The sequence below is a fragment of the Acinetobacter sp. YH12128 genome, from assembly GCF_013418655.1.
Taxonomy (GTDB): Bacteria; Pseudomonadota; Gammaproteobacteria; order Pseudomonadales; family Moraxellaceae; genus Acinetobacter; species Acinetobacter amyesii.
Genome location: NZ_VPBO01000014.1, coordinates 1 through 57,671 on the forward strand (window position 1 = coordinate 1; position 57,671 = coordinate 57,671).

Consider the following 57,671-nt stretch of genomic DNA (forward strand, 5'->3'; position numbering starts at 1 on the left):
TCAATTACGCAGAATAATTCGGTACTATTGAACATTAGGACTAGAGTTGTGAGTTTTGTGTGGTAACTCAACTGATGGCTCTAGTCTTCTTATTTTCAAGTTTATTTCTTATCCGCGATTCGGGTTATTTAATAACAAATCGATTTTATGTTGATCATAAAAAAAGCCCTATCGGGCTGAACGAAGGGCTATAAAAGGAAAACATGAAATTAGAATGAGAGATTAAATGATTTTTTCCAGTACTGATTGTTCTTCTAGACTTAAATCATAAGCTTGCTGATACATTTGTTCCATGTGTTCACCAGCCGTACAGGGTGCATAACGGTAAATTTCACCATCTTTCACCGTTCCTGGTAAGGCATTGATTGGCGTCATGTAATTCGGTCCATAAAAAAATGGAATCGAATAGCGAGACTGACCTTTTGAAAATAAATTTCTAACACGATGTGGATTTGATTTATACAGGTCATTACTCCAACGTGGGATCAGATCGCCTAAATTGACAATAAATGTATCTTTGATCGGTGGCGCTGCAACCCATGTCCCATCTGGTAAACAAACCTCCAGTCCGCCACATTCATCTTGTGCTAAAATCGTGATGGAGCCCCAATCAGTATGTGCTCCAACGCCAAAGCTATATTCATCTGCACCGACAGGATGCGGTGGATAACAGAGCATTTTTAGGGTAATCATGGGGTCGATACAACAGTCATCAAAATAGCCTTCATCTAAAGATAAAGACAGTGCTAAGAGTTGCATAATGCGCTGTGCTAGGCCATTTAGCTGAGCTATATACTCCTGACAAAACTGTTCCATTTCAGGTACTTCAGCACTCGGCCATTGATTAATGCCATAACCCTGATATTTGGCTAAAACATAGGGATGATCTGTCGGATAATTTTTTGCACAATAGAAACCTTCCTTAATATCTGGCTTTGCGCTGTAGTCTGACTTTTGCGCTGCAAGCTGTTCGAAGCCCAGATGGCTATCATTCAAACTTTGATCGTATTTAAGTTTTGTTGCCAATGGCAATGCAAAAATTTTAGCTGCCAACTCAAACTGACGTTGAATCAGCGTTGATGATATTCCATGATTTTTTACATAGAAAAAACCTGAACTGGTTGCTGCCGCTCTTAACTTTTCTACCACATCCGAGATATTGGCTGAGGAAGGCGTCAATGCCTGCGCTAAATCAATTACGGGAATACTCATAATCACTCGACCTATGTAGAGCAAGTTGCCTCTCTTGCAACTTGCAATATTTTAAAATGTATTGTTTATCAAATTCTTATTTAGGTAGTGACCCATCTACACCTTTGACATAGTAGTTCATTTTAGACAAATCGATATCCGTCAATGTTTTGCCTTTTGCGACCAGTAGACTGCCATCTTGTTTATAAATCGGTCCTGTAAATGGATGTAATGCCCCAGTACGTAATGAATCACGTACTGCAATGGCTTTGGTTTTCATCGCAGCCGTCGTTTCTGGACCAAAGTTTTCAATATTTACAGCACTTTGTTTTACGCCATACTTGATCGCCGAAGGCTTCCATGTATTTGCCGCGACTTGTTTCATCACAGGTTCATAGATTTTTTCCCAATGTAACACTGCTGCTGCAAGGTGTGCTTTCGATCCAAATTTACTCATATCTGAGTTCCAGCCAAATGCATACACCCCTTTTTGTTGTGCGGCTTGTACTACAGCAGGCGAATCGGTATTTTGCATCAACACATCCGCTTTTTGAGCGATTAATGCCAATGCTGCTTCACGCTCTTTACCGGGGTTGAACCATGTATTGGCCCAAATTACTTTGGTTTTGACCTTCGGGTTTACACTCTGCGCGCCCAAGGTATAGGCATTGATGTTTCGAACGACTTCGGGAATTGGAAATGACGCGACTACACCAATGGTATTGGTTTTGGTTTTTTGCCCCGCAACCACACCAAGCATATACGCACCTTCATAAGTTCGAAGTTCGTACACACCTAAATTTTTTCCTTGTTTATAACCAGTTGCGTGCATAAAGACTGTTTTAGGAAATTGTTTCGCAACTTTTTCCATCGAGTTCATATAACCAAAGGATGTACCGAAAATGACTTTGTTGCCTTGTTGTGCCAAGTTACGGATAACACGCTCTGCATCGGCAGTTTCAGGTACATTTTCGATATACGTGGTTTTATATTTTCCAGCTAAAGCTTTGTCTGCCTTGATGCGCCCTTGTTCATGTGAATATGACCATCCGTGGTCACTGGTTGGACCCAAATATACAAAAGCGGCCTTTTCCGCTGCATAAGATTGACTCAAACCCAGCATACCAACTGTCGAGAAGACTAAAATCGTTTTGACCAATGCTTTTATTTTAAAACTCATTCTATTTCCCCACAGTGTTTAAAATATATTTGATGCGATACTATTTAAAATGAAGAATATATTTTAAAAATGTTATTTTGGATAAAATTAAACCCAACCACATTTAAAAAAAATATTTTTGATTATAAGTAGCATTATTTTTTTAAATAAATAATTACTTATTTATAATGCAAAGATCCTCATCACTTATCGATGTTCGCCATGCAATAAATAAGTTGCTTTAACTGTTTGGTCTATTGCTAAGTTTTTAAAGATTCTTTCTAAAAATTAGAACAGGAAAAACCATTCTTAAATAAATACATGTTTTTTATGATGAATTTATAGGTATGCAGCCTAAATATTGCTGGAAATCAGCTTTAAGTTCCTATTTTTAAAATTTCAGTGGTATGGAAATTGCTCAAAACCAGTTGCTTCCTTTGACCAAGATCTTGTTATGACTATAGTTTGGATAAAAAATCCGCTTGCGGTATTTACTGCCAATAATCAGGACGCTCGTGGTGGTGTACTGATTTCTCAAGGAAAAATTATTGAGCTAGTTGGGCTAAATGGGCTGCCCAGTCAGGCTTATGACGAAATATTTAATGCAAAAGATTTGGTTATGCTCCCAGGTCTGATCAATAGCCATCATCATTTTTACCAAACCCTGACACGTGCGTGGGCACCCGTGGTCAATGCACCATTATTTCCATGGCTAAAAACTTTGTACCCAATTTGGGCAAAATTAAACCCAGAACAATTACACTTAGCAACTCAAGTGGCTTTAGCTGAATTATTACTGTCGGGATGTACCTTCGCTGCGGATCATCATTATTTATTTCCAAATCAACTGAACCGTGCCATCGATGTACAAGTTAATGCAGCACAAGACTTAGGTATACGAGTGATGCTTACTCGTGGTTCGATGAGTTTAGGTGAAGATGCCGGTGGTCTCCCGCCACAGCATACCGTTCAGGACATGGATATCATTTTAAAAGACTCTGAACGTTTAGTATCGAAATATCATCAACGGCAGGAAGACGCCATGGTGAATATTGCCCTTGCACCTTGCTCGCCTTTTTCAGTGATGCAAGACATTATGCGTGAAAGTGCCAAACTTGCAGCAGCACTCGATGTGCGTCTACACACGCATTTGGCAGAAACCATAGATGAAGAAAATTTCTGTCTACAGATGTTTGGCATGCGCACCGTTGATTATTTGGAAAGTGTAGGATGGCTGAATGAGCGTACTTGGTTAGCGCATGGCATTCATTTTAATGCAGATGAAATTCGACGTTTAGGACAAGCCAAAGTAGGAATTTGCCATTGCCCACATTCCAATATGCGCCTTGCCTCTGACATTTGTCCAACACTCGATTTAACCCAAGCAGGAAGCAAAATTGGTTTAGGCGTAGATGGCTCAGCGTCGGGTGATGCATCAAACTTACTACTTGAAGCGCGTCAAGCCATGTACTTACAGCGCTTAAAATATGGTGCAGAAAAGATCACACCTGAGCTTGCATTGAGCTGGGCAACACATGGCTCAGCACAGCTGTTGGGGCGTGAGCAACACTTGGGGCATATCGCTGAAGGCTTCCAAGCTGATTTTGCATTTTACCGTTTAGATGACATTCGTTTTTCAGGCTCACATGATCCGATCGCTGCTTTGCTACTCTGTGGTGCAGACCGTGCTGAACATGTCATGGTCAAAGGTGATTGGGTCGTCAAAAATCAAAGCTTGGTCAATGTTGATGTCGATGAACTTCAGGCCAAACACCGTGTAGCAGCAAAAGCCTTACTTGCGGCATGATCAAAAAGACCGAAGTATTGGAGTCCTTCGGTCTAAACTTTTAATTTTGACGATACTTTTAATGCCCAAATATTAGTACTTTTTCAAAAAGCAAAAAATAATCATTAATCGGTACTTAAATTGTCAATAAAAGCCCCATCTCCGTTTGGGATGAGGAGCATGCTCTGTAAGATTGAGCATAAAACAACCTCTCCCTAACCCTCTCCTGAAAGGAGAGGGAATTTAAAACATGAATTTTAAAAGTTCAAAAAATGATTTATGCACGAGGTCTATTCCAAAATTTAATTAGGAAATTTTAAGCTGCAGGATGACTGAGTTGATCAATAATACCTTGTGCAGCCAATTCATTTAATTCAGCTTCAGTTCTATATTGGGACAAAATTTCTGTCGTGTGCTGTCCTAACTGTGGTGGTGCATGACGGTATTCCACAGGTGTATCAGATAATTTCATCGGTGATCCAATCACTTTAAAATCATGATTTAAAGCATGTGGAATATTCACCACCATTTGACGGTGTTGAATTTGTGGTTCATTTAATGCGTCTTCTACAGAGTTGATTACACCGACTGGCACTTTTACCGCATGAATCGCATCGACCCAAACTTGAGCATCTTGAGTGAGAAAATAGGCACTCAATAATGGAATTAATTCTTCACGGTGCTTTACCCGATCTTGATTACGTAAATAGTTTGGTTGATCTAGCAGTTCTTTATAGCCAATCGCAATACACAAGTCTTTAAATTGCTTGTCATTACCACAGGCAATAATAAATTCCTTATCTTTGGCTTTAAAAGTTTGATACGGCACAATATTCGGGTGATTATTTCCCATACGCTTGGGTGCTTTACCCGAGGTCAAATAGTTCATGCCTTGATTGGCCAGAGCCGCCACCTGTACGTCTAGTAAGGACATATCAATATATTGACCACGGCCTGTATGCTGCCGCGCCAACAATGCCGCCTGAATGGCAATCGTTGAGTACAGTCCGGTCTGAATATCGACCACAGCGACCCCCACCTTTTGTGCGCCTCCACCGATTACATCATCAGATTCACCAGTAATACTCATCAAACCTGACATACCTTGAATAATAAAGTCATAGCCCGGTTCTTCCGCGCGTGGCCCATCCTGACCAAAACCTGTAATTGAGCAATATACGATATTTGGATTAAGCGCACTGAGCGATGCATAGTCCAAACCATATTTGGCCAGTGAACCTGCTTTGTAGTTTTCAATCACGACATCTGCCGTTTGGGCAATTTCACGGACTAGCACTTGTCCTTCTTCACTAGCAATATCAATGGCTACAGAATATTTATTACGGTTCGCACATTGGTAATAGCCTGATTCTTTCGTCGCGTGACCTTGCTGATTAGGCATCCAAGGTGGTCCCCACATGCGGGTATCATCACCCACTTTAGGACGCTCAATTTTGATTACCTCTGCACCTAAATCAGCCAATATTTGACCGCACCAAGGACCGGCCAAAACACGGCTTAAGTCCAATACACGAATTCCTTTTAATGCACCCATAGTTCACTCCAGATGTGCCATAGGATTGAGCTATGGCACAGATCTTTTTAATTATTTTACTGTTGCAGTTTTTGCAGACGCTTTTTGCTCTGCATCATCAACATATGTATCTACACTTGCCAGTTTTTCTTTTTCCGCATCTGAAGAAAGTGATGCTTGCTGCGGGTCATATTGACGTTCACGAATGAACAAGCCTGGAATAATACCTGCAATAAAGTACGCAGCACCCATCACAATAAAGGCCATAGTGAATGATCCGCCTGCGGCAATCATACCAATGGTTGCAGGTGCAATGGCTGCGCCTAAGCGCCCCATATTGTAAGCACCGCCAATGGCTGTACCGCGTACATCCGTCGAGAAACTTTCTGCCATATAAGTTGCATTTACACCGTATGGAATACCGTATAAGAAACCGAAAGTTACGAGTAAATAGGCAATGTTGGTTGGTGTGTTATAGAAAATGATGATCGGTAAAAATGCTGCCGTGGCTACCGTACCAAACACAAAGGTTATACGACGTCCGAACTTGTCAGCGGCATAGCCGGCTAAAATTTTGCCCAGAATCATGGCGGTATATGCACCTACCATATAGCCTGTCATGGCTTTAAAGTTCATGCTGAGTTCGGTTTCTAGATACGTTGGCATCCAGTTGTTAACACCGTAATAACCGAATTGTAGAAATGCAGCGGTCGACATCCAAAAGAAGAACATTTTGCGATGATTAGTGTGTCCAAAAATACGTTTATAAATACTTTCAGAAGGCGCGTTTTGAGTGACTGCAGCATGTTGTTGTACAGGCTCAAGTTTTAATTCACGGCGTTTTAGCTGCTCAATTTTTGCTTCCTGCCAAGATTTTGGTTCAGGAACAAAACGCATAAAGATCAGGGCAAAAGCAGCAGGAATAATGGTGACATAAAATAGCATGCGCCAGCCATGATCTGGAATAATGGCACCCGCCATCAGCGTTGCAACGATATAACCCACGGTTTGACCGGTTTGCAAAGTCCCAAGTACCGTTGTTCGATATTTGGTTGGCACATATTCTGCCATCAGCGTATTACACGCCATGTAAAGAGAACCCAGTCCAAAAGCGCCAATAAAACGTAAAATTAAAAATTGTTCATAGCTTTGTGTAAAGCCTAAAATACAGGTCATGATTGAGAAAAATACGACCGACCAAGCAATAGTTTTCACACGGCCAAATTTATCGCACGCCCATCCACCCGAAATACCACCGAGCGCCATCCCTGCTAAAGAAGAACTACCGAGCATTCCGGCTTGAAATGTACTTAAACCAAATTCAGCCTTTAAACTGGTCAGGCTGAATGACAGCAACATGATGTCTACACCATCAATCACCAAAGAAATAAAGGCAAAAATAAAAGCCATTTTCCAAGTGTTGCTGGTAATCCGATGCATCGTGCCCACGTTAGAAGGCAATTTGAGCGTTCCTGCTCCGTTTTGCATTTCGTTATTCATTTCCTTGTTCCTCATTTTCCCAAATGAGTCATCGGCATTCCTATGTCTGCACATTTGCCTTTTTTATTCTTTTTATTTCATCACTGCTCAGGCTATTGCACAGAGTTACAAGAGTGTTTCACGATGAATCCTTTATTGATTAAGTTTATTTTTGCATAAAAAGTCTCTAAGGCACTCTATGCAGAGCACCTTATCGATATGGAATTCAATTAGTTACCAAAAGCCGCGATGCCTGTTTGCGCACGACCTAAGATCAGTGCATGTACATCATGCGTTCCTTCATACGTGTTGACGACTTCGAGATTGACCAGATGGCGGGCAACACCAAACTCATCAGAAATGCCGTTACCACCCATCATGTCACGCGCAACACGGGCAATATCTAAAGCCTTGCCACAGTTGTTACGTTTAATGAGTGATGTGCCTTCTACAGCAGCAATGCCTTCATCTTTCATACGTCCAAATCGAAGCGCAGCTTGTAGACCCAAGGCAATCTCAGTTTGCATATCTGCAAGTTTCTTTTGAATCAGCTGATTCGCTGCCAATGGTCGGCCAAACTGTTTACGGTCCATAGTATATTGGTGTGCTGTATGCCAACAGAACTCAGCTGCGCCCATTGCGCCCCAAGCGATACCATAACGAGCACTATTTAGACAGGTAAATGGACCTTTTAAACCACGCACTTCTGGAAAAGCATTCTCTTCAGGGACAAAGACATTGTCCATCACAATTTCACCGGTAATCGATGCACGTAAGCCAACTTTACCGTGAATTGCAGGAGCAGATAGACCTTCCCAGCCTTTTTCTAAAATAAAACCACGAATGTCACCAACATTACCTTCAGGCGATACTTCTTTCGCCCAAACAACAAACACGTCGGCAATTGGGCTGTTGGTAATCCACATTTTTGCACCCGTGAGACGATAGCCACCTTCGACCTTTTTTGCACGAGTAATCATGCTACCTGGGTCAGAGCCATGATCTGGTTCAGTTAAACCAAAACAGCCAATGTATTCGCCTGTTGCCAGTTTTGGTAGGTATTTCTGTTTTTGCTCTTCAGAGCCAAATTCATTAATTGGCACCATCACCAAAGAACTTTGAACGCTGGCCATTGAGCGGTAGCCAGAATCCACATATTCAATTTCACGCGCAACTAGACCGTAGCTAACATAGTTTAGACCTGCGCCGCCGTATTGCTCTGGAATCGTTGGGCCAAGTAAGCCAAGCTCACCCATTTCTCGGAAAATTGATGCATCAGTTTTTTCATGGCGGAATTGTTCGAGTACACGTGGCTGTAAACGCTCTTGACAGTATGCATGCGCAGTATCGCGAATCATGCGTTCTTCTTCAGTTAATTGCTGTTCCAAAAGAAACGGATCTTGCCAGTTAAATTGTACTTTTGGTTTTTTTACATTGACCATTTGATTCATCGCATCCTCTGCTTTTTCGGGCTTTCTTTGTTTTATTTGATGCTATGTGTGAAAAGTGATTCATTCAAACGATTAATTTGCATGTAGATATGCGCCTTTCGCATACCTGAGCTTTGTCCACGGCGTGTTAAGCACTTTAGCCACTGATTTGAACTGCGGATTGCTTTATTTATAGACTATAGTGGTATATGAAAATCATTCTTATATGCCATTTTGTGATACCTATCGATAAAAAGGACTTTATCTATGCGGCGCAATATTCCGTCTTTGCAAAGCTTAATTTGCTTTGAATCTGCTGCAAAACACGCAAGCTATACGCATGCTTCTCAAGAGTTATTTATTACGCAAAGTGCCGTGTCACGCCAAATTCAGCAGCTTGAAGAGTACTTAGGTGTCATGCTATTTAGCCGAACACGTCACGGTGTCGATCTCACAGAAGCAGGCAAGCAATATGCAAAAAGTATTAAACCCTTTTTGCAAGGCATCGAAAAAAGCACCTCAGATATTATGATGCACAAAGGCTTGGGCGGTACTTTAAAGCTGGGGGTTGTGCCAACGTTTGCAACACGTTGGCTGTTGCCAAAATTACATAAATTAAATGCACAGCATCCTGAAATTACCGTGCATTTGGAAACCAGTACCAAACCTTTTTTGTTTAATGAAAATGTCTTTGACGCGGCTATTTTTGCAGGAACGCAACAACAAATTGAGCATTGGCCGGGTATTCAAGCGCATTATTTAATGGATGAAGAAGTGGTTCCCGTTTGTTCCCCCAAATTGATTGAAAACAACTTTCCACTTGCGGAAATGACAGATGATCACAGTTTTAATTTAAGCGATGATGAATTGCTTCAATTGCCCTTATTACAGCAAACCACCCGTCCAAGTATTTGGCAAGAATGGTTTCAAGCCCATCAGCTTCAGCATCCCAAACCATTTGATGGTCAGCGACATGAATTATTTTCTATGCTTTCTGTTGCAGCCAGTCATGGCATGGGAATGGCACTGATTCCACAAATGCTGATTGAAGCTGAACTGAGAAAAAAAGAATTGGTGATTGCATCAAATAAAAAACTGCACGGTAGCAGAAAGTATTATTTGGTCCACTCGAGTCACGACAGTTCACCGCAAATACAAAAATTTGTCGATTGGGTGCTACAAGAATTGCACCTGATCAGTTGAAGTAATCGCTATATTTTGAGTACAGTAAATTCGCTGAATCATCCATTCAATACATGTAACCGTGCCTAATGGACGCATCAATTAAAATATAAGGCTAAATATCTATGCAAAAAATTGTGGTGTTTTCAGGTGCCGGCATGAGCGCAGAAAGCGGCATCAATACCTTCCGTGACAGTGATGGTCTTTGGGAGCAGCATCGTATTGAAGATGTGGCTACACCTGAAGCTTGGGCACGTGACCCTGCTTTAGTACAGCGTTTTTATAATGAACGCCGTAAACATATTTTAGCCGCAGAGCCAAATACAGCGCATAAATTGATTGCTGAACTCAATGATTTTTTTGATGTTCAAGTTATTACTCAAAATATTGATGATCTACATGAACGTGCAGGCAGTCACAATGTACTACATCTGCATGGCAATATTCGTTACGCAAAAAGCTCTGGCCCTCAGGCGCAATATACGCAAGAATTTTTCCCCATTGAAGGTGCAGATTTAAACTTAGAGACCGATCAATGCCCTGAAGGATATCCTTTACGGCCACATGTGGTGTGGTTTGGCGAAGCAGTGCCTGCCTATGAAGATGCCAGTATAAGTGTACAAACGGCGGATATTTTTATTGTGATTGGCACAAGTCTGGCAGTCTACCCTGTGGCAGGATTGATTCACGAAATCCCTGCCAACTGCCGTGCATTTTATATCGACCCGAAAGCAGATTATCAGCGTGTACCTGAGCAGTATCAACTGATTAAAGCGGGTGCAAGTGAAGGAATGAAAAAACTTTTTTTGCAATTGGTTGCGCCATAAAAGCACATTTTGGCATCAGTATCGATCAAAAAAACTAATATTACCTGCTTCTTTTTCAGGCTTTTTGCTGTTTATAGTCTATCTAACTTGGCTTAAGTCCAATAAATCACGCCATACACGCGTTTGGCATTCAAATTGCTTAACAGTATTACGTTTTATTAAAAAAGTAATATTGGGGCTTGGTCAGTATGGGTTATGTCGCAAGAGAGCTCAGTCCAAAAAGTAAGCTATTGCTTGGCTTAGGATCATTTTTAATTCCTGTGCTCATTTGGTGTGCAGTGAGTTATTTGCCATATTTATGGCATCCGCAGGTGCAAATTACGCAGTCAGGCAGTGTGCCTTATTTTCAGGTCGATAGCCGTGTAGACAAAGCGGTGTTTTATGCCGAAGCGCAATCTGCGGTCAATGCAGGTTTAGCACCACCTCAAGGTAAACTGGTCAATCCAATCTATCTACCTGCACCGCATGAAGTAGCAAAAGCGCTGGTTACAGCCTTTATCACCCCGCCTGCCCAACCTGATGCCCCATGGTTTCATCAAAGCTTATGGCACAGCATTAAAATTGTGTTCAGTGCATTTTTTATTGCCTCTCTCATCGGTATTCCGCTGGGTATTCTTTGCGGTTTTTCTCAAAAAATATCACAACTGACCGAACCCTTTGTTGAGTTTTTCCGCTACTTGCCCGCTCCTGCTTTTGGTGCATTAGCCATTGCGATTTTAGGCATTAATGATGCACCTAAAATCGCCATTATTGTGATTGGTACGCTGTTTCAGCAAATTCTGATTATTGCGAATACCACACGGATGGTTGACCGAGGCCTGATCGAAGCAGGTTTTACGCTGGGCACCAATAAAATGAAAAGCTTATTTCATGTGGTGATTCCAGCGGCACTACCAGATATTTACCGCGACTTGCGTGTATTGCTCGGCTGGGCTTGGACTTATCTGATCGTGTCTGAACTGATTGGCACAACCTCTGGGATTACGTGGTTTATTACTCAACAAGCGCGTTACCAAAACTTTGACAATGTCTATGCCGCGATCCTCATCATTGGGGTGATTGGTTTAGTGTGCGATGTGGTGCTAATGAAACTCGGACAACGTCTATTTAAATGGAAAGCAGGAGCAAAATAATGAACAGCACAGAATTTAATGCCACCACTTATTTCGATGCAATTTATGCGCGCCCTGTCATTTTGGAAGCAAAAAAACTCACACAAAGTTTTAAACACGGCAAGACTGAGCGCACTATTTTAAATCAGTTGGATTTAAAGATTCATAAACGTGAATTTATCTGCGTGATTGGCCCATCGGGTTGCGGTAAATCGACCTTTAGCCGAATTGTGGCTGGACTTGACCCTTACAGTAGCGGTGAATTGCTGGTCGATGGCCAAGCCATTGAAGGCCCAAGCCCTGAGCGTGGCATGGTGTTTCAAGGCTACACGCTTTTTCCATGGAAAACCGTCAAAGAAAATGTGATGTTTGGCCCTTTAATGAAAGGTGCCAGCAATTCTTCGGCTGAATCCAGCGCACGCGAATGGATTGATATTATTGGTCTAGAAAAATACCAAGATCAGTACCCGCATCAGCTTTCTGGTGGGATGAAACAGCGCGTTGCCATTGCCCGCGCATTGGTCAATGAACCCAAAATATTATTGATGGATGAGCCGTTTGGCGCGCTTGACCCACATACCCGTCAAAAAATGCAAAAACATTTAATGGATCTTTGGCAAAACATTGATATCACCATCATTTTTGTGACCCATGATATGGATGAAGCCATTTTATTGGCGGATCGTATTGTGGCGCTCAAAGCCAATCCTGGTGAAATTAAAGAAATTATTGAGGTCGATTTACCCCGTCCTCGTAATCCTGAACTCATGCTGAGTCCTGAATTTAAACAACTGCGCGAACGGGTGGATTTCTTGGTACATGCGCAGGAAGACGAGCTCGACCCAGCGATGGAAAACCTACCGAAAATTCCGCGTATGACTCAAGTCAGTACGCAAAAATAACTGGATTTATCCCTCTTCATCTTTAGGACGGCCTAAATGATGTACTACAGCGTTGGACGGCCAACTTTATAGGAATTGAAGATGAATGAATCTTATGTTTTGCCACTTGTTGATATTTCAAAAATGCAAAGCACAGTATTGTCCGAGCGTTTAGAAGTAGCCACTGCTTTGGATCAAGCCTGTAAAGATGTTGGTTTTCTATATTTAAAAGGTGATCAGTTCAATTTTGATTTTGCGACATCACTAATTCAGGTGGCAAAGCGTTATTTCCAACAAGATACCGCCCGTAAAATGCAACACTATATTGGGCTGTCGAAAAATCATAGTGGCTATGTGCCAATTGGTGAAGAACAATTTGCAGGCAACAGCTATGACTTAAAAGAAGCCTATGACGTCAATTATGATTATCATGGCGAAACTAAGGCATTTCCCTTGCTGGGCCCTACTTTATGGCCAGATGATGCCACATTTAAAAGTACAGTCAGTGATTATTACCACCATTTACGCAGTATTAGTGAGCAGATTTTTCAGGCCTTTGCTTTAGCTTTGAATGTAGATGAGCATTTTTTTGAGCGCAAAATTACCCATCCGACCAGCCAACTGCGTCTAATTCATTATCCGTATAACCCTGAAGTGAAAGATGCCGAAGGTATTGGCGCGCATACAGATTATGAGTGCTTTACACTGCTCTTGCCGACGGCACCAGGTTTACAAGTATTAAATAAACAAGGTGAATGGATGGATATTCCATTGATTGAAAATACCTTGGTGATGAATATTGGCGACATGATGGAAATTCTGTCGAATGGCAAATATTTGGCCACCAAGCACCGTGTTAAAAAAGTCTCTGAAGAGCGCTACTCTTTTCCTCTTTTCTGTGCATGCAATTACGACACGATCATTGAGCCAGTACATTCTACTGAAGCGCCTAAATATCAGCCCTTAATTGGTGGCGAACATTTATTTAATCAAACCGCGCAAACATTTAGTTATCTCAAAAAACGTATCGCTTCAGGAGAACTGAGTCTAAGAAATGCTGTGCCGTTGTCCTCTTTTGGTATGGATGAAAATACAGAAGTACAAGGAGCAAGCGCATGAATCTATTTCAGGCTTTAGCACAACTTCGAGCAAGCCAAGAGATTTCAGGTCCTATTCCAGACTATTTATATGGTGCTTTTCGCCGTAAAAGCATCAGTTTTTCGAATGGATTAACGGATGAAAAAACCATTGTGTATTGGTTTCAGTCTCGTAGTTTCACTATCGATCTACGTTTAAAAAGCCAAGAAAATACGCCAGTAAATGAGCGTCAAGGCTGGATTGGCAACACTCTTTGGGATGCTGAGCAGCAATTATTGTCTTGGGATGTTAAAGCACACTCAAATTATCAAAATCATGTGCAATGGCCAGAGCCTGCCAAGTTGCATGCGATTGGCAACTGTATTTTAGAATTCTCTCCAAGCAATGTGTATGTCGAAGACTGGCGTCAGCAAGTTCATGAAGGGCTATTTTTAGGCCTGCGTTTGAAGTCAGCCCTCGATGTAGAAAGTCATCAACCCTTGCAGATGGATGGCGGTTTAATTATTTGTGATAAGCATGTGGCCTTCGCACTGAGCCGTTTACCTACAGATCAGCAAACAGTTGCCAGCATCAACATATCATCTGCACCTACTATATATGAAAAGGTGATTGAAAGCTTTGAAGTATCCATCGCTGTAGATGGTCTGCATAAGTACTACACAACGACTTCATCTCAGCAAGATCAAGCACTTAACTTTGATCATTTCGAAATTATTGATGAAATACATTTAATGCAAAACGTCATTATTAATGGTCAAGCAATACAGCTGATGTTCGAGGTGGATATTTATGTTCCACATTATGCATTTCAGCGTCGCACTGATACCACGACAGAAAGTACAGATTGGTTGCAAAATGAAAAACAGCACCTCTTGTACCATGCCGTAGAATGTCTATAGGAAATCAATGTCGTTTATATATTTGCTCATCGCAATCATTGCTGAAGTGATTGCCACGTCCGCCTTAAAAGCCAGCAATGGCTTTACTGAACTAGTACCGATTATTTTTACCGTATTGGGCTATGCCATTGCACTCTTCTTTTTAGGTTTGACCTTTAAATCGATTCCAATGGGATTGGCCTACGCCATGTGGTCTGCTGCAGGCATTGTACTGATTTCTTGTGTGGGCTGGATTGTGTTTAAACAAAATTTAGACCTGCCTGCCATGATTGGTTTGGCCTTTATTTTATTGGGTATTGTGATTATTAATGTTTTTTCTAAAAGCACAGAGCTTTGAAATGTCAGTTTTAAAATGAAGTTTTTAAATAATATCTCTGAAATTTTAAAGACTTAAATTGCTATAGATAAAAATGCTCTAGCTTGCTGTTGCACACTAGAGCATACGTTTCGAATGAATTAACTGTGATCAGTCGGCTTCTATAAAATGCCTTTCACTAGAAAAAAGCATCCAACAATACATAACAGCACAGCAAAACATTTTTTCAGTACTGCTGGTGAAAGCGCATGCGCAGTTTTCGCGCCATATTTAGCCGTAAAGAAACTCATCACACTAATGCCCAAAAAGGCATAGATATGAATAAAGCCAATGGTATTTGGAATTTCAACATGCTGCTGCATGCCGAAGAACATAAAACCTAATGCGCCAGCAATGGCAATGGGTAAACCGCAAGCCGCAGACGTCCCGACCGCTTTTTGCATCACCACGCCATTTGCCGTTAAATACGGCACCGTAATACTGCCGCCGCCAATCCCGAAGATGGCCGATGCAACGCCGATACCCGAACCTGCTGCAATTTGTTGAGTTGTAGAGGGTAGTGTTTTATTTGGATTGACTGGCTTTTTTGCTCCCATAAACATGGTATAAGCCACCCAAAGTAAAAACACGCCGACAATCATTTGCAGATGTAAACCTGACAGCCAGCCTGCAATCCCTGCGCCTGCAAAACAGCCAATCGCCATAGACGGAGCTAAATTTTTAAATACAGGCCAAATCACAGCACCATTTTTATTGTGCGCCATCAAGGAGCTGATCGATGTCACAACAATCGTAGCCAAAGATGTGCCGAGCGCCAAATGCATAATCACATCGGGACCATAGCCCATTTGGCTAAAAACAATATAGAGCAAAGGCACAATGATAGTACCGCCGCCAACGCCAAACAGCCCCGCAGCAAAACCTGCAAATGCGCCAATAATTAAGAAAGTAATGAGTTCCACGAAATAGATACTTTTAAAGTGATGTATTGAAGAAGTCTGACTGGTTTAAGCCAACTCCACTTGACCCACAGCATGATAAGCGCGGTTGAAATATACCAAACTTTCTTCCTGCTGACTTTGCTTGATTGCAACCACACGGCACATAAACACACTGTGCGTACCCACTTCTTGAATCTGTTCAATCTGACAGTCAAAACTGACCAAAGCATCTTTTAATATCGGTGAACCTGTTTCTAATACAGTCCAAGAACCCAATTTAAAACGCTCTTCCGAATTGAATTTGCTTGAAGCAAAAGCATTGGAAATTTGCTCATGCTGTGCACCTAAAACATTGACAGACAGAACTTTATTTTCAAGAAAATGCGCATGAGAACGAGATGATTGATTCATACAAACCAGCAAAGTTGGCGGTGTATCTGTCACACTGCATACGGCTGATGCTGTAAATCCATGCATGCCTGCTTCACCCTCAGTCGTAATCACGTTGACTGCAGTCGTCAATAAAGACATTGCATTTCTAAAATCAGTTGCTTCAATCATCTCTTCAATCTCAATGGTCTATATGGCTTATCTCTTTCTCAGGTTTGGACAATAGCAAATTTAATTTCCTTATTGCCCTTACATGAAATTGAGTCAGCTCGAATTTATGCGGTCAATTCTTGGCGAATAATGGCAGCGCCTGCGCTTAGCGCATTTAGTTTGCCTTGCGCCACTTGGCGAGGTAAAGGCGCCATACCGCAGTTCGTTGAAGGATATAGCTTGTCGGCATCTACAAATTGCAATGCTTTGCGTAATGTATTTGCTACTTCTTCTGCTGTTTCAACTTGATTGGTTGCTACATCAATTGCGCCAACCATCACTTTTTTACCGCGGATGAGTTCAATTAAATCCATAGGTACACGAGAGTTTTGGCATTCAAGTGAGATGATATCCAGCTTCGATTGCTGCAGTTTCGGGAATGATTCTTCGTATTGACGCCATTCATTACCCAAGGTTTGTTTCCAATCGGTATTGGCTTTAATGCCATAACCATAGCAAATGTGAACAGCTGTTTCACATTTCAGACCTTCAAGCGCGCGCTCTAAGGTCGCAATGCCCCAGTCATTTACTTCATCAAAAAATACGTTAAACGCAGGCTCATCAAATTGAATGATATCTACACCAGCAGCTTCAAGCTCTAAAGCTTCTTGATTCAGGATTTTAGCAAATTCCCAAGCCAATTTTTCACGGCTTTTGTAGTGACCATCATACAAGGTATCAATCATCGTCATCGGGCCAGGCAGTGCCCATTTGATCGGCTGATTGGTTTGGCTGCGTAAGAATTTTGCATCATCCACAAACACTGCTTTCTTACGCGATACTTCGCCCACCACAGACGGTACACTTGCATCGTAACGATTACGAATACGCATCGTTTCACGCTTTTCGAAATCTACACCTTCAAGATGTTCAATAAACGTGGTCACAAAATGCTGACGGGTTTGTTCACCATCACTGACAATATCAATGCCTGCATGGATTTGTTCATGCAAAGATAATTTCAACGCATCACGTTTTGCATCTAATAATTCTTCGCCTTCAAGTTTCCATGCTGACCACAATTTTTCAGGTTCAGCCAGCCAAGATGGTTTAGGTAAGCTGCCAGCAGTTGAAGTTGGGAGTAAAATGGCCATATTCGATCTTCTATCTCTATTTTCTTTAAAACGGGTGGTTTAACTCACCCGTGTTTCATCTATTTGCGTGATTTAAAATTAAGCTGCGGCTGCATTTTCAATACTAAAATTAGCCGCCCACTCATTCAGAATGTCTTTATATGGCTGGATAAAGTTCTCTTCCGTCCATTTGCCCTGTTTAACCGCCAACTGACCACGTTCAACACGGTCATACACAATACGGGTTAATGAGTAATCACCGAAACTTAAGCTTGGTTGATACACTAAACCTGCTGTCGCATTGGTATTGTAAATTTCAGGACGGTAGATTTTTTGGAAGCTTTCCATGGTGCTGATCGCGCTGATCAGTTCGAAATCTGTATAGTCGCTCAGCAAGTTATTTGCTGAATAAAATGCCAATGGTGCAGTCGCATTTTCAGGTTTGAAGTAACGAACGCTTAAGCCCATTTTTGCAAAATAGTCATCGGTACGTGAATAATCATCATTAGTGTATTCCACACCTAAGATCGGATGCACATTTGCAGTACGGTAATAGGTTTTTGTCGTTGAAATACTTAAACAGATGACAGGCTGTTTTTTAAATTCAGCTTTGAATACGTCAGAATTGATCAAGTGTTGATATAGCTTGCCGTGTAAATCACCAAAATCTTCAGGTTTTTCATTGAACTTACAGCCGAGTGCTGGTAATACCACGCTGAAATCATAATCACGCACATAAGATGAAAAACTGTTGCCAATCATACCTTCAATGCGTTCATTGGTTTTGTGGTCAGTAATTGTGCTTTTCAGCATTTCAATGAATGGGAACGTTTGGCCGTTGCCTTCAACATCCAGTTCAGCAGAGATAATGTCAATTTCAAGTGAATAACGGTCTGCATTTGGGTTATCACAGCTTGCCAAAGTATTGAAACGGTTATTAATCATTGCCAATGTACGGCGTAAATTTTCTTCACGGTGTTCGCCGCGTGCCAAATTGGCAAAGTTCGTTGTTAGACGTGTATTGTCAGCTGGTTTATAGTTTTCATCAAAGCGGATACGTTTGATTGAACATGCAAATTTATGACTCATGGAGATTCACTACCCTAAAATTAAAATAATCAAAATTTCTGTATGGAGTAATTTATACGTGAATCTTAAGATGAATAAAAATGATTTAACCTCAATACAAAGTGAGTGAAGTTCATGTTTGGTAATTTTATAAGATGAATTTATTTCAATTTAGCTCAATGAGCGCACTTTAAAACTGATCACCCCAAAGAATAATATTCAATTAATTACTGTATAAACAATATCTTATGATTTTATTGTTTGCGTATTCATATCAGAATTTTGCTAATTTTTTGATGTAAAAATGAAACTCATCAATTAGAATGTCTACTTTTAGAATATGATTATTTATCAACCTAAGTGAATTAAACTCAGCTTAAACTGAAAAAAGATCAAATGATTAACTGATTTTGTGATTTCTTATATGTAGATACAAATATCTAAATTTCTCATTTAGATACTTGCCCTATCTTTGTTAGCAGCTATGCAATCACTTTAAAAAATAAAAGATTTATGCACGACAATCCCTGTCATTGCCCCATCACCTACGGATAAAGCAACTGAACCGCCTGAACGTGTGACATCACCGCAAGCATAAATTCCTTTAACATTTGTTTCTTTTGCTGGCGACGTTTTAATGGCCTCGCCATATTCATTGCAGTCTATCTCTAAACCTAAATGATGAATCCAGTTCGATTGCAGACGAGTAACAGTAGAAACAAATAAGCCATCCAATTGAATTCGTTCACCATCTGCCATTACAACGTCACAATGACCTTCAATATGGTCAATTTTACGCATTTCGATCTGAATTTGACGTTTAGAAAGCTTCGCTAATAACTCATCATCCAATTGATCTACAGCAATTGCATCATTTAAAAATAAAGTAGTATTGCCCCAATCTGGCAACATCAACGCCATGTGCAATGAGTGCATACCCGACACTAACATGCCAATTTCACCTAAGTTCAGTTCATAACCATCACAATATGGGCAGTGATAAATAGATTGCCCCCAACGTTCAGCCAAACCATTCACTTGAGGCAATTCGTCACGTACGCCAGTGGCAATAATCATTTTTTCAGCTTGAATGTGCTGATTACCTGCAACAATTAAATATTTTCCATCAAGCGCTTTTACATCAGTAACCGTTTCAGCAAGCCATGAAATCGTGGAATACTTTTCTAATTGTGCTTTGGCTTCTTCTGCAATAGCACTAGGTGATCGGCCATCTTGCGTCAAAAAATTATGTGAATGTTCGGCAAAACGATTACGACGTTGCCCTGCATCAATAATTAAAATACGGCGGCGCGCACGTGCTAAAGGTAAAGCAGTAGAAAGTCCTGCATAACTGCCACCAATAATCACAACTTCATAATTCATGTTCATAATGCCCTATATGTAACTTTAAAAGTTACTATATCATTTAACATGCTTATAAGAAACTTTTAATGTTACAATCTTTCAATTGCCCTAATCACCTATTTCCTCATGCGTAAAGACAGTAAACTTTCAAGAATGCTACATGTTCTGTTGCATATGGCGCGTGAAAACAAGCCTTTTACTTCCGAGCAAATCGCTGAGATGCTGGAAACAAATCCAGTTGTAGTGCGTAGAACCATGTCGGGATTAAAAAAACATGGATTTGTTGATTCTGAGAAAGGCCCTGGTGGCGGCTGGAGTTTGATTAAACCTCTGCATGACATTTCGCTGTATGACATTTACCTTGCTGTCGGTGAACCTTCTATTTTTGCGATTGGCAATGAACATTCAGCACCAGATTGCTTGGTAGAACTGGTTGTCAATCGGGCACTTAATCATGCCTTTTTTGAAGCGCAAGAAGTGCTGATTAAAAACCTTAAAGCAACTCAATTAGACCAATTGGCACATGATTTTCAGATTGAATGGAATCAGCAGATGAACACTAAATAAAATAAATGCATCTTCAAATTGATTTCAATTTTAAGTCGCTATACTGAATCTGACTCAGCTCCAACTTAGAAAAAATCAGCATATTCGAGCTTTGACATGTCCATGAATCGCTAAAATATAAAGTTTATATTTATAGCTTATGATTATGTCTAACAAACTTGATCGTCAGAAACTGACGCTCCCAACAGGTCATGACAAGCTTTTATTGCATTCTTGCTGTGCGCCCTGTTCTGGCGAAGTCATGGAAACTTTAATTGAATCTGGTATTGATTTTTCGATCTTTTTTTACAATCCAAATATTCATCCAGTCAAAGAATATGAAATACGCAAAGAGGAAAATATCCACTTTGCAGAAAAACACAACATTCCGTTTATCGACTGTGATTACGACACAGACAACTGGTTTGAACGCGCCAAAGGCATGGAAAATGAGCCTGAAAAAGGTATCCGCTGTACCATGTGTTTTGATATGCGCTTTGAACGTACAGCATTATATGCGGCAGAACATGGCTTTAGCCTGATCAGCAGTTCACTGGGAATTTCACGCTGGAAAAATATGCAGCAGATTAATGACTGTGGTCATCGTTCGGCTTCACATTATGACGGAATAACCTATTGGGACTATAACTGGCGTAAAAATGGCGGTGCTGTACGCATGCTGGAAATCAGTAAAAAAGAAGAATTTTATCAGCAGGAATACTGCGGCTGTGTGTATTAACTGCGCGATACAAATCGCTGGCGCATGAGCCAAGGCCGCGACCGAATCAAATTAGGGGTGAAGTTTTATTCCAATGCGATGGATGAAGAAGCTTAAGTTCTGCACTTTGCTATCTTTCATTGATATTGATTTGATGTTGCCCTGAAGTATTTGCACCATTCAGGGCTTTTTTAGCTATATTGCAACTTATTTCAGTTCTTCAACCAAAGCTGGATAGATTGATCCATCGACATCCATTTCGGTTTTATAAATGCCATTGGCAACATTAAATTTATTCACGTGGTAGCTAGAACCATAAATCGAGTCAAACCCCGTTCCTTTTTTAAAGACTTGTTTATTGGCAGCTAAATCCAATAAATGTGTCCCTCCAATAAACTGTTCATATTGTGCAGGATCAACGCCAACACGGGTCGACATGATTTTCACTGCATCGGCATGCGTTGCAGGGTCGTTGATGTATTTAACCGTTTTATCCCAAACTTGAATGATTTTTTTCCATTCTTCTTTGTTGGCAGATAAATGCGTCATGTTGACGGTTAATGTGTCGTAAATCAGACCGGGTTTATCTTTCGAGGTATAAATGATTTTAGAACCTGCTACCGCTTTCAAAGCTTGATTTGCGACCGGTTGCCATACAGCAATCGCTGCAATATCTGGACTGGCAAATACTTGTGGCAGCTCATTGGTCATGGTATTGACCAACTTCACTTCAGAAGCTTGAATTTTTGCATCATCCAACGCCGTCGCCAAAAGCAAATGATCAACCAAGCCTTTTTCTGTCGCTACACTTTTTCCTTTCAAATCGGCAAGGCTATTGATGGCATCTTTCGCGATGATGACATCATTACCCGCAGAATAGTCCGTCGCCATAATCATGACGCCTTTCGTGCCGCCAGAACCCGTGACTAAGTTGTCGCCATTGGTGACCAAAACAGCATCCAACTGATTAGCCGCAAATGCAGATAGTGAGGCTGAATAATCAAACCATTTAAAGTCCACATTGACACCGGCTTCTTTCAACCAGCCTTTTTCAATAGCAACTTGCCATGCGACAAAACCAGGCCAGTCGCTATATCCGATCGTGATGGCTTTTGTATTGACTGTGCCTTCTGCTTGCGCGTTTGGTTCAGGTGTTTTGGCTGTATTGTCACAGCCACCCAGTAAGATGGCAGTCAAAACGGATGCAGATAAGCAGGCTTTTTTGATCATAGTGCGATTTCCCCGATGGCATTACAGTTAAATTTGGTATTGGTATACAAAAACGATGGCGTTTTAGGATTGCTGACAGATTGAACATTGTGCTTTGCAAGATTTGGTCTATGGTTGGCTGCAATAGCATGTGCTTGCTGTAGGTCTGTTACTTTGTCTTTAAACTGACCTTGTGAACGATATAATTGGCCCATTTTAAAACTCCTTAATTCTTTGCATTTTGCGGAATTGGCGGCATTACAGCGTCCATCAACTCCAAATGTCCTTTAATCACACCCTTAAGTGCTGAAAAATGCTGACTGATAACTTTGAGCTCTGAACTAACGCCTTGCAGAATCATGACTTCTAAAATTTTGTGGTCATCAAGCTGAATATGCAGCGAGCTCACCACTTGTTCTAAAAACTGCTGCTGTAAATCTAAAAGCTGAATACGTAGCGCCGTACTACTTGCGTCATAAAGTAAGGTAAACGTGCCAACCATCACTTCGTTGCGCTGCTCCTGATCGGCAATCAGATGCTTATTGATCATGTCGACAATGGCCTGAGAACGGCTTTCATAATGCTGATCGACAATTTTTTGATCCAAAGCATCAACTGTTTTTTCAGGCACGGTAATACTGATACGCGCCAGCTTTCGTTTAGGCACTGTTGTTCCTTATTTTTTTTGCTGAATATAGAAACCCGCACGGGCGCTCAGTAGCTCAATAAAAAATTGCTTTAATTGATGCAGAAATGTTGCAGATTGATGGCGGTTCATATGCATCTCCTGTTTGAGTAATACAAAATATTTATTTCGTAATATCGATAGAAATGCAGAATCTGTGCCAAGTGAGAAATACAAAAAATGATCGATTATTTTGTTCTTTTAACTTTCTTTTAAATTTTACTGTTCATGATTTGTGCAATAAATGCACTCATCGAGACCCCTTTGCACTATTGCTGCGATGTATTATTTGATGAAAGACCATTTATTAAGGTCGTTGTTCTTAAACAAGAGCATTGACCGGCATGTAACAAACTTGAAGTTCAATTTATTTCATCAACATTGAACATCATTTATACTGATTGATCATTCTATTCATCACTCAACGCCTATGAAGTATTTCAGCTGCGCGGTATGTTCTAACCAAATCTTTTTTGCCAATTCACACTGTGTCAATTGTCAGACTGCGCTGGGTTATATTGCCTCTGAAAAGCAAATGGGCTGTTTTGAAAAGCACAGCACTACGCTGTGGCTTGCGTTAAATCCTGAAATAAAGGGAAAACGCTTTAAACCTTGTCATAATTATCAGCATCATCAGATATGTAACTGGATGGTGCCTGCTGACAGTGAGGAAATTTATTGTGAGTCTTGCCTGCTCACGCACACCATTCCCAACTTAGATAACCCAGACCATATTGTGTACTGGGCACGATTGGAACATGCTAAACGGCGTTTTTTGTATTTAATGCAGCAGCTCAATACCATGCCGCGTCCTAAACGCAGCCAAGATGACCGTTTTGGACTTCGTTTTGATTTTCTGATGCCAACAGAAAATACACCTGTTATGACCGGTCATGCCAATGGAATTATTACCTTGAATGCCAGTGAAGCAGATGTGATTTACCGCGAAACAACGCGTATAAAAATGGGTGAAAACTACCGTACACTTCTAGGTCATTTTAGACATGAAAGTGGTCATTATTATTTTGATTTGATTAAACATTTACACCCAGAGCTGATTGATGAATTTCGGGAACTGTTTGGTGATGAACGACAGGATTATAGTGAAGCTTTGAAACGACATTATAATGACGGTGCGCCGCAAAATTGGGCGGATTACTATGTTAGTTCCTATGCCAGTACGCATCCTTGGGAAGATTGGGCGGAAACATGGGCGCATTATTTGCATATGATGGACACTCTGGAAACAGCCTACTATGCAGGATTGGTGGTCAAAACCAATAAGTCGGATTTGAATAATTTAGAACTGAAAGAAAACCCGATTGGTGCTCAGGATTTTGACCTATTGCTGCAACACTGGATGACCTTGACCTTTAATTTAAATGCACTGAACCGCAGCATGGGCTTAGATGATGCATATCCGTTTACGCTGTCGAATCCAGTATTGGATAAATTACGATTCATTCACCACAAACTGCTCAACATGACCTTAAAAAATCAGCAGCACAATTAGATTAAATTTAACACGTGACAGTGTTTGAATCTCAAATCAACTTTTCGGTATCACAGCATTCGAACATTAGCTTAGTTTGAAAGGATGTATACGTAGTAATTTTCTTGGATTGAGCGCTGTAACACCTGCCCTATTTTTACTATTTTATAAAGGTTAAAATAACAAAAAATAGATGCCTGTGACCTTTTCAATGATGCCTTTCACGCATTTACTCGCTCGTTTTATGTGTATCATCAGCCTGAGTTTGCTCAGTGGATGCCAATTGGTCAAATTACAAGAAAATCAACTCAGTGCGTCACTAAATAATAAAACAGATAGCATATTAACCCATCAGAAGCTCAGTACATTTAGCCATCAAATCCTGTTAATGGTGAATGAAAGCGACCAATCTTGTTTAAATGCGCTTGAAAACTGTATTCACAAAATGCGTAACAATGAAACTTTAGATATTGCTCAAGTCTATGCCGCAGCAAGTGAGCTGTACATGGCACGTGCTTTAAGCGCAGATCAAAATCCACAATGCAAAAAAAGCTTAAAACAACACAGCGGAAAACTCGCATCAAGCAAAATAAAAATATGTATGGATCAGCAGCTTGCAGACTTTGATTTCAGTCTGCGTTACAGCTATGTCTATCTATTTAAATCCGCTCAAGCCCCTGAAGAACGGTTATTTGATTTGCGTCAGGGACAAGTCCGCACCTTTTATAATGTGGCTTTATCACGTTTAATCACCTCATCATTCACCCGTTTTGACTATCAGCAAATGCCTGAAAGTTTAATGCTGGGTTCATCGCTTTATCATTTTAACTATGAACATTATCCTGAAATCAAAAATGCGGACATTGATAAATTACTGTCGAGCTATAATTTTAATTTTTCAGGCTTAAAAACCATTAACCGTCAGGAAGGCATTGGTTCTGAATTTGTCTTAGTCAAAAAAGCCACGGATCTGTCTGCTGCGCAGCCTTTTATACTAGATCCTGAACAGTATTATTCAAATAAACCCAACCCGAATATCCATACTGCACGCTATTTATCTGTTAGTGCGATCGCCGAGCCTGCCAAGACCAATAGCAGCATTAGTGAAATTTTGTCGCCGCAATCAGACTTTAAGGTTGAATTATTTAATCCCTATCAATTTAAAAAGGCAAAAATTGAATCTCAGTCCTATACCCTAACGGCCAATTATTCTGTGCCTTATGGACTTTGGTTAGCCGAAAATAAATTAGGACAATCTGGCTATTGGACACTTCTGAATAAGGAAGAACATTTGCGCATGCCACATGTGTTTATGTTAGAGCCGTATCAACCTAATAAAAAGATTATTGTCATGGTTCACGGATTAGCCAGCAGTCCTGAAACTTGGATCGGCCTGACCAATAATATTATGGGTGATCAAAAACTACGTGATCATTACCAAGTTTGGCAAGTGTTTTACTCAACCAATATGCCAATATTTGAGAGTCGCTTTCAAATCAATGCTTTACTCAAACAGGCATTTGCAACTGTTCAGCCCAATACACCATCGGCTCAGGATGCTGTCATTATCGGGCATAGTATGGGCGGCATCATCAGTCGTTTATTGATTAGCGATGCAGATATTTCCGCTCAAGCTATTCCACTCATGAACTATGAACAAAATACACAGTTACAACGTCATCCAATTATCCGCGATCGTTTTGTCTTTAAACCATTGAAGCCTGTTAGTCGTGCAATTTTCATTGCCGCACCGCATCATGGTACTGACTATGCAGACCGCTGGTTTACCAATTTGGCGAAAAAAATCGTGGTATTGCCTTTAAGTTTTTTAAATGATGTCAATGTTGAAATCCCAAATGCAAAAAATTCAACTATGGGTCTGATTAAGTCTGGGCCAGCAGATTTAAGTCAAAAATCACGTTTTATGCTGTTGTCTGCTGACATCATGCCAAATAAAGATATTCCTTATCATTCTATTATGGGAAATCAGACGCAAAGTACTGAACCGAGCAAAATGTCGGATGGCATTGTTCCCTATACAAGTTCTCATTTAGAGGGTGCTGTGTCTGAAAAGATTTTCAATGGTGGACATTCCATCCATGAGTCTCCAAATGCCATTTTAGAATTGAGACGCATTTTGAGAGAACATTTGGATAAATAAGCGAAATTTTAAGCGCGTTTTTTATGAACTCGAGCTCGTAGGTTGTCTAAAATGATCTTTATCGTTTTTTGCCCTTTAGCTTTTTCTGCTAGTTCTGTTAAATGCACATCTTCCGAAAGACAATCATTCAAAATTATTTTTGCATTTTCCATAATTCGATTTCGACTTTCAGGACTACGTTTCCTTATAAGGTCTTCAAGTTTTTTAGCCATCATTGAATTCTCTTTTATTGAGGGATATCTCAAAAATTTGCGACAAAGCGTGAATGGATAATATTGTTCATATTGGTCGACGTCCTAGCTATGCAAACATTGGTTAAATTATAACCAACTTAAAGGCCTCTTAATAAGTCGTAAATTAATAGTTATTTTTTAATTTTTTCTAATACAACTTGATCTTGACTATATTCGAATGAGGTTAAAGAACCTTCTCTCAGATAAAGACTATTCACAGTTTTTTCTTTAATTTCAAATTTGTAAGAATTTTCTGTCAAATCTTTTTTAAGTAAAATAAATTGAGGATTCCTAAAAGTGTGTTTTATATATAATTTAAAATCCACCATATTATTAAAAATATTTAAACTTTGGATATCTAAATCCTGAAACATTATCAGTTCAGATTCAGTATCTTTGACTAAGCTATTTACCAACTCGATAGAACTAGGATTGACTGTCATTGAACCCTTAAACTTATTTAATTCAATTTTCGAGCAAAGTAATTCTGAAATTTCATAAATTTGTCTGTGCTCTTCAGAACTAAAACTACATTCATTATTAAAAGTTATAGATAAATTATTTTTTTGCTATGGTAGCGCATGAATTTGTATAATTTAAGAAGTTGTTAATCCATGCTAGTTTTTTTGACATATCAAGATTGATTGCTTTGTAGATTTCAAGTCCATCTACTAAGATTTTGAAATCTAATGAAGTACGATTTTCCAATTTCTCATAAATTTTTTTAATTTTATCAAAATAAGGTAAAAATCTGATATCAATTCCTTGCCAATTCTCTAAACCTAAAGAAATATTTGCGATATTATTCGTATCAGATGAGAGATTTAATGGAATATTTTTTATTGAAATTTCAATAAGATTATCAAATTTATAAGCACATATCGAGAATGACTTTCTGCCAAAAATGAAATCTCCTTCTAAATCCAAAATAACATTATCATCACTATCAGTGATCTCAATAATTCCTTTTCTTAAATTTGTTGGCTTGATTGTTACAATCCCATCTTTAACATCTTTAGGAAAAATCGAATTTATAGCATCAGAGTTTGAGATAAAGTTTTCAATTGAAGAGTGAAAAAATTCACCATGTTCAACTAATCGACCATATTTTTCACTAAATTCATTAGCATCTGTTGGAGTGATTTTAACCTTAACAGGTTCATCACTTTCACTCACTGCATCGATGCGATAATGAGTGGTGCCATTAATATGATCACATGAAATATTTAATCTTGGATCGAGAGTTTTTAGCTCTTTTTGAATTCCTTTTGTAATAACGTTTAAAGTTTGATTAGCCACAGATCCAAATACTTGATTTGACATGTGACTTTGTAAAACTCTTGATTGTGCCTCCTTTTCAAATTCAATTTCTGTATAAAACTTTTTATTACTGTTTGCTAAAACTTTTAACTCAGCCCCCTTCTTCCATTCTTTTAATAAATCAACTGAGTATGCTTCAGGCTCTATATCAATTTTTCTAGCACAATGATTACAAAGCCATATCCCATTATTTATAGACTTTCTTTCTTCTGAAGACATTGACATATCATAACGAGGCCCTCCAACCGCAGCAGCAGAAATGTGTGCAGCCGTTCCAGTAATATTAGTTTTATTATTATCTATTTTTTTAGGCTCGATCGTTAAGTTGCCACAATCTGGATTTGAACAAAGATTATTTACTCGATCTCTTAAAACTTTCACAGTAGAAGCTGTAAAATCATCTCTTTTATTCTTTGCCATAGTTCTTTCTTAACTGCTTATCCCTGACCTTCATATTAAACTAAACATCTAATTCATAAAATAAAAAAACCGCCCTTATGGACGGTCTTTTTTATCTGTATCTCATCAAGCCACTGGCGATAACGTAAACAACACCTGTCCCGTTTTCACCGTCTGCCCTTTTTCAATGGTAATTTCAGAAACCATCATACGTTCAGGCGCAATAATGGGGATCTCAATTTTCATCGCTTCAATTACCGCAAGCGTTGCACCTTCTTCCACAATATCACCTGACTTGCATTCAATTTTCCAAATACTGCCCGGCATGTGTGATTCCACCGCACAACCACCTTCAGGAATTTGAACATCACTATCATCGGTCACAGCATCTAAGCTTTCAGAAACATATTCTGCAAGCCCGGCTTCATGCCAACGACGACGTTCTTCATCAAAGTTGGCTTGTTGGATGGATTTAAATGCTGAGATAGATTCGGCATTTTCAGTCAAGAATTCATTGTATTCTTTTAGGTTCAATACACCTTCTTCTACACGCAGTTTTAAGCGACCTGCTTTGAAGTCCTCACGCATTTGCATAAGCTCGGACTCAGAGACTTCATAAAACTTAATTTGGTCAAAGAAGCGTAATAACCACGGCATACCTTGCTCAAAGTCAGGGTTTTTACGATAACGAGACCACATTTGCGTAGTACGACCCACGAACTGATAGCCTCCCGGACCTTCCATACCATAGACACACATATATGCACCGCCAATACCGACAGCATTTTCAGGCGTCCATGTCCGTGCAGGGTTATATTTGGTGGTCACTAAACGTTGACGCGGATCTAATGGTGTTGCCACAGGTGCACCTAAATACACATCGCCCAAACCCATAACCAAATAACTCGCGTCATAAACCACATCTTTGACCGCTTGTTTGTCTTTTAAACCATTAATACGACGGATAAACTCAATATTGTCAGGACACCATGGCGCATCTGGACGTACGGTTTGCATATAGCGCTCTGTTGCTAGCTGGGTTTGTGAATCCTCCCAAGCAAGTGGTAAATACACAGTCCGTGACGGTACTTGCATTTGGGTCACATCAGGCAGTTCAGCTTCAGCGACTTGTAGTAAACGCAATAAATCCAATTGATCAAGCTTGATCGAATCAAAATGGATTTGCAGTGAACGGATGCCCGGTGTCAGGTCAATAATCCCGGTAATGTTTTGCTTTTGAACCCATTGCATGAGTGCATGAATACGGAAGCGTAAGTTTAAATCTAAAACCAACTCACCATATTCCACCAACATGTAGTTGTTGCCCGCAGGACGATATACCACATCTGGCAAGCCATTCTGACCTTTTAAAGTATCAAGCACCGCATTTTTTAAGGTGGAAAGTTCAGGATAAAATGACTCATCAAATGCCACAACCTGCGTATCATTTGCTTCTAATTGTGCATGATATTTTTCATTTAAAAGTTTCGCTTGATGATAACTCACAGGTATAAATGTAACTTTGTCTCCTGCTTTCAATTGACCAAGCTTCCAAAGCTCAGAATTAATCACCACGGCAGGACAAACAAAGCCTCCTAAACTTGGACCATCTGGACCCAAAATAATCGGCATATCACCCGTAAAGTCGATAGCACCAATGGCATAAGCATTGTCATGAATATTCGATGGATGCAAACCGGCTTCACCACCATCCTCACGTGCCCATTCAGGTTTTGGACCAATCAAACGAATACCTGTACGGCTTGAGTTAAAGTGAATCTCAAAAGTATTGGCAAAGAAGGTATCAATGTCTTTTTTAGTAAAGAAGTCTGGTGCACCATGCGGGCCGTACATCACCGCAATTTCCCATTCATGACTAAACGTTGGCACTTGTTCAGGCGCAAGCGCTGTCACTTGTTCAGATGTAAATGCCATGATTGGCAACATATCTCCAATCAATAAATTACGCCCGGCATGACCACCAAACTGCCCCAAGGTAAAAGTCGCTTGTGAGCCGAGATATTCAGGCACATTCAGACCACCTTTGATGCCGATATAAGTACGGCAACCTGTCGCGATTTTGCCACATTTTAAAATCTGACCTTTACACACATTGACGGTTTGCCACATTGGCACAGACTGACCATCTAAAGTCGACGGCATATCACCGCCGGCAAGTACGATTTGGCTGTCACAATGGAATTTTAAGGTTGGCCCTTGTAGGGTACATTCAAGCCCTGCAGTGTTATAGGCATTGCCTAACAATTGATTCGCAACATTAAGTGACAGTGGATCAATGGCACCTGATGGTGGTACACCCACATCCCAATAGCCCAAACGACCTGTGACATCTTGCACAGAAGTTTGAATGCCTGATTGCAACACTTCAATTTTTTGGGTTTTCCACTCAAATGTATTTAAGAATCGTGTGGTTTGCGTACCGGCTTTAAATACATCACAGTCGATAATATTTTGTAGATATTCAAGATTGGTTTCGATGCCTGCAACCGATGTTTTGGCAAGTGTTTCGGTCATTGCAGCAATTGCAGAGTCACGATCGTCCGAAGTCACAATAATTTTAGCAATCATCGGGTCATAAAATGATGAGACATTTGAACCGGTTTCTACCCAAGTTTCATTGCGTGCATTGGCATCAAAATCAACGTGCGTTAAAAGCCCTGCACTCGGTTGGAAGTTTTTGATTGGGTCTTCAGCATATAAACGTACTTGAATCGAATGACCTCTCGATTCAAGTTGTGCTGTTGGTGCAATCCAATCACCGCTGCCTAAGGTCACCATCCATTCCACAAGGTCTACACCAAACACTTGCTCCGTCACGCCATGTTCAACTTGCAGGCGGGTATTCACTTCTAAGAAATAGAATTCTTGTGTGTCGGTATCCATCACAAATTCTACTGTGCCTGCCGAACGGTAATTCACCGACTGCATCAACCCAATCGCAACCGATTGAATATAGGCACGTTGATCATCATTGATATGCGGTGCTGGGGTTTCTTCCACGACTTTTTGGTTACGACGTTGTACCGAACAATCACGCTCGCCAAGTGCCAAGACTAAGCCATTACCATCACCAAAAATCTGCACTTCGATATGACGGGCATTTTGCACAAATTTCTCGAGGTACAAACCTGCATCTTTAAAGTTGGCTTGGGCTAAATAAGACACCGTTGCATAAGCATCTTTCAGCTCTTCTTCACTCCACACCAAACGCATACCAATACCGCCACCGCCCGCGGTACTTTTCAGCATCACAGGATAACCAATACGATTGGCTTCAAGCAGTGCTTCAGCTTCATCTGCCAAAAGCTGACTGCCCGGAAGAAGTGGTACATTGGCTTGAATCGCGAGTTGGCGCGCGGTATGTTTTAAGCCAAAGGATTTCATTTGCGCCGAATTTGGCCCTAAAAATACAATGCCTTGCGCTTCACACAGATCACAAAATTCTGCATTTTCAGACAAGAAGCCATAGCCCGGATGAATCGCTTCTGCGCCTGTTTGTTTCGCGACTTCTAACATTTTATCGACATTTAAATAACTTTGGCTGGCTGGTGCTTCACCGATGTACACCGCTTCATCGGCCAAAGTCACATGCAATGAATCACGATCTGCTTCTGAATATACCGCAACAGATTGGATACCTAACTTTTTAAGGGTACGAATAACACGACACGCAATTGCACCACGGTTGGCGATTAATACTTTATTAAACCCATATTTTATAGACATGGCTTATTCCTCGCCTTCACGGATGATCAATTGAATTTTGGTTGGGTTATAAGCATTACATGGGTTATTCAGCTGTGGGCAGTTGGAGATCAGCACGATCAAATCCATTTCCGCTTTGACTTCGACATATTTACCCGGTGCAGAAATACCATCATCAAACTTTAGATGTCCCTCACTTGTAACGGGCACATTCATAAAGAAGTTAATATTTGGACCGATGTGACGTACGTTTAAGCCATGTTTTTTGGCAATCGGATGTTGTGACAACGCAATCATGAAATTATTACGGCAACTGTGCATTGGAAATTTGTCATGTGCATAGCGAACAGTGTTGCTCTCACATGAACATGCACCGCCTAAGGTGTCATGACGGCCACAATTATCGTCATGGATGGTAGCAATTTTTTTGCCAAAGTTAGTGTATAGCGCCGTGCCTTTTTCTAAATAAATCTGTTGGTTAATCGCTAAAGTATCCGTCGCGCTATAACGCTCTTCAGGGTTTTGGCTAGAGATAAATAGCGTATCCACCGCTTGATTGCCTTCGAGGTCAACGATACGGAAATATTGCCCTTTTTTGACTTCGCACATCCAAGCTTCGCCGGCAGGACATACTTCGCTTAACACTGATTTTTCAAAATTTTGTGTTGGATTTACTAATGCAGTCATGATCATTCCCCTCAAGCCGTTAAAGCGTAATAGCGTTTATTATTTTGAAAAGCACGTTGATTTTGCGGGCAAGAATCACGGCAAACATCGGTGTCTGCCAAAGGCAACGCCTTAAATAAACTTAGTTGTACATCAGCAGGGTTATATTCTTCTGCTTGAGATAATCCATGTGGTGCACTAGATAAAAAGACCAAACACTCCATTTCAAAGCGCAGTTCAATGACTTGATTTGTATTGTCCGATGCAACATAACTTAAGTTGCCATTGTCATCAGGTTGAACTTTAGAGAATAAATTTAAGGTACTGCTGAGGTCAGTTGCAGATAAGCCAAACTTGGTCATTTCAAGCAATAAGCTATCTTTGCCATTACGGTACATATCATTACGGGCATCTTGGAAAGTTTTTGAACCAAATTGTTGTTCGATTTGTTGTGCGGTACTTGGTGCACAAAAAGCATCATTCCAAGCATGATCATCTTTCACAATCGAGATCATGGCACGGCCTAAATCCGATGCCAAAATATGACCCGTACTTAAATATGCCGTGTGCTGCCCTTTAAGACTATCTGGCATGTTGTAGCGTTCAAGCTTATCTTCACTATTTACACAGTACAGTGCCACATTGGCATTTTGCCCTAGCGATTTAAGCTGTAATACTGCCCCACGCTGAATACGCGCTGACCAGTGGTGTCCACCCGGTAAAAGTTCAGTCCATAGTGCTTTATCGTCATGATAATGTATTGTGCTCATTGCAGCCTCTGCCTAATTCTTAACTGTTTACCTCCCGGGCTTTTATCCCTCCGTGCAGCTTTGCTTTGAATTAAAACGAAGCCGTGAACTCTCGGTCGCGGTCATACATGAAGATGTATCGGAACCCTAGATCACTTTATGATGTATGTAGAAATGCAAAGGCTGTGCCAATTTAGTATTACCAATTTATATAAACGTAATACTGCTATTTATTAGACTTTTTTATAGTATTGAGCTATAGCATGACCAAATCGGGTGCAGCCCATGCACAAAATTGCTGCAAAAATTGCAAAAAAAAAGCCCAAAATCATTTTTGGGCTTTATGTAATGCATAAAAATTATTTTACCAATATCTCATGGAACATATGACGTAGCCATTGATGGCTGGTTTTATGATGGCAAGACATATGCCAATATTGCTTCACGCCATAGGTTGGAAATGCAATCGGTGCGTCAAATATTTTTAAGTTGCCGCGCGAAAGCAATACTTCACTCAAGTAATACGGCACAGTAGCAATCGCATCAGTGTCTTGCACGACTAAGCCTACACCTAAATAACTAGGTAAACGCATCAAAATATCACGTTTTAAATCAAGGTTAAGCAGCTCATTTTCAATATGGTAGTGCCCCATCCCTGCATCAATATCAATGTGCGACTCTGATAAATATTGCTCAGTTGTAATGGTGTCACCCTTTAATCGTGGATGATCCTTAGCTGCAATCACCACATAATATTGCTCAAACAGTTTTTGCTGATAAAAGCCGCTTTCCAAATGCGGTAAAAAACCCAGTGCCAAATCAATTTCACCATTCGCCATTTGATAACTGGTTTCAGTGGTAATCGGTCGTACATTTAGACGTATTTGTGGCGCGTGTTTTTTTAGATATTGGCTGATTTTAGGCAATAAAACCAAATGAGAAACATCGGTCATGGCTAGAGTAAATTGTTGATCTGAAATGGCTTGATCAAAATTAATCGTAAAATTATTAATGGCTTCGACTTTACTCAAGGCTTCGCTGACTAAAGGAAATAATTGACGCGATAACTCCGTAGGCACCATTTCATTGCCGATACGTAAAAATAAGGGGTCGTTATAATGCTGTCGTATTTTATTTAAAATATTACTGACTGTAGGCTGACTCATCTGCAAGTGTTCAGCAGCTTGTGACACATTTTTGTACTTATAAACATGAAAAAAAATGCTAAGAAGTTTACAGTCCAATTCAAACACGAAAGATTTAATCCCTAATTAAATATTGCAAGTTATGCTGTGCATCATCTGCTGAATTATACAAAAAGCCAATAACGAAATATTACTTTTATTGCAGATGAAACGCCAGTTTAGCCTGCTCAGTTGCAATCAGCTTTTCAACACTCCAATCCGTCCGCATAATAGACACAGCTCGAATTTGGATATCAACATGCTTCAAGGAAAAAAACTGGTTTGTTTTGATTTAGATGGCACACTTATCGACTCTGTTGGCGTGTGGAATCAGGTCGATGCAGATTTGATTCAACAGTTAACTGGACAAACCATCCAACTGGGTTTAATTCAACGTGAACGTGACATTCAGCTGCAATTATTTAAAAACACACCAGACCCTTACTTAATGTACTGTAACTATCTAAAAGATACTTATAGAATTGAACAACACTCTGCAGATCAAATCAAACAGCAACGATATGCCATTTCACAGCATTTTTTAGAACATATCATCTTGCTTAAACCACATGCAGCGTTATTTGTTCAACAGCTCATTCAGCAAGGCATTCAGGTGGCAATTACCACCACGACCAGCCTGCAAAATATTTATCGATATCAAAAAAATATCCACATTTATCCAAAGCTGCATTTTGAAAATAGCTTTGATCTGATCCTGACCCGTGAAAATGTCAAAAATATTAAGCCGCATCCTGAAGTCTATTTACAGGCGATTCAACATTTTGCCGTTCAACCTGAAGAATGTTTAATTTTTGAAGATTCGCTTATTGGTGTAGAAGCTGCAAATGCAGCAGGCATTGAAGTGGTTGCGGTGTATGACGCATATTCAGAACACGAAATTGAGCAAATCAAAAATAAAGCGGATTATTTTATTCATGATTTCTCTTCGGTTCTGAACTAAGTTAAAGCAAAAAACATTCGCTTTAAAGTTAAAAAAGCAGCCCAATTTAGAGGCTGCTTTTGATTTTTTTGCATCAATAGATAATTGATCTATTTTACTTTTTTATAAATGGATCCAGACCCAACTAAATTTCCAGTTTTTTCGTCAATTGCAAATTCAACAGCACCTGTCCCAGAGTTTACAGCCAGTAAACCAGATTCAGCGACAGATGCAGGTACAGGATTTTTCTTTTCAGATTTACCACTTTGTTTATCTTTTAAAGTATTGGTAATGAAATAGTTTTCACCATTTTTACTAATAATCAGCGCATTTTCAAGTTGCGGATCTACTGCGGTATTTTGCCATGTTCCAGCATAATCAGGCGCTGGACTTTGTTTACATGCAGTGAGGAGAACTGCGAACAACATCGCAGAAAATAATTGAATCTTTTTCAAAATACTGACCTTCTTTGTCAATGAGTTTTGCATTATAGAAAGCCTTGAAGAGAACTTAAGACCGTTCATGTTGTGCAAAAGTTGCAAACCAAGTCCTGCTGTTTTTCTTTTGTCATGTTTTGAAACATTTGTAGTCTTTCATCATAAATAAGCCCACTTGATCGTGGGCTTATTTAAATATTTTCAATCTTTAGATTTATACGATTTGACGCATTGAACCGGTTTCTTCAAAAGTGGCATGCCAAGACAAAGCCTCTTTTAAAATATGCGGCGTTTGACCACCACGCTCACATGCGCGTTCAAAGTAGCTCAACAATGCTGCGCGATAATCTGGATGTGCACAGATTTCAATGACTTTACGTGCACGCTCACGTGGTGAAAGACCACGTAAATCTGCCAAGCCCTGCTCTGTAACCACGATGTCAACGTCGTGGTCAGTATGGTCTGTATGACTCACCATTGGCACGACAGATGAAATCGCACCGCCTTTTGCAATCGACTTGGTTACGAAAATGGCAATGTGCGCATGACGAGTAAAGTCTCCTGAACCACCGATACCGTTCATCATTTTCGTACCCGTCACATGGGTCGAATTTACGTTTCCGTAAATATCAAACTCAAGCGCCGTATTAATCGCGATAATGCCTAAACGTCGAATGATTTCAGGGTTATTGGATAGCTCTTGTGGACGTAACACAATTTTGTCTTTGTACTGATCAAAATTGTTCATCACGTGCTGTGCACAAGGCTCAGATAACGTCATTGAACAGCCTGAGGCAAATTTCATTTTTCCAGAATCAATTAGCTGGAAAGTACAGTCTTGTAGTACTTCTGAATACATTTCCAAATCATGAAAATTCGAATGCTCAAAACCGGCAAATACAGCGTTGGCAATCGAACCCACACCTGACTGTAGCGGGCCTAAATTTTCAGGCAAACGCCCTGCTGCGACTTCACCTTCAAAGAAATCAATCAGATGCTGAGCAATCGCTAGGGTTTCAGCATCAGGTTCATCCATTTTAAACTGGGTATCTGGCAGATCATTCAACACAATAGCTGAAATCTTATCGGGGCTGACATTGATCCCAATCGTACCGATACGTTCACCGACCTGAGTCAGTGGAATTGGCCCACGGTTTGGTCGCACTTTCGGCACATAAATATCATGTACACCTTCTAGCACTGGGTTAATCGTATTATCAATTTCAATAATCACATGATCTGCCATTTCAATGAAATTGGCTGAGTTACCACATGAACCTGTCGGAATAACTTGACCATCTTCGGTAATTGCAGTCGCTGCAATAACGGCCACATTAATGCGCGGTAAATTATGATGACGAATATTGTCAGCCATTTCAGACAAGTGTTGGTCAATATACATGACCTCGCCAGCGTTAATGGCTTTACGTAAACCAGGATCTGCCTGATACGGATAACGACGTTCTATCGCATGTGCCGCATTGAGACGACCATCGATACTATTTCCTAAACTAGCACCCGTTGCCAACGTGATACGAAGAGGATGTGAAACTACATGATCTGCAAGTGCCAATGGAACCGTCTTTGCCTCACCTGCACCACCAAAACCACTTAAACCAACCACTGAACCATCTTGAATTAACTCAATCGCTTTTTCAGCAGACATTACTTTGTCGCGAAGGGAGAGTAAGCGAATGCGATCTAAACCATTCATAATTAAATCTCAAAAAATAAATATCTCAAAATAAACATCTTTTTTCGCCATCCCAGCGAACTGAGATAGCGTTTGTTATTGCTTATCTAAAAACGTACTTATCTAAAAGCTTACTTATATAAATTGAGGCAAATTAAATCAGTTCAACCGCAATTGCAGTTGCTTCACCGCCACCAATACACAGTGCTGCGACACCTTTTTTACCGCCAGTGCGTTTTAAGGCATGAATCAGCGTCACAATAATACGTGAACCTGATGAACCCAGTGGGTGACCAAGTGAGCAAGCACCACCATGAATGTTCACTTTTGCTTCATCTAAGTTAAATCCATCAATCGCCAGCATCGTAACCATGGCAAATGCTTCATTGACTTCCCACAGGTCAACTTCTTGTGCATCCCAACCGGCTTGTGCAAGTACTTTCTCAATAGCACCGACTGGAGCAATCGTGAACTCTGACGGATGCTGTGAATTTGTAGCATAAGCAACGACTTTTGCCAGTGGTGTTAAACCACGTGCTTGGGCCGTTTCTTCTGATGTAACCACCAAAGCAGATGCACCGTCAGAAATTGAGCTGGCATTGGCAGCTGTGATCGTGCCGTCTTTTTTGAATGCAGGACGCAGTGTAGGGATTTTTTCAGGCTTAGCACTTAATGGCTGTTCATCTGTGTCAACAACGACGTCACCTTTACGGCTTTTAACGGTAACCGGCACGATTTCATTTTTGAAGAAACCGCCTTGAATCGCTGCAACGGCTTTATTGAGTGAGTTGATGGCAAAAGCATCTTGCTGTTCACGGGTATAGCCTTTTTTATCTGCCATATCTTGTGCCAGAATACCCATCGATAAACCTGTCTCAGCATCTTCTAAGCCTTCTTGAAACATGTGGTCTGTAGTTTTACCATGCCCCATACGATAGCCTGAACGCGCTTTTTCAAGTAAATATGGCGCATTTGACATCGACTCCATACCACCAGCAACCACAATATTAGCAGAACCGGCTTTAATCGCATCAGCTGCTTGCATCACTGCCTTCATGCCTGAACCACAAATTTTATTAATCGTGGTGGCACCCGTTGTATCTGGCAAACCTGCTTGACGCATCGCTTGGCGTGCAGGACCTTGTTTAAGACCAGCCGGTAATACACAGCCAAAAATAACTTCGTCAATATCTGTAGGTTCTAAACCTGCACGTGCAACAACAGCCTGAATCGCTGCAGCACCTAAGTCTGGGGCTGTACAAGATGAAAGTGAACCCTGAAAACCACCCATCGCTGTACGTACGCCATCTACAATTACAATCATTTCTTATTTCATCCTGTTTTAAATCTTTTAACCCCAAGGAACCATGACTGGTTCCTCAGATTTTCCATCTTAATGTTTTTCACAGTGGTTTCGATGAAACCTTAAGATTGAGCGGTGAAGTATTCTTCAGATAGCTGCATGATAAGTTCAGAACCTGCTTTAATGCGTTGAGCACGGGCAGCAAGGTCAGGTAGAACTTTCTCAACATAGAAATCTGCGAGTACCAGTTTGTTTTGGAAGAAGCTCTCTGGTTTTGCAGCCGCAGCTTTGCTAATACGCGCAAACATATACACAAAGCTGAGTAAACCAACAGCGTGCAGGTAATCGACTGCCACCGAACTGCTAAAGTCTGGGGTGGTCTTAGATTGTTCTACAATGAATTGCGTTAATGCTTCAACTTCGTCAGAAACTTGCAATGCTGCAGATTTAACTTTTGAATCAGCCATGGTTGCAGCAAAGTCACGAATTTCAGCAATGTATTCGGCAATAAATGCACCATTACATTTCGTGGTTTTGCGTCCAATTAAATCAATCGCTTGTACGCCATTTGTGCCTTCGTAAATCTGTGAAATACGTAAGTCACGAATGCATTGCTCCATACCCCATTCACGGATATAGCCATGACCACCAAAGCACATTTGCGCTTCTAAAGTAGCTTGTAGGGCTGTATCTGTTAGGTAGGCTTTTGCAATAGGTGTCAATAAAGCCACGCGGTCATTAGCTTTTTTCACTGCAGCTTCGTCAGTTGAATATTTTGTAATATCCAGTTGCTGGCCAACATACACAGCAAATGCACGAGATGCTTCGTTGTTGGCGCGTACATTCAACAACATACGACGTACATCACCATGTACTAAAATAGAGTCTGCTGGTTTTTCAGGAGATTTCACACCTGTCGCAGAACGACCTTGTAGACGATCAGTCGCATACTGTGCAGCATTTTGGTAAGCAAATTCTGCAGCGCCAATCCCTTGGATACCCATCGATAAACGTTCATAGTTCATCATGACAAACATCGCCGCAAGACCTTCGTTTTCTTTACCAACGATATAACCTTTGGCACCATCAAAGTTCATAACACACGTTGCAGAACCTTTAATACCCATCTTGTGTTCAATTGAACCCGCTGAAACAGCATTACGTTCACCGACTGAGCCATCGGCATTGACATGGAATTTTGGAACGATAAACAATGAAATACCACGTGAACCCGCAGGTGCATTTGGCGTTTTTGCTAACACAAGATGGATGATGTTTTCACACAGATCATGTTCACCACTGGTGATGAAAATTTTCGTGCCTGTAATATTAAATGAACCATCTTCATTCGGCTCTGCTTTGGTTTTAATGATCCCCAAATCAGTCCCTGAATGTGGTTCAGTTAAACACATAGTGCCTGACCATTCACCCGTATAAAATTTTGGAAGATAGGTTTCTTTTTGCTCTTGCGAAGCACGGTCATTAATCGCCATACCTGCACCCACAGTCAGTAGTGGATACAACATAAATGATGGATTGGTACTCCAAATCATTTCGTCAGCAAGTACTGTCAACATTTTCGGCATGTTTTGGCCGCCCCATTCTTCAGAAGCGCCTAAACCCACCCAGCCACCTTCAGCGAATTGTTTAAAAGCGTCTTTAAACCCTGTAGGCGTAGTAACAACACCATTACTAAACTGCGCACCACCTTCTTCATCTGCAGTACGGTTCAAGTCTAGAATAACGTTTTTAGAAAACTTAGCCATTTCTTCTAAAATGGCATTTGCAGTCGCCATATCAATATGAGCTAAGTTTTCATTTGACTGCCAGAACTCATCTGCATTGAATACATCATTTAAGATGAAGTCCATGTCCTTTAACGGCGCATTGTATATTGGCATTGTACTTTCCTTTTCTACAGGCTTTGTCAGCGTCTTTGACAAAGTACTTTTTTAAAGTTGCACGCTCCCGCACAAAATCATCAAATCAATTTTGTGTGGATTTTTTAAAGATCTGTTTTTTCAGATAGATATCTAAAAAGAATATAGATAATGTGTTTTTACCGACAAGTGAAAAATAACCACCTGATATTTTGAGCAGCATTATTTTATTACACTTAAATAAATTTATTGAGTTGACTAAATTTATAATTGGTAATTGATTAAAACCAAACATAATAGCACCCATAATCATGTTTAATTTAGGTTGTATTAATAACATAACAACCAAGACCGTTTTGTTAAATGCTGCTTTTGTTGTAAAAGCGAAAAGACAATAAATTAAAAAAAATAAAAATGGAATTTTATTTCAAAAAAATGACCTCAAGGGTTCAGTTTTATTGACATTAATTTTATGCTATGAATTCTATATGCTTTACGCACTCTACTAATGTGTTTATTTTTAAACCAATTTATGTAATATTTGAGACCATAGTGGAATGTAAGATTCACAAGATTTAGCTTAAGCTAGGCTTGTTCACCCTCAAGCTGTTTATGGAACAGGTATCATGAGTTCAGTACGCCAACAAAATTTTATCCTTCGCAAGGAAAAAATTTTAGCCATGGCAGAAACCCTGCTATTAGATAATAATCAAGACATCACCTTAAGTGAGTTAGCTTGTGAACTAGATATTGCCAAAGGCACGATTTATAAACATTTTAAAAGTAAAAACCAATTATATTTAGAACTGATTATCTTAAATGAAAAACGATTATTAGAAATTTCAAAAAAATATAATCATGATATTAAAACTTATGTTTCACAATATATGCTTTATAATATGTTGAATTCTAATAGAACTATATTATTACATGTCATTGAAGAACGCTTAACTAATAATGAACGTAAATTAAAAGAGTTATTTGAAGAGCTCTATCGTGTTCGTGAAGAACGTATTATTGAAATTAAGGATATGACCAGTGATTATTTAAAATCACTTGAAAGCGCAATGTCGATTCGTGATTATTTATCCTATATTTGGACGGTCACTTATGGTGCGTCCCTACTCCTCAATTCAACGCATTATCAAAAATCAATCGGTTCACGTGAACGTTTAATCAAGCTATATATTAATCAGGCGCTGATGACGCCAGATAAAATTTCAGCCGTATAAAATTGATTTATAAATAAAAAAATCCGAACAATTGTTCGGCTTTTTTTATACATTAGACAATATCTAAGTTATGCAATCACAGGTGGGAAACCATCTTCGGTTAAAGCGCTAATCAATTGCTCTGCACTGGCACTGGATTCAACCTCAACTAATTTAGTGGCTACATCAATAGTGACCGTTGCATTTTCATCTAAGTCTTTAATCGTTGCTGTCACGCTACGTGCGCAACCACCACATGTCATATTATCAATACGAAATTTCATGCTGTTCATCCTTCTTTTCTAATAACAACACTATAAACCTTGCCACGATTGTAAGGTCAAGCGGGTTTAAATCTTTGCTGTATGGCAGCACTCAGCCATGCCCGTTTCGATTTGATTTAAAATCGTACAATCGGCTTGATCATTACCGGCACAGCCATCGACGGACTGTTGCAAGATCTCAACCATGGCCTGTAAGTCTGCGATTTTTTGATTTAAGGTCTGGATATGTTTTAACGCCAATGATTTAACTTCAACGCTTTGCCGACTTTGATTTTTCCAAAGTCCAAGTAAATCTTTCATTTGTTCAGAAGAAAAACCTAAATCACGTGCATGTCTCAAGAAACTCAAGGTTTTAATATCGGCTTCCGAGTAAATTCGATAGCCTGCATCGGTGCGCTGCGCATTATTTAACAGCCCAATCGATTCATAATAGCGGATCATTTTTGCAGAAATGCCCGATGCTTTCGCTGCTTGTCCAATATTCATCTCAAGACTCCTGAAAAACTGGCCCTTTAAATGCTTTTAAACGTAAGGCATTCGACACAACAAACACCGATGAAAGTGCCATTGCACCTGCTGCGAACATAGGTGAAAGTAGTATGCCAAAGAATGGATATAACACACCTGCAGCGACAGGAATCAATGCTGCATTGTAAATAAATGCCCAAAATAGGTTTTGGCGAATATTATTCATCGTCGCTGTGCTCAGTGCGATTGCTGTCGGCACCATTTGTAAATTACCCGACATAAGCACAACGTCCGCGGCCTCTATCGCCACATCTGTCCCTGTACCAATCGCCATGCCCACATCTGCTTGCGCAAGTGCAGGCGCATCATTAATACCATCGCCAACAAAACATACAACACCATGTTCTTTTTGCAACTGTTGTACAGATTGCACTTTTTGATCTGGCATCACTTCAGCAATCACATGATCAATTTTCAACTGTCGTGCTATGGCAGTGGCAGTGTGTCGGTTGTCGCCTGTAATCATGGCCACTTTCAGCCCTAAATCATGCAAAGCTTGAATGGCTGCGAAGGTTGTGGCTTTGATCGGGTCGGCTACAGCAACAATGGCAGCAAGCTGTTGATCGATCGATACATATAGCGGGGTTTTCCCTTCATTGCCCATGCGTTCTGCCAGTGCTGAAAAGATTTGTGTTTCTAAACCAAGTTTATGCATCAAATGATCTGCACCAATATAAATGCTTTGTCCTTCAACAACCGCCTGAATCCCAGCACCAGTCACGGAATCAAACTGTTCAACTTCTAAAAGTTGCACTTGCATCTCTTTCGCAGCTTGTACAATGGCATAGGCAATCGGATGTTCAGATTTCTGCTCTACAGAGGCCAATAACTGAAATACGCGATCTTTATCAAAAGCTTCAGTGACTTCAAAATCTGTCAGTTTCGGTTTACCTTCCGTCAATGTCCCTGTTTTATCGACTGCAACCACTTGAGTATTTTTGAGTTGTTGTAAGGCTTCACCTTTACGGAACAATACTCCAAGCTCTGCACCTCGCCCTGTACCGACCATGATAGATGTTGGCGTTGCCAAACCCATTGCACATGGACATGCGATGATCAGTACTGCTACAGCATTGACTAAGGCATAGGTTAAACTCGGTTCAGGTCCAACTACATACCAAACTAAAAAGGTGATCAACGCCAACGCCATTACCACCGGTACAAACCATAACGTGACTTTATCCACCAAAGCTTGAATCGGTAATTTTGAACCCTGAGCCTGTTCGACCATATGGATAATTTGTGCCAAAACAGAATCTTGACCTACCGCAGTGGCTTGTATTTTCAATGCCCCATTTTGGTTAATCGTTCCACCGACAACTTGATCACCGGCTTTTTTCTCGACAGGAATTGGCTCGCCACTGATCATGGATTCATCAATATAACTGTTCCCAGACACTACAGCACCATCGACTGGGCAACGTTCACCAGGCCGTATTTCAATCAACATACCTGTTTCAACATCACTAATCGGCAAATCTATATAGCTACTAGATTGCTCAACACGTGCTGTTTTGGGTTGCATGCCGACTAAGTATTGAATAGCTTGCGAGGTTTTACCTTTGGCTTTCGCCTCCATAAAACGACCCAAAAGAATCAACGCCACAATTACTGCGGCTGCTTCAAAGTACACATGAACCGTACCTTGCGGTAATAATTGCGGAGCAAATGTTGCAACACAAGAAAAACTATAAGCAGATAAAGTCCCGACTGCGACCAAAGAATTCATATCTGGGGCAAGTCGCGCAAGTGCTGGTATGCCGTGCTGATAAAAGCGTCTTCCGGGTAGGATTAACACCAAAGTGGTTAATATAAACTGAATATACCAACTATTTTGTGTCCCTAAATTATGTGCAATAAAATGATGAAAAGCTGGAATCATATGTGATCCCATCTCCAAGATAAAAACAGGAACAGCGAGTACCAATGCGATGATTAAATCACGTTTGAGCAACCGAGCTTCATCGGCTTTTTTTTCTGCCATTGTCGGTTGTAGTTGTGTAGCAACGGTCGCACTGTATCCCGCTTTTTTAACTGCCGCGATCAATTCCTGTGTTTTTGAAACTGGCGCCTGAACAAAGGCTTTTTCACTGGCTAAATTTACCGTTGCTTTATTGACACCGTCTACAGCGTTTAAGGCTTTTTCAACCCGTGCCACACATGAAGCACAGGTCATTCCATCAATATTTAATTCAATATTGGGCTGTGCAATATGAAAACCTGCTTTTTCTACAGACTTCGCCAATGCAGAATTTTCAACAGATGCCAATGCCGTAATCGTGGCTTTTTCAGTTGCCAAATTCACTTTTGCATCGATGACTTCTGGAACTACCTTTAAGGCTTTTTCAACACGTGCAACACACGATGCGCAAGTCATTCCTTCAATTTCAAGTTCAATCTGCTTTTGTGCAACGCCAAAACCTGCCTTTTCAACGGCCTGAATTACAGCAGAATAATCCACATTTTTATCACTCTGAACATGTGCTGTTTCAGTGGCTAAATTCACTTGAGCATCAGTGATGCCATCGACTTTTTTTAAGGCTTTTTCAACCCGTGCCACACAAGAAGCACAGGTCATCCCTTCAATAGCAAGTGTGCCATCAAAAAGTTTGCGTTCTGTCGAATCTGTCATGGCAACATCCCAATCATATGTGCTTGTTTTAGGCTATAGCTTAAACTTTACCACAATGGGAAGGTCAAGTTTTTCTGACTCACAGCAAGGCTTTTCTTTAAGGTATAAAGAATTGCGAAGATTTAAAAACATAATCAATAATATTGAATAATGATTATTCAATTAGTTTATTTTTCTGATATTAAAACTACACCTTTCCTCATTATTCAGTAAGATAGAGATTCGTGACCACCAAACGAATTACTCTCTTTCGCATGTACAAACTGTCGAACATTTGCTTTAACTGCGCATATTTGTGTGCTTTTTTATTTTTAATTTTAAGTTGGAGTCTAGATCATATTGATGTTTGGCTCACTCAAGTGGTTATCCCTGCTGTCACGATATGCATACTCTTAGGCTTCCTGTTTAAATATATCGCTCGAAAGTTAGGATATGAACCGCCTAAACGAAAAATTAAACAACAAAATGCCAAAAACGATGATCAAGACGCGGCTTAAGACAAGTATAAATAACAAAATCATCAATAAAAAAGCCCATTCAATTGAACGGGCTTTTTTTCATGTCAGAATTATTAGTCAGCACTAATATCTTCAAATAAAACTGAAGAAAGGTAACGTTCACCACCATCCGGTAAAATGACCACAATGGTTTTGCCTGCATTCTCAGGACGTGCAGCAAGTTTTGCCGCCGCAGCCATTGCCGCGCCACTAGAGATACCCACTAAAATACCGTCATGAGTAGCCGTTTTACGCGCCCACTCAATTGCTTCAGCACTTTCAATACCGATCACTTCATCAACAAGGTCTAGATCTAAGTTACCCGGAATAAAGTTAGCTCCAATCCCCTGAATTTTATGTGGCCCAGGAGTCAGTGTTTCGCCTTTTTTCGCTTGGGCAATAATCGGAGATTCAGCCGGTTCTACCGCAACAGAATAAAGCGGCTGATTTTTCACTTTTTCAAAATAGCTTGAAATGCCTGAAATCGTACCGCCTGTACCTACACCTGAAACTAAAATATCCACTTTACCACCGGTCGCTTCCCAAATTTCTGGGCCAGTGGTCAATTCATGAATTTTAGGGTTTGCAGGGTTTTCAAACTGTTGTGGTAAATAATACGTTTCAGGATGTTCGGCAACGAGGCGCTGTGCTTCTTCGACCGCACCTTTCATGCCTTTAGCAGGTTCAGTCAATACGAGATTTGCACCAAAAGATTTTAACACCTTACGGCGTTCGATACTCATACTTGCTGGCATGGTTAATGTAATTGCATAACCTTTCGCAGCTGCAACAAATGCCAAAGCAATCCCTGTATTACCACTTGTAGGTTCTACAATATGCATACCCGGTTTTAATAAACCTTTTTCTTCTGCATCAGCAATGAGAGCTGCACCCACACGACATTTCACAGAAAATGCTGGGTTACGGCTTTCAACTTTAGCCAAGACCGTTGCATCTGACTGAATCGCACGATTAATACGAACTAAAGGTGTATTACCAATCGCTTCAGCATTATTACTATATACCGCGATACCTAAATTACTCGTTGCTGGAAAAGCTGAATCTGTTGTCATGACTATTTATCCCTTGTGTATTTATTGAATACGATCTTTAGATGATACAATTATTTTCAAAGTGTGCATGATTTTTTAAGCTAATGTCTTATATTTATGTGCATTTTGTGAAAGCTTGTACTAAAATCAAGCAATAAATTTAACTGATTAACTAAATTTAAACTTATAAAAATTAATGATATTTGATTTCATAAAAAACCATAGAAATTGTCTTATTTATTCAATGTATTAAGCCGTTATATCCGTATACTTGAGCTGTTGTTAATCGTATGGACATATCCAATGAATACCGATCTGGAAATCACTACTATGCGTGATTCTGCCGAATTAGTCGTGGGCGTTTTAAAGTCGCTGGCAAATACGGATCGTCTACTAATTTTATGTCATCTAGCACAGCAAGAATTGAATGTGTCTCAGATTGAAGAAATCACTGATATTAAACAGCCAACCCTCTCACAACAACTGATGATGTTACGCAAAAGTGATGTTGTGACCACGCGTCGTGATGGAAAGCAAATTTATTATTCAATTAAAGATGCAAATTTAGTTCAAGTTCTCAATACTCTTTACCAATTGTATTGCAACCAATCTTATAAATAACACTCAGTTATTTTAAAATTTCAAGCCAGACATGCTGTTCTTGCACCACTATAGATGAATTATCGCAATGGGCAGCAATTCAATACCTCAATTTACCCTCCAAACTTCTTCAAAATATCTATATTTATATCGAATATCCAAAGCTTTAAATCAGCTCATACTTTTCATTAATTCATTTAAAATGATGGTTTCTTACATATCCCGTAAATAAGCAGCGATATTGAACGGTCAAAATTTATTGCACAAGACTTCTTAGCACTTTTTGTGCATAATATATATGAAATTGTGATTTAGATAAGTTTATGTCAGATTTAAAACCTCATTTCTTACAGAAATTTCCTGCTTGGCAGTGGTTACAGCACTACAGCACTGTGAAATTTAAATCTGATGTACTTGCTTCGCTGATCGTGATTGCCATGTTAGTCCCTCAAGGTATGGCCTATTCCATGCTGGCAGGTTTACCTCCAATCATGGGTTTATATGCCAGTATTTTACCGATGATTGTCTACGCCCTCATTGGTGGAAGCTCAACCTTATCGATAGGCCCTGTGGCAATCATTTCGATGATGACTTTCGCCACGCTCAATCCGCTATTTGAAGTTGGTTCGCCTGTTTATATTGAAGCCGCTACACTTTTGGCCTTAATGGTCGGCCTGATTTCTCTGATGCTAGGTGTACTACGTTTTGGTTTTTTAATTCAGCTGATCAGTCATCCTGTCATTAAAAGCTTCATTATTGCTTCGGCTCTGCTCATTGCACTGGGTCAGTTTAAGTTTCTCGTCGATGTCCCGCTAAAAGCCAATAACATCCCTGAGTTTGTTTTAAGTCTGTGGGAATACCTGAGTTTAACTCACTTTGCTTCACTCATCTTTGGTGTGCTGGCCATACTGTTTTTAATCTATGTACCAAAAATGTTGGCCACTCAATCGATTCAATCCCGATTCGGCTCTACTGCCTTTCTAAGTAAAGCACTTCCATTGATACTCGTGGTGATCTCAATTGCATCGGTGATGTTATTTGACCTGCAAAATGTCGGCATTAAAACCGTCGGTGAAATTCCTTCAGGATTTCCACCCTTAAGCTTTCCACATTGGAACTGGGAACTGGTACAAACCTTACTGCCCGGTGCAACAATGATTGCCATGATCAGTTTTGTTGAGTCACTGTCTATCGCCCAAGCCACTGCCTTACAACAACGAAGCCAACTCAACAGTAACCAAGAGTTGGTCGCTCTAGGTTTAGCCAATCTAAGCGCTGGGGTTAGCTCTGCCTTTCCAGTGACGGGTAGCTTATCTCGTACAGTGGTTAATGCAGATGCAGGTGCAAAAACCCCGATGGCAGGTGTGTTGTCGTCATTGCTGATTATCGTTGTCAGTCTCTACTTCACTGGTTTTTTCCAAGACTTACCTTTAGTGATCTTGGCGGCCACAATTATTGTTTCCATTTGGAAATTAGTCGACTTTAAACCTTTTGTGGATACATGGCGTTATTCAAAAGCTGACGGGATTGCGATGTGGGTGACCTTTTTCGGTGTGGTGTGTATCGATATTTCTACAGGTCTCATTATTGGCATCATTTCTACCTTTATTCTGTTGTTATGGCGCATCAGTCGTCCACATATTGCGGTGATCGGTTTAGTCGAGGGCACACAGCACTTCCGCAATGTACAGCGCCATCATGTCTATACCGCACCACATATTCTCTCGCTCCGTATAGATGAAAATATCTCGTTTTTAAATGCCAATACGCTTAAAGGTTTCCTGATCAATGAAGTCAGTGAAAATATTGATCTAGAGCATGTTGTTATCAACTGCTCAAGCGTCAGTTCAATTGACCTCAGTGCCTTAGAAATGTTGGAAGATTTAAATGCTGAATTATCAAAATTAGATATTCGACTGCATTTTTCCGAGGTCAAAGGCCCTGTCATGGACAAATTGCAGCACTCAAAATTACTCACGCATTTGAGTGGTCAAATTTTTCTCACCCACTATCAAGCCGTTACTGAGCTTGCGACAGCCAGTTCTGAGTACCAAATTTAAAGGCCTATTAGCTCATTGTTTAATCAATGCGAATTTGATAAACAGTGAGTTTTGAAGGGTTTACATTTTAATACACAAAAATAGATTATAAAAAACAAAGTTTTATTTTTAAATTAAATTATTTTTTAAGCATTCCACATTTTCGTATAAAATACAGGGCTAATTTTCATCATTTTGTCATTGTAATTCTGACAAGGCTCTCCTATGTTTTCAGCATTTACACGCTTGAGTTTAGTAACCCGAATTATTATCGCCATTATTTTAGGTGTATTGGTTGCTGTCGTCGCTCCGGGCGTTGCACCCTATTTAAGTTTGCTTGGTGATTTATTCATTAAGGCATTGAAATCCGTAGCACCGATACTGGTCTTTGTACTTGTACTATCATCCATTGCAAATTTCAAAGTGGGCAGCAGTAATTCTTACATTAAACCGATTATGTTGATGTACGCTATTGGTATGTTCCTTGCTGCTTTAAGTTCAGTAGTAGCAAGCCTTTTATTCCCAATTACATTAATTTTGGATGTTGCTGCAGAAAATCTTGTTCCGCCAGGCAGTCTTGCTGAAATATTGAAAAACTTATTATTAAGTTTTGTCGCAAACCCTGTTACAGCCATTTCAGAAGCAAATTTCATTGGAATTTTAGCTTGGGCTGTTGCCTTGGGTATTGCATTTCGCCATGCATCAGATACCACTAAAGTTTTCTTATCCGATGCTGCTGATGCGGTGAATAAAGTAATCCGTTTAGTGATTAACTTTGCACCTGTCGGTATCTTTGGTTTGGTTGCTGTTACATTTGCCGACTCAGGTTTGAAAACACTGATCAGCTATGCACACTTACTTGCGGTCTTAATTGGTACCATGTTCTTTGTTGCCTTGGTCATCAATCCACTAATGGTGGCATTTATGACCCGCTCAAATCCGTTCCCATTGGTTTTCCAATGTTTACGTGAAAGTGGTATCACTGCATTCTTTACGCGTAGTTCTGCTGCAAACATTCCTGTAAACCTTGACCTTGCGAAGCGTCTTGGTGTACCAGAGTCAACTGCAAGCGTAGCGATTCCTTTAGGTGCAACTGTCAATATGGCAGGTGCATCGGTCACAATTACAGTCCTCACACTAGCAGCAGTTCATACTTTGGGCATTTCTGTTGATTTCAGCACCATGTTGATTTTATCAGTCGTTGCTACCGTTTCTGCATGTGGTGCTTCAGGTGTTGCTGGTGGTTCATTGCTGCTTATTCCAGTGGCTTGTGGCCTGTTTGGTATTTCAAGTGATATCGCGATGCAAGTTGTAGCCATTGGTATGGTTATTAGCGTACTTCAAGATTCAACTGAAACCGCTTTAAACTCTTCGACTGACGTATTATTTACAGCTGCAGTAGACCGTGGTTTAAGATAATATCCTGATATTGGATACTTTTTAAGGCGAGGCCATGCCTTTTCAGACTTTACCGCTTTGGATACAACTGGGTGCTTTTTTTCTCGCAGTGAATGCAGGAATGATTAATGTACTCGGCCTGGTGACGATCTTGCACCAGTCGGTATCTCACATGACGGGTAATGTCAGTATGTTAGCCATGGCCTTCATTGCATGGCAGCCAAATACGATTATTTATTTGATTTTAGTCTTACTCTGTTATGTGATTGGCTCATTTTATAGTGGGCTTATTCTTGGAAATAGTCACTTTAGCTTAACCAGACGTTATGGCGTCCCATTAAGCTTGGTGGCTTTTTTTATTGTCCTGTGTTGGCTACTATTGCCCTATTTTCCACGTTACGCTTTGCTTTGGGCATGTGTGGCGATGGGTGTACAAAATGCAATGGTTAGCCACTATAAAGGTACCATTATTCGTACCACACACCTTTCTGGTGTTTTGACGGACTTAGGTTTGGCTTTGGGTTATAAAGCCCGTGGACTTCCGGTTGAGTCGAAACGTGTGGTCTTACATTTATTAATTTTGGCGGGATTTATCGTTGGTGGCATACTTGCCAGTTGGCTTTATCCTTATTTAAAATTAAACGCATTCCTAATTCCTGCCGCACTCAGTGTAGTTATGAGCGCAGTATATTGGATCATCTATTTTCATTATCGACATATACACGATTAGTTGGAACGTACTATGGTTAAAAATGCATTACAGGCGCAACTGCTTAAAGCAGGTCTGGTCGATAATAAAAAGGCAAAAAAATTGTCTAAACAAGCCGTACATGAAAAACGTACTGGTGAAAGTAAAGATGCTGAAATCAAGGCGAAAATTGAGCAAGATCAGCAGCAGAAAATGGCCAAAGATCATGCTTTAGAGCAAGATCGTAAAGCAGTTTTGCAAGAAAAAGAATTAAAAGCTGCCATCATGCAAATGATTAATCAGCATAAAATTCGTGATACCGATGGCGAATCGACCTATCAATTTATCGATGATGCCAAGATCAAAAAGCTTTATATCAATCAGCAAATTTATAATGCCCTTGTTGCGGGTAGTCTTGTTATTGCACGTGAAAATAGCAACTATGCTTTTTTACCAAAAGAATTAGCCGACCGTATTAATGCGAAAATGGAAGGCTTTATTATTGTGAATAATTCTGAAGTGAATGAGCAAACCACGGATGAAGAAGATCCATATGCAGCTTATGTAATTCCTGATGATTTAATGTGGTAAGCATTTCATATCGCTAATGAAGCTCCTAATTAGGGGGCTTTTTTTAGCTCAACATTTATTTATTTTAGTTCATCAATTAGGTTATACCTTCAAAAAATCATTTTTAGCACAAAATAAGTAACATTATGGACTATACATGTCGTAACTCCGTAAAGTTTACGAGTATAAAATTGCTTATATAATCATAATAATTACAATAGTTTGATCATTAAGCCTTTCATTTACTTCAATAAGAGTAGGATAATTTTGGAAAAATTTCAGTTCATTAAAAATATTCAAGATTGGTCAGATCAATACCCTTGGTTAGAAATGCTGACTTCGCTCAGTCTTATTATTATTTTTGCCATTATCGCAAATTTTATCGCCAAGCAAATTGTGGTACGTGGTATTCGTAAGCTCGTGTCTAAAATGGCCTTTAGCCATAGTCAAATTTTGTCAGAACATAGTGTGATTAAACGCTTTGCTAACATTGTTCCAGCAATTGTGATCTTAAATGGCATAACCACAGTCCCACATTTATCTGTGAAATTTATTTCAATCGTGCAGATGGCTTGTCAGGCTTTTATCTTCTTGACCATTGCTTTGGCAATTTCTGAATTACTGAATATTTTTAATCTGATTTACCAACGTAATCCAAAATCTAGAAACAAACCAATTAAAGGCTATTTGCAGTTGGTCAAATTGATCATTTTTTTGGTGTGTGGCCTGATGATTTTAGGTACTTTCTTGAAAAAAGATGTATTTACATTACTCGCAGGCTTTGGTGCTATGGCGGCCGTGCTCATGTTGGTTTTTCAGAACACCATTTTGTCACTGGTGGCTTCGGTACAAATTTCTTCTTATGACATGGTGCGAATTGGTGACTGGATTGAGATGCCTTCGCTCAATGCGGATGGCGATGTCATTGATATGTCATTACATACCATTACCGTGCAGAACTTTGATAAGACCTTTACCACGATTCCAACCAATAAACTGGTGACTGACACCTTTAAAAACTGGCGTGGTATGGCACAGTCAGGTGTGCGCCGCATCAAACGCTCGCTTTATATTGATCAAAGCTCTATTCATTTCATGACACAGGATGAGCAAAACAAACTCAAAGAATTTTTATTGCTAGATCAATATCTTGATCATAAGCATGAAGAGCTTGCTCAGTTTAATCAGCAACTTTCAAATCAATCGAAATATAATCAGCGCCGTTTAACCAATCTTGGGACCTTTCGTGCCTATGTAGAATTCTACTTGCAACAGCATTCAGGCATTGCCCAACACCAAACGATTTTGGTGCGTCAGTTACAACCCACGAGTGAAGGCATACCTTTAGAGATTTATGCTTTTAGTAAAACAATTGCATGGAAAGATTATGAAGCGATTCAATCTGATATCTTTGACCATCTGATTGCAATCACACCTGAGTTTGGACTTAAAATCTATCAAGCCCCTTCTAGTGCCGATTTTAAAGCCCTCATCCAACCAAATGCCGATAAAATCTAAGGCCTAAACGTTCGTCTTCCCATGTATATTCGAAGTAGAAATTCTGTAAATTAAAAAAGTCACAATGGCTGTTGAATATATATGGGACTTTCGTTTAAAACCTACTCAACTATCACAAATGATTATTGATCATGCGTTGCAAGGAATGAGAGCGAACCAGATAAATGCCTAGAGCAATATTTCCTTAAACATATAATTCATCTGAAACAGCTAAAATAATTAAAAAAACCAGAACAAATACTATACAAATGTAGACATTTTTAGATACTATTTGTTAACAGTTGCATAAAAACGCTTCTAAAATAGGAACTTGATCATGGAAGGCCCCAATCAACCTTCTCGGAAATCAGTTAAAAACGAATCACAATTACTCATAGAATCGATGAATCGCACTTCTGCCAAACATACGCTCATACAGGCAGAAGCATGTGACTTAGAGAATCGTGTCCGTATTGAGCGTGCTTTATCCGACCCGATTGCACGTATCCCGGCACAGTTTAAAAATGCTTATTACAAATTTTTGTACTACAACCAGAAAGACTATTTAAAGCAGGTCAACTATTTCGCTCAATTGGCATTTTTAATCTATTTTTGGGCAGATCGCTATGTTCTGCCTGACATAGAAGTACTGTCAGGTGTGATTCGTATCATTGCTATTATTGGTGCATTTAGCCTGAACTATGTTCTGTTTAAATATATCAAACAGATTAAATTGCTCGATTTAATATTACCACTAGCGACTTGCCTTTCTGCAATCCTCTGGTTTGAGATATTACTTCAGTCGAAAAATGAACTGGTTCATAGCTATCAATATGCCGCCATTATTTTGATCGTATTGGGTAATTTAAGTATTCATGTGCATTTTCGCCCTTCGATTATGACCTCAGCCATGATCACGGCAGCGATCCTTTTTGGCGCATGGCGCATTAATGATTTTGGTGATTTTACAATATTTTTATTGGTGTACGTTCCTGTGCTGCTGTTCAGTATGTATATCTGCTGGAACTCTACGCTCAACTCTCGTAAAACGTTTCTAAGAGCGCTGCTAGATGACTGGAACTTTCATACCCTGCGCAAAATTGCCCATACGGATGAATTAACCCAGTTAAGCAATCGTCGCCAATTTGTACATGCTGCCAATAAAAAAATCCAAGAAACCCCAATGACGGTCTGTACCAGTCTTTTGATTTTTGATGTCGATCATTTTAAAGCGATTAATGATCGATATGGACATGATGTCGGCGACCAAGTGCTATGCCAAATTGCTGAAATTGCGCGTAAAGAAATGCGGTTTTACGATATGTTGGCACGTTTTGGAGGTGAAGAATTTATTGTACTTTTACCTTTTACTGTCCCAGAAGATGCATTAAAAATTGCTGAACGGTTAAGACATAAAATGGAACAACATCAGTTTCACATGGATGGTCAATTGGTGAAATTTTCGATCTCCATTGGAGTTTCCAAAATTGACCCTGACCACGCCAAACTTGATCAGTTAATTAAACAAGCAGATATTGCTTTATATGAAGCAAAACGCCAAGGTCGTAATCGGGTTGTGCATTTTAATTTTATGAATTTTTGCAGCCAAGTTTTTAAGTAAATAAACAAATCAAAATGGAGAAAAACTAGCGAATCCATTACACTCAGAGCTGAAGAAAGAAAGATTAATTACAGTAAAATTCTCAGGTTATCTGCATGCTTAAATGGTTTGAAAATTTAGTTGACGCTTATCCTGAACAGGACTTGAATAAACCATTGCCGACAAAATTTTTCCCCTTTGTATGGCAAGCTGCAACGGGTGTAAAAAAATACCTCTTGTTATTGGTACTCTGTACAGCTGGTGTAGCGAGTTTTGAAGCACTGCTTTATGCCAAAATTGGTGAATTAGTCAATTGGATCAGTAAGTCTCAACCTGAAACCTTTTTACAGCAGCACCAGACCAATCTGACCATTTTAAGCTTTATTTTATTGGCAAATATCTTCTTTTCTTGCCTTCAAACCATTATTAAACATCAGATTTTATATAGCACCTTTCCAATGCGTCTACGTTGGAGATTTCATAACTTATTACTGAAACAAAGTTTAGATTTCTTCCACAACGACTTTGCTGGTCGTTTATCTGCCAAAGTCATGCAAACTTCACTGGCTGTACGTGAGTTTTGGATTATTCTTGGGGATATGTTGGCCTATGTCTTCATTTACCTGATTTCGATCACCGTCATTTTAGGTGCTATATCGCCACTGTTGATTGTTCCGTTATTACTTTGGCTGGCTTTATTTATTGGTTCTGCATGCTATTTCATCCCAAAATTGAGCAAAATTTCAAATGAACAAGCCAATGCACGCGCAGTAATGACTGGTCGTGTCACCGATGCTTACACTAATATTCAAACGGTGAAATTGTTTGCCCATGCGGGCCGCGAAAGCCAATATGCCAAAGCCTCAATGAAAGAATTTATGGTGACGGTGTATAAGCAAATGCGTCTTGCAGCAAAATACAACATCGCGACGAATTTGCTGATCATTGTTTTATATGGTGGCGTACTTGGAACAGCCGTTTGGCTTTGGATGGATGGTCAAGCTGAGCTTGGGGTCATTGCAGCAGCGACCGCTATGATTTTAAAACTCAGTAGTATTTCCGAGTTTATGATGTGGCAAACGTCTGCCCTATTTGAAAATGTCGGGACCATTCAAGATGGGATGAAAACCATGGGCCGCCCAATTCATATTCAAGATAAAGCTGATGCAACCGACTTAAAAGTACAGCAAGGCGAAATTAAATTTGAAGATGTCAGTTTTGCTTATAATGATAAAAAGGTCATAAATCAATTTAATTTAACCATTCGACCAGGTGAAAAAATCGGTATAGTCGGGCGTTCAGGTGCCGGAAAATCGACATTAATTCAACTTTTACTCCACTTTTATGATATCAATCATGGTCGTATTTCGATTGATGGCCAAAATATAGAAGATATTACTCAAGATAGCTTGAGAAAAAATATTGCTTTGGTGACCCAAGACACCTCGTTATTGCATCGCACGGTTGAAGAAAATATTAAATATGGCCGTCCGAATGCGACTGATGAAGAAATGTATGATGCAGTACGCAAAGCGAAAGCTGATGAATTCATTCCTCAATTGATCGATTTACGTGGTCAACGTGGCTATGACGCATTTGTTGGTGAACGTGGTGTTAAATTATCTGGCGGTCAGCGTCAACGTATTGCAATTGCTCGAGTATTTTTAAAAGACGCACCAATTTTAATTTTAGATGAAGCCACAAGTGCGCTCGATTCAGAAGTCGAAGCTGCGATTCAATCGAGTTTAGATGATTTGATGCAAGGCAAAACTGTGATTGCCATTGCGCATCGA

The 57,671-nt window shown here is 40.0% G+C and carries 49 protein-coding genes, 2 pseudogenes and 1 riboswitch (1 of these 52 running past the window's edge); of the genes and pseudogenes, 22 read left to right on the top strand and 29 right to left on the bottom strand.

Annotated elements, in window-relative coordinates:
• Positions 1 to 222: 222 nt before the first annotated feature.
• Entirely contained in the window at positions 223 to 1,212 is a 990-nt protein-coding gene (locus FTU64_RS08560; protein WP_180042304.1) for an isopenicillin N synthase family oxygenase, read from the bottom strand.
• A gap of 76 nt (positions 1,213 to 1,288) precedes the next feature.
• Positions 1,289 to 2,314, bottom strand: a complete 1,026-nt coding sequence (locus FTU64_RS08565) for a BMP family ABC transporter substrate-binding protein (RefSeq protein ID WP_257222226.1) — start codon at positions 2,312 to 2,314, stop codon at positions 1,289 to 1,291.
• A 490-nt stretch (positions 2,315 to 2,804) separates the two neighbouring features.
• Between FTU64_RS08565 and FTU64_RS08570 the strand changes: the two genes are divergently transcribed.
• Positions 2,805 to 4,157, top strand: coding sequence for an 8-oxoguanine deaminase (locus FTU64_RS08570; RefSeq protein ID WP_180059565.1), 1,353 nt, complete (start codon positions 2,805 to 2,807; stop codon positions 4,155 to 4,157).
• A gap of 295 nt (positions 4,158 to 4,452) precedes the next feature.
• Here the strand turns inward: FTU64_RS08570 and FTU64_RS08575 are convergent, their stop codons facing one another.
• From FTU64_RS08575 to FTU64_RS08585, 3 genes are all read right to left on the bottom strand, one after another.
• Positions 4,453 to 5,691: a CaiB/BaiF CoA-transferase family protein gene (locus tag FTU64_RS08575; protein ID WP_180059566.1), complete on the bottom strand. Its 1,239-nt coding sequence runs from the start codon at positions 5,689 to 5,691 to the stop codon at positions 4,453 to 4,455.
• 51 nt (positions 5,692 to 5,742) lie between these two features.
• Complete coding sequence (locus tag FTU64_RS08580) at positions 5,743 to 7,170, bottom strand: MFS transporter (protein ID WP_180059567.1); 1,428 nt, start codon at positions 7,168 to 7,170, stop codon at positions 5,743 to 5,745.
• A gap of 209 nt (positions 7,171 to 7,379) precedes the next feature.
• Entirely contained in the window at positions 7,380 to 8,600 is a 1,221-nt protein-coding gene (locus FTU64_RS08585; protein WP_078193771.1) for an acyl-CoA dehydrogenase, read from the bottom strand.
• Between the two features lie 246 nt (positions 8,601 to 8,846).
• Between FTU64_RS08585 and FTU64_RS08590 the strand changes: the two genes are divergently transcribed.
• The 7 genes from FTU64_RS08590 to FTU64_RS08620 all read left to right on the top strand — a co-directional run bounded on the left by FTU64_RS08590 (position 8,847) and on the right by FTU64_RS08620 (position 14,915).
• On the top strand, positions 8,847 to 9,782 hold the full coding sequence (locus FTU64_RS08590) for a LysR substrate-binding domain-containing protein (RefSeq protein ID WP_180059568.1): 936 nt from the start codon (positions 8,847 to 8,849) through the stop codon (positions 9,780 to 9,782).
• Between the two features lie 104 nt (positions 9,783 to 9,886).
• Positions 9,887 to 10,588, top strand: coding sequence for an NAD-dependent deacylase (locus tag FTU64_RS08595; protein WP_180059569.1), 702 nt, complete (start codon positions 9,887 to 9,889; stop codon positions 10,586 to 10,588).
• A 188-nt stretch (positions 10,589 to 10,776) separates the two neighbouring features.
• Positions 10,777 to 11,721: an ABC transporter permease gene (locus FTU64_RS08600; protein ID WP_180059570.1), complete on the top strand. Its 945-nt coding sequence runs from the start codon at positions 10,777 to 10,779 to the stop codon at positions 11,719 to 11,721.
• The gene (locus FTU64_RS08605) at positions 11,721 to 12,602 is read left to right on the top strand and encodes an ABC transporter ATP-binding protein (protein ID WP_180059571.1); all 882 of its coding nucleotides are present in this window, start codon (positions 11,721 to 11,723) and stop codon (positions 12,600 to 12,602) included. The genes FTU64_RS08600 and FTU64_RS08605 overlap by 1 nt, the downstream gene beginning before the upstream one ends.
• 81 nt (positions 12,603 to 12,683) lie before the next feature.
• On the top strand, positions 12,684 to 13,700 hold the full coding sequence (locus FTU64_RS08610) for an isopenicillin N synthase family oxygenase (protein WP_180059572.1): 1,017 nt from the start codon (positions 12,684 to 12,686) through the stop codon (positions 13,698 to 13,700).
• On the top strand, positions 13,697 to 14,578 hold the full coding sequence (locus tag FTU64_RS08615) for a hypothetical protein (RefSeq protein ID WP_180059573.1): 882 nt from the start codon (positions 13,697 to 13,699) through the stop codon (positions 14,576 to 14,578). Before FTU64_RS08610 ends, FTU64_RS08615 begins: the two co-directional genes overlap by 4 nt.
• Before the next feature lie 7 nt (positions 14,579 to 14,585).
• Positions 14,586 to 14,915: a multidrug efflux SMR transporter gene (locus FTU64_RS08620; protein WP_168377505.1), complete on the top strand. Its 330-nt coding sequence runs from the start codon at positions 14,586 to 14,588 to the stop codon at positions 14,913 to 14,915.
• 140 nt (positions 14,916 to 15,055) lie between these two features.
• On the opposite strand, the gene FTU64_RS08625 is transcribed toward FTU64_RS08620, so the two are convergent.
• From FTU64_RS08625 to FTU64_RS08645, 5 genes are all read right to left on the bottom strand, one after another.
• Positions 15,056 to 15,856 (bottom strand): sulfite exporter TauE/SafE family protein, encoded by an 801-nt coding sequence (locus FTU64_RS08625; protein ID WP_180059574.1) that lies wholly within the window; start codon positions 15,854 to 15,856, stop codon positions 15,056 to 15,058.
• A 45-nt stretch (positions 15,857 to 15,901) separates the two neighbouring features.
• Entirely contained in the window at positions 15,902 to 16,396 is a 495-nt protein-coding gene (locus FTU64_RS08630) for a flavin reductase (protein WP_180023652.1), read from the bottom strand.
• 104 nt (positions 16,397 to 16,500) lie between these two features.
• Entirely contained in the window at positions 16,501 to 17,529 is a 1,029-nt protein-coding gene (locus FTU64_RS08635) for a methionine synthase (RefSeq protein ID WP_078193780.1), read from the bottom strand.
• Positions 17,530 to 17,607: 78 nt separating this feature from the next.
• Positions 17,608 to 18,597, bottom strand: coding sequence for a putative oxygenase MesX (locus FTU64_RS08640; protein ID WP_180059575.1), 990 nt, complete (start codon positions 18,595 to 18,597; stop codon positions 17,608 to 17,610).
• 474 nt (positions 18,598 to 19,071) lie between these two features.
• Complete coding sequence (locus FTU64_RS08645; RefSeq protein ID WP_180059576.1) at positions 19,072 to 19,959, bottom strand: NAD(P)/FAD-dependent oxidoreductase; 888 nt, start codon at positions 19,957 to 19,959, stop codon at positions 19,072 to 19,074.
• A 108-nt stretch (positions 19,960 to 20,067) separates the two neighbouring features.
• Between FTU64_RS08645 and FTU64_RS08650 the strand changes: the two genes are divergently transcribed.
• On the top strand, positions 20,068 to 20,508 hold the full coding sequence (locus tag FTU64_RS08650) for an Rrf2 family transcriptional regulator (protein ID WP_180059577.1): 441 nt from the start codon (positions 20,068 to 20,070) through the stop codon (positions 20,506 to 20,508).
• 145 nt (positions 20,509 to 20,653) lie between these two features.
• Positions 20,654 to 21,322: pseudogene (locus FTU64_RS08655) on the top strand (epoxyqueuosine reductase QueH).
• Positions 21,323 to 21,412: 90 nt separating this feature from the next.
• Here the strand turns inward: FTU64_RS08655 and FTU64_RS08660 are convergent.
• The 3 genes from FTU64_RS08660 to FTU64_RS08670 are packed head-to-tail and all read right to left on the bottom strand — an operon-like array spanning position 21,413 to position 23,081.
• A complete protein-coding gene (locus tag FTU64_RS08660; protein WP_180059579.1) occupies positions 21,413 to 22,435 on the bottom strand; it encodes an ABC transporter substrate-binding protein in 1,023 nt (340 codons plus the stop codon).
• The gene (locus FTU64_RS08665) at positions 22,432 to 22,629 is read right to left on the bottom strand and encodes a hypothetical protein (protein WP_180026980.1); all 198 of its coding nucleotides are present in this window, start codon (positions 22,627 to 22,629) and stop codon (positions 22,432 to 22,434) included. The genes FTU64_RS08660 and FTU64_RS08665 overlap by 4 nt, the downstream gene beginning before the upstream one ends.
• A gap of 11 nt (positions 22,630 to 22,640) precedes the next feature.
• Entirely contained in the window at positions 22,641 to 23,081 is a 441-nt protein-coding gene (locus FTU64_RS08670; protein ID WP_180059580.1) for a ribbon-helix-helix protein, CopG family, read from the bottom strand.
• Between the two features lie 448 nt (positions 23,082 to 23,529).
• Between FTU64_RS08670 and FTU64_RS08675 the strand changes: the two genes are divergently transcribed.
• The gene (locus FTU64_RS08675; RefSeq protein WP_180059581.1) at positions 23,530 to 24,612 is read left to right on the top strand and encodes a putative zinc-binding metallopeptidase; all 1,083 of its coding nucleotides are present in this window, start codon (positions 23,530 to 23,532) and stop codon (positions 24,610 to 24,612) included.
• A 190-nt stretch (positions 24,613 to 24,802) separates the two neighbouring features.
• Positions 24,803 to 26,752: a triacylglycerol lipase gene (locus FTU64_RS08680; protein WP_180059582.1), complete on the top strand. Its 1,950-nt coding sequence runs from the start codon at positions 24,803 to 24,805 to the stop codon at positions 26,750 to 26,752.
• Between the two features lie 8 nt (positions 26,753 to 26,760).
• On the opposite strand, the gene FTU64_RS08685 is transcribed toward FTU64_RS08680, so the two are convergent.
• The 7 genes from FTU64_RS08685 to FTU64_RS08715 form a co-directional block, all read right to left on the bottom strand.
• The gene (locus FTU64_RS08685; RefSeq protein ID WP_257222222.1) at positions 26,761 to 26,967 is read right to left on the bottom strand and encodes a hypothetical protein; all 207 of its coding nucleotides are present in this window, start codon (positions 26,965 to 26,967) and stop codon (positions 26,761 to 26,763) included.
• A 149-nt stretch (positions 26,968 to 27,116) separates the two neighbouring features.
• Entirely contained in the window at positions 27,117 to 27,428 is a 312-nt protein-coding gene (locus FTU64_RS08690; protein ID WP_180059583.1) for a hypothetical protein, read from the bottom strand.
• A 115-nt stretch (positions 27,429 to 27,543) separates the two neighbouring features.
• A complete protein-coding gene (locus tag FTU64_RS08695; RefSeq protein ID WP_180059584.1) occupies positions 27,544 to 28,725 on the bottom strand; it encodes a hypothetical protein in 1,182 nt (393 codons plus the stop codon).
• 105 nt (positions 28,726 to 28,830) lie between these two features.
• Complete coding sequence (gene uca / locus FTU64_RS08700; protein WP_180059585.1) at positions 28,831 to 32,451, bottom strand: urea carboxylase; 3,621 nt, start codon at positions 32,449 to 32,451, stop codon at positions 28,831 to 28,833.
• A 3-nt stretch (positions 32,452 to 32,454) separates the two neighbouring features.
• On the bottom strand, positions 32,455 to 33,117 hold the full coding sequence (locus FTU64_RS08705) for an urea amidolyase associated protein UAAP2 (protein WP_180059586.1): 663 nt from the start codon (positions 33,115 to 33,117) through the stop codon (positions 32,455 to 32,457).
• A gap of 11 nt (positions 33,118 to 33,128) precedes the next feature.
• Positions 33,129 to 33,866, bottom strand: coding sequence for an urea amidolyase associated protein UAAP1 (locus FTU64_RS08710; protein ID WP_180059587.1), 738 nt, complete (start codon positions 33,864 to 33,866; stop codon positions 33,129 to 33,131).
• A gap of 29 nt (positions 33,867 to 33,895) precedes the next feature.
• A riboswitch (guanidine-I (ykkC/yxkD leader) is annotated at positions 33,896 to 34,007 on the bottom strand.
• A 197-nt stretch (positions 34,008 to 34,204) separates the two neighbouring features.
• A complete protein-coding gene (locus FTU64_RS08715) occupies positions 34,205 to 35,098 on the bottom strand; it encodes a LysR substrate-binding domain-containing protein (RefSeq protein WP_168377518.1) in 894 nt (297 codons plus the stop codon).
• Positions 35,099 to 35,288: 190 nt separating this feature from the next.
• Here FTU64_RS08715 and FTU64_RS08720 point away from each other — a divergent pair, with 190 nt between their 5' ends.
• A complete protein-coding gene (locus FTU64_RS08720; RefSeq protein WP_180059588.1) occupies positions 35,289 to 35,990 on the top strand; it encodes an HAD family phosphatase in 702 nt (233 codons plus the stop codon).
• A gap of 89 nt (positions 35,991 to 36,079) precedes the next feature.
• On the opposite strand, the gene FTU64_RS08725 is transcribed toward FTU64_RS08720, so the two are convergent.
• The 4 genes from FTU64_RS08725 to FTU64_RS08740 form a co-directional block, all read right to left on the bottom strand.
• The gene (locus FTU64_RS08725; RefSeq protein WP_111884393.1) at positions 36,080 to 36,397 is read right to left on the bottom strand and encodes a hypothetical protein; all 318 of its coding nucleotides are present in this window, start codon (positions 36,395 to 36,397) and stop codon (positions 36,080 to 36,082) included.
• Positions 36,398 to 36,620: 223 nt separating this feature from the next.
• Positions 36,621 to 38,120 carry a succinate CoA transferase gene (locus FTU64_RS08730; protein WP_180059589.1) on the bottom strand — a complete coding sequence of 500 codons (1,500 nt, stop codon included), beginning with the start codon at positions 38,118 to 38,120 and terminating at the stop codon, positions 36,621 to 36,623.
• Positions 38,121 to 38,253: 133 nt separating this feature from the next.
• Complete coding sequence (locus tag FTU64_RS08735; RefSeq protein ID WP_078193795.1) at positions 38,254 to 39,423, bottom strand: thiolase family protein; 1,170 nt, start codon at positions 39,421 to 39,423, stop codon at positions 38,254 to 38,256.
• A gap of 101 nt (positions 39,424 to 39,524) precedes the next feature.
• Complete coding sequence (locus tag FTU64_RS08740; RefSeq protein WP_180041492.1) at positions 39,525 to 41,303, bottom strand: acyl-CoA dehydrogenase C-terminal domain-containing protein; 1,779 nt, start codon at positions 41,301 to 41,303, stop codon at positions 39,525 to 39,527.
• Between the two features lie 605 nt (positions 41,304 to 41,908).
• Between FTU64_RS08740 and FTU64_RS08745 the strand changes: the two genes are divergently transcribed.
• Positions 41,909 to 42,514: a TetR/AcrR family transcriptional regulator gene (locus FTU64_RS08745; RefSeq protein WP_078190941.1), complete on the top strand. Its 606-nt coding sequence runs from the start codon at positions 41,909 to 41,911 to the stop codon at positions 42,512 to 42,514.
• A gap of 68 nt (positions 42,515 to 42,582) precedes the next feature.
• On the opposite strand, the gene FTU64_RS08750 is transcribed toward FTU64_RS08745, so the two are convergent.
• From FTU64_RS08750 to cysK, 5 genes and pseudogenes are all read right to left on the bottom strand, one after another.
• On the bottom strand, positions 42,583 to 42,777 hold the full coding sequence (locus tag FTU64_RS08750) for a heavy-metal-associated domain-containing protein (RefSeq protein WP_180003680.1): 195 nt from the start codon (positions 42,775 to 42,777) through the stop codon (positions 42,583 to 42,585).
• 66 nt (positions 42,778 to 42,843) lie between these two features.
• Positions 42,844 to 43,263 carry a Cu(I)-responsive transcriptional regulator gene (gene cueR / locus FTU64_RS08755; RefSeq protein ID WP_168377524.1) on the bottom strand — a complete coding sequence of 140 codons (420 nt, stop codon included), beginning with the start codon at positions 43,261 to 43,263 and terminating at the stop codon, positions 42,844 to 42,846.
• Position 43,264: 1 nt separating this feature from the next.
• Positions 43,265 to 45,703, bottom strand: coding sequence for a copper-translocating P-type ATPase (locus tag FTU64_RS08760; RefSeq protein WP_373686010.1), 2,439 nt, complete (start codon positions 45,701 to 45,703; stop codon positions 43,265 to 43,267).
• A 72-nt stretch (positions 45,704 to 45,775) separates the two neighbouring features.
• Positions 45,776 to 45,937, bottom strand: a pseudogene (locus tag FTU64_RS16500) (cation transporter); the annotation flags it as partial.
• Between the two features lie 571 nt (positions 45,938 to 46,508).
• Positions 46,509 to 47,507 carry a cysteine synthase A gene (cysK, locus tag FTU64_RS08765; RefSeq protein WP_078193800.1) on the bottom strand — a complete coding sequence of 333 codons (999 nt, stop codon included), beginning with the start codon at positions 47,505 to 47,507 and terminating at the stop codon, positions 46,509 to 46,511.
• A 282-nt stretch (positions 47,508 to 47,789) separates the two neighbouring features.
• Here cysK and FTU64_RS08770 point away from each other — a divergent pair, with 282 nt between their 5' ends.
• From FTU64_RS08770 to FTU64_RS08805, 8 genes are all read left to right on the top strand, one after another.
• Positions 47,790 to 48,107, top strand: coding sequence for a helix-turn-helix transcriptional regulator (locus FTU64_RS08770; RefSeq protein WP_078193801.1), 318 nt, complete (start codon positions 47,790 to 47,792; stop codon positions 48,105 to 48,107).
• Positions 48,108 to 48,409: 302 nt separating this feature from the next.
• Entirely contained in the window at positions 48,410 to 50,146 is a 1,737-nt protein-coding gene (locus FTU64_RS08775) for a SulP family inorganic anion transporter (protein WP_078193802.1), read from the top strand.
• 204 nt (positions 50,147 to 50,350) lie between these two features.
• The gene (gene sstT / locus FTU64_RS08780) at positions 50,351 to 51,544 is read left to right on the top strand and encodes a serine/threonine transporter SstT (RefSeq protein ID WP_180059591.1); all 1,194 of its coding nucleotides are present in this window, start codon (positions 50,351 to 50,353) and stop codon (positions 51,542 to 51,544) included.
• Between the two features lie 34 nt (positions 51,545 to 51,578).
• The gene (locus FTU64_RS08785; protein ID WP_180011721.1) at positions 51,579 to 52,253 is read left to right on the top strand and encodes a YoaK family protein; all 675 of its coding nucleotides are present in this window, start codon (positions 51,579 to 51,581) and stop codon (positions 52,251 to 52,253) included.
• A 12-nt stretch (positions 52,254 to 52,265) separates the two neighbouring features.
• Positions 52,266 to 52,802 carry a DUF2058 domain-containing protein gene (locus FTU64_RS08790; protein WP_168377529.1) on the top strand — a complete coding sequence of 179 codons (537 nt, stop codon included), beginning with the start codon at positions 52,266 to 52,268 and terminating at the stop codon, positions 52,800 to 52,802.
• A 246-nt stretch (positions 52,803 to 53,048) separates the two neighbouring features.
• Positions 53,049 to 54,299: a mechanosensitive ion channel family protein gene (locus FTU64_RS08795; protein WP_180059592.1), complete on the top strand. Its 1,251-nt coding sequence runs from the start codon at positions 53,049 to 53,051 to the stop codon at positions 54,297 to 54,299.
• Between the two features lie 316 nt (positions 54,300 to 54,615).
• Positions 54,616 to 55,899, top strand: coding sequence for a GGDEF domain-containing protein (locus FTU64_RS08800; protein WP_257222225.1), 1,284 nt, complete (start codon positions 54,616 to 54,618; stop codon positions 55,897 to 55,899).
• 95 nt (positions 55,900 to 55,994) lie between these two features.
• Positions 55,995 to 57,671 carry the 5' portion of an ABC transporter ATP-binding protein gene (locus FTU64_RS08805; RefSeq protein ID WP_180059593.1) on the top strand. Its footprint extends 198 nt past the window's final position, so only the first 1,677 of its 1,875 coding nucleotides appear in the window; it begins with the start codon at positions 55,995 to 55,997; its stop codon lies off the right edge, out of view.

Coding starts and splice junctions, on each gene's coding strand:
- FTU64_RS08725 (WP_111884393.1), bottom strand. CDS start 36,397: ATGTTGTTCGCAGTTCTCCTCACTGCATGTAAACAAAGTCCAGCGCCT.
- FTU64_RS08595 (WP_180059569.1), top strand. CDS start 9,887: ATGCAAAAAATTGTGGTGTTTTCAGGTGCCGGCATGAGCGCAGAAAGC.
- FTU64_RS08605 (WP_180059571.1), top strand. CDS start 11,721: ATGAACAGCACAGAATTTAATGCCACCACTTATTTCGATGCAATTTAT.
- FTU64_RS08620 (WP_168377505.1), top strand. CDS start 14,586: ATGTCGTTTATATATTTGCTCATCGCAATCATTGCTGAAGTGATTGCC.
- FTU64_RS08740 (WP_180041492.1), bottom strand. CDS start 41,303: ATGCCAATATACAATGCGCCGTTAAAGGACATGGACTTCATCTTAAAT.
- FTU64_RS08645 (WP_180059576.1), bottom strand. CDS start 19,959: ATGAATTATGAAGTTGTGATTATTGGTGGCAGTTATGCAGGACTTTCT.
- FTU64_RS08600 (WP_180059570.1), top strand. CDS start 10,777: ATGGGTTATGTCGCAAGAGAGCTCAGTCCAAAAAGTAAGCTATTGCTT.
- FTU64_RS08770 (WP_078193801.1), top strand. CDS start 47,790: ATGAATACCGATCTGGAAATCACTACTATGCGTGATTCTGCCGAATTA.
- FTU64_RS08730 (WP_180059589.1), bottom strand. CDS start 38,120: ATGAATGGTTTAGATCGCATTCGCTTACTCTCCCTTCGCGACAAAGTA.
- FTU64_RS08745 (WP_078190941.1), top strand. CDS start 41,909: ATGAGTTCAGTACGCCAACAAAATTTTATCCTTCGCAAGGAAAAAATT.
- FTU64_RS08650 (WP_180059577.1), top strand. CDS start 20,068: ATGCGTAAAGACAGTAAACTTTCAAGAATGCTACATGTTCTGTTGCAT.
- FTU64_RS08570 (WP_180059565.1), top strand. CDS start 2,805: ATGACTATAGTTTGGATAAAAAATCCGCTTGCGGTATTTACTGCCAAT.
- FTU64_RS08690 (WP_180059583.1), bottom strand. CDS start 27,428: ATGACAGTCAATCCTAGTTCTATCGAGTTGGTAAATAGCTTAGTCAAA.
- FTU64_RS08695 (WP_180059584.1), bottom strand. CDS start 28,725: ATGGCAAAGAATAAAAGAGATGATTTTACAGCTTCTACTGTGAAAGTT.
- FTU64_RS08585 (WP_078193771.1), bottom strand. CDS start 8,600: ATGAATCAAATGGTCAATGTAAAAAAACCAAAAGTACAATTTAACTGG.
- FTU64_RS08640 (WP_180059575.1), bottom strand. CDS start 18,597: ATGAGTCATAAATTTGCATGTTCAATCAAACGTATCCGCTTTGATGAA.
- FTU64_RS08785 (WP_180011721.1), top strand. CDS start 51,579: ATGCCTTTTCAGACTTTACCGCTTTGGATACAACTGGGTGCTTTTTTT.
- FTU64_RS08680 (WP_180059582.1), top strand. CDS start 24,803: ATGATGCCTTTCACGCATTTACTCGCTCGTTTTATGTGTATCATCAGC.
- FTU64_RS08560 (WP_180042304.1), bottom strand. CDS start 1,212: ATGAGTATTCCCGTAATTGATTTAGCGCAGGCATTGACGCCTTCCTCA.
- FTU64_RS08630 (WP_180023652.1), bottom strand. CDS start 16,396: ATGATTGAAGCAACTGATTTTAGAAATGCAATGTCTTTATTGACGACT.
- uca (WP_180059585.1), bottom strand. CDS start 32,451: ATGTCTATAAAATATGGGTTTAATAAAGTATTAATCGCCAACCGTGGT.
- FTU64_RS08575 (WP_180059566.1), bottom strand. CDS start 5,691: ATGGGTGCATTAAAAGGAATTCGTGTATTGGACTTAAGCCGTGTTTTG.
- FTU64_RS08790 (WP_168377529.1), top strand. CDS start 52,266: ATGGTTAAAAATGCATTACAGGCGCAACTGCTTAAAGCAGGTCTGGTC.
- FTU64_RS08615 (WP_180059573.1), top strand. CDS start 13,697: ATGAATCTATTTCAGGCTTTAGCACAACTTCGAGCAAGCCAAGAGATT.
- cysK (WP_078193800.1), bottom strand. CDS start 47,507: ATGACAACAGATTCAGCTTTTCCAGCAACGAGTAATTTAGGTATCGCG.
- FTU64_RS08685 (WP_257222222.1), bottom strand. CDS start 26,967: ATGATGGCTAAAAAACTTGAAGACCTTATAAGGAAACGTAGTCCTGAA.
- FTU64_RS08665 (WP_180026980.1), bottom strand. CDS start 22,629: ATGGGCCAATTATATCGTTCACAAGGTCAGTTTAAAGACAAAGTAACA.
- FTU64_RS08775 (WP_078193802.1), top strand. CDS start 48,410: ATGTCAGATTTAAAACCTCATTTCTTACAGAAATTTCCTGCTTGGCAG.
- FTU64_RS08800 (WP_257222225.1), top strand. CDS start 54,616: ATGGAAGGCCCCAATCAACCTTCTCGGAAATCAGTTAAAAACGAATCA.
- sstT (WP_180059591.1), top strand. CDS start 50,351: ATGTTTTCAGCATTTACACGCTTGAGTTTAGTAACCCGAATTATTATC.
- FTU64_RS08710 (WP_180059587.1), bottom strand. CDS start 33,866: ATGAGCACAATACATTATCATGACGATAAAGCACTATGGACTGAACTT.
- FTU64_RS08635 (WP_078193780.1), bottom strand. CDS start 17,529: ATGGCCATTTTACTCCCAACTTCAACTGCTGGCAGCTTACCTAAACCA.
- cueR (WP_168377524.1), bottom strand. CDS start 43,263: ATGAATATTGGACAAGCAGCGAAAGCATCGGGCATTTCTGCAAAAATG.
- FTU64_RS08565 (WP_257222226.1), bottom strand. CDS start 2,314: ATGCTGGGTTTGAGTCAATCTTATGCAGCGGAAAAGGCCGCTTTTGTA.
- FTU64_RS08580 (WP_180059567.1), bottom strand. CDS start 7,170: ATGAATAACGAAATGCAAAACGGAGCAGGAACGCTCAAATTGCCTTCT.
- FTU64_RS08590 (WP_180059568.1), top strand. CDS start 8,847: ATGCGGCGCAATATTCCGTCTTTGCAAAGCTTAATTTGCTTTGAATCT.
- FTU64_RS08610 (WP_180059572.1), top strand. CDS start 12,684: ATGAATGAATCTTATGTTTTGCCACTTGTTGATATTTCAAAAATGCAA.
- FTU64_RS08720 (WP_180059588.1), top strand. CDS start 35,289: ATGCTTCAAGGAAAAAAACTGGTTTGTTTTGATTTAGATGGCACACTT.
- FTU64_RS08675 (WP_180059581.1), top strand. CDS start 23,530: ATGAAGTATTTCAGCTGCGCGGTATGTTCTAACCAAATCTTTTTTGCC.
- FTU64_RS08660 (WP_180059579.1), bottom strand. CDS start 22,435: ATGATCAAAAAAGCCTGCTTATCTGCATCCGTTTTGACTGCCATCTTA.
- FTU64_RS08750 (WP_180003680.1), bottom strand. CDS start 42,777: ATGAAATTTCGTATTGATAATATGACATGTGGTGGTTGCGCACGTAGC.
- FTU64_RS08735 (WP_078193795.1), bottom strand. CDS start 39,423: ATGATTGTAATTGTAGATGGCGTACGTACAGCGATGGGTGGTTTTCAG.
- FTU64_RS08705 (WP_180059586.1), bottom strand. CDS start 33,117: ATGACTGCATTAGTAAATCCAACACAAAATTTTGAAAAATCAGTGTTA.